The organism is Sphingomonas oligophenolica, from assembly GCF_039522915.1.
Taxonomy (GTDB): Bacteria; Pseudomonadota; Alphaproteobacteria; order Sphingomonadales; family Sphingomonadaceae; genus Sphingomonas; species Sphingomonas oligophenolica.
Window position 1 is genome coordinate 1 of the sequence record NZ_BAAAEH010000009.1, and the last position, 44898, is coordinate 44898.

Genomic DNA, 44898 nt, shown 5'->3' on the forward strand with positions numbered 1-44898 from the left:
AGTCCTTCGGGCCGACCCCGCTGATATTGTTGAGATAACCGTCTCGCGTCATGCGATCCACGCCCATACGGACCCGGAAGGTGTCGGAAAGCGGAATGTTGAGCACGCCCTGGACCCGGCGCATGTCGTAATTGCCGTAGGAGCCCTCGACATAGCCCTCGAGCTTGTAGGTCGGTCGCTGCGGCACCAGCAGCACTGCGCCGCCCGTCGTGTTGCGGCCAAACAGCGTGCCCTGCGGCCCTTTCAGGACCTGGACGTTCTGCAGATCGAAAAAACTGCCCGGCAGCACGCCATCCCCGGCCGGCAGACCATTGGAGGCGCCGCGCGGGGCGACGACATCAGCGAAATAGACGCCGACCGACGGCGCCGTGCCGATATCCTGAGCAAAGCCGCGCAGGGCAAAGGTGGTATTCTCATTGCCGAAATTGGCGTTTGCCGAAAGCGACGGCGTATAGGTCGCCAGATCCTGGGCGTTCACGACGTTGCGGCTGGTCAATTGCTGCTGGTTGAAAACCGTGATCGAGATCGGAACGTCCTGAAGCCGTTCATCGACACGCCGGGCAGAGACGATGACATCGTCGGGGGCAGTGTTTTCCGGTGCAGGCCTGTCCTGCGCAAAGGCGGAACCCCAGGCCCCGCACGCCAGGATCGTCGATGCAAGAATGGCGTATCTATGGAATGACTTGGACATTTTTCCGCTCCCTTTGTTGCCAGTTACTCAGCCCTCTCCGGGGCGTTCTTGATTTGCGATACGTTCCGAAAGCTCCACGGCGCGAACAGGTCTGCCAGCCGATCAGCTCGTGCGACGTTCGGTGTTCGGAGCGTGATTTCCCCGGAAACCCCTGAGCGGCTTCGCGCTGCGAAAAGAGCAGCCGGCAATTGGCCGGCGCTCCGCAGCTCTTCGCGGTTCGTGGAAAAGGAGAGGCCAGCATGGCCGCGAAAGCGACCTCCGCCGATCGGACGAGCGGCGCCACGTGCCAGGACATTTGTCGCCATCAAATTCTCCCCATTTCAACGGCCGCCTGAGACGATCTGTCGACAAGGCCTCTGCGAACGTGGAGTCGGGAAGCTCAACATGGTGCGAGCAACGCGCCGTATTTCCTTTCTCCGGCGTCCTATCGACTGACTTTGCTGCCTTGAGCGCACGCTAGCATGATGCCAGCCAAAGCTGTCAACATGCCCGAAAAGTAAATCAGCGCCCTATTTTCGAGCGAATATTGATGGATGAAGGCGGTTTCAGCCCGTGAAACTGCCATTTTGGCCCGGGTTTCTCGCGTATTGGTCGCCACGGCTCTGTTCTCGGGCAGGTAAGTCGATGTTCACTTGCAGTCACATTCAACGATCGCATCGCGCAGCTCATAGTTTCCCGGGCTCTTGCGTCAGCGCATCGTCGATGCCCCGGTCACCCGGATGCTGGGATCCGCAGCGACGGGCCTACGAAGATTCGCCGCGCCGCAGGCCCTGGTGTCGCGCCTTTTTCAGGTTGGATATCGCGGTCGGAAAGAGCCGCAGGCAACGATCGTCCCGGGCCTCGAGATGCGGACACGCACTTTCCTTCATGGTTCGTTTCCCGATTCTCCGCCGTGCTCACCGATATGAGTCGTTGTTCCACCTCACGCGTTCGATCTCCGCGAAAACGGCGCTCCACAATTGACCCGGCAGAGACTGCGCGAACCGCTGATTGCGCCGCGTGTGCTGTTCAGAATCCGGCAGCCCTCCGAAATAGATCGAGCTGTGCCCACCCCGTGCGAGGGGTGCGCGAAGGCGCCCGGAGAATGTGTCATGTCTTTCGAACTCAACCGCAAGCTGGCGAAGCGGCCCGATCCGCTGCCGACCGCAGTCGCGATCGATCCGGTTAGCGCCGATATCATCCGCGGCGCGCTTGAGACCATATGTTTCGAGGCCGCGACCCACCTTGGCCGCGCGGCGTCTTCGCCGATCATCAACCAATCCAACGAACGCAACGCAGCGATCATCGATTCGCATGGCCGCCTTGCGACGGGCGCGATCGGCACCCCGCATCTGACCTTCGCGTCGCAGCTCACCGTGCGTTACGGCCTGATGATGCTCGACGAATATGACTGGGGGCCCGGCGACATCTTTCTCGGGAATGATCCGGATTATGGCGGCGGCCACCTGCCTGACTACAACGTCTATGGCCCGGTCTATGACGATGCCGGAGAGCTGGTCACCATTGTCGCGCTCCAGGCGCATCAGGGTGACACCGGCGGCAAGGATCCGGGCGGCTTCACGCTGGAGGCCACCGACATCTTCACGGAGGGGCTAGCCATCCCCTGCCTCAAGCTCGTCCATCGCGGCGAGAAGCGGCGCGACGTGATCAAGCTGATCGAGCGCAACAATCGCTTCCAGACCTTCGCGGGCGATCTGGCCGCGATGATGGGTGCAGTGCGGCAGGGCGTGAAACGGGTCGAGGCGCTGATCCGCAAATATGGCACCGATACGATTCGCGCGGCGATCAATCACATGATCGACCGCAGCGAGGAGCGCTTCCGTGAGGAAGTCGCGTCCTGGCCTGACGGCGTCTATTCGGCCGATGTCCATATCGACCACGACACGATGGGGACCAAGGACGTCCGGGTCAGCGTCGCCTGCACGGTCGCCGGGGACCAGCTCAGCGTCGATCTCACCGGCACCGACGACCGGCCGAACCTGGTCGGCGTGTGGAATACCTTCGCCAACAGTCGCGGTTATATCATGACGCAGCTCGCCGCTGCGATCGACCCGGGCATCGTCAAGAACGAGGGCCTGTTCAACGCGGTTGAGATCAACCTTCCCGAAGGCTGCATCGCCCACCCGCCCCCCAACAAGCCGGCTGCCCTCGGCTCCTTCCATCCGGCCTGCGAGATCACCGAGGCAGTCTGCGTCGCGCTCTCGCGGGTGGTGCCGGAGCGGTCGGCACCGCAGGTCTACAAGATCGGCATGCCCAACTCGGTGATCGGGTTCGACGGCAACGGCCAGATGTATATGGACCAGGGCGTCGACTCCCGCTCGATGGACGTCTCGGCGGTGCAGGGCATCGATGGTTGGGGCTCCTGCCCGGTCAGCCTCGGCAATCTCCTGCTGAGCCAGGCCGAGGATGCGGAAAACCGCTACCCGGTGCTCAACATCAGCCGCGAAATGACGACTGACGCGTGCGGCGCTGGGCGCTGGCGCGGGATGCCGGGCAGCCTCAACGTCAAGCAGGTGCTTGAGCCGATGATGGCGATGGCCTGGATGGTCTCGGCCGAACATCCGATCTCAGGCATGTGCGGCGGCGAGGACGGATCGCCCTATATCAACCACTTCGAGGTCGGCTCGGCGAGCGAGCGCCGGATCGACCTTTCCACCCTGGCGCAGCTGCCTGCCGGCGCGGTCATCGCCTATCAGCATGGCGGCGGCGCCGGTTTCGAGCCAGCGATCCTGCGCGACCCCGAAGCGGTCAAGGAAGACGTGCTCGACGAACTCGTCAGCATGGACGCCGCGCGCCGGGTCTATGGCGTCGTCCTGACCGGCACGCTCGATGAATATGATCTCGAAGTCGATCCGACCGCGACGGCAGAGCTGCGCGGACACATGGCTGCGGCCGCAAATGACCAGGGCATGCCCGCCACAGCGGCTGCGGAATGAGGGACTCGATGGGGTACAGGGTTGGGATCGATATCGGCGGCACCTTCACCGACTTTGCGCTTTTGAAGGGCGAAGAGGTGGTGCTGTACAAGAATCTGAGTACAGCCGAGGACCGCTCGATCGGGGTGATGCGCGGGCTCGGGCGTCTCGCCGAGATGGAGGGCAGCACGCTTCCCGAGTTTCTCGGGCAGTGCGAGGCGATCGTCCATGGCACAACCATCGCCGACAACACGCTCATCGAGATGAACGGGGCCGTCACCGGCCTGATCACGACCGAAGGCTTTCGCGACGAGATGGAATATCGCCGTGGCTATAAGGAGGACATCTGGGACGTCCGGCTCAAGCCGCCGGTCCAGATCGTCCCGCGGCGCCGGCGCTTGACGGTGCCCGAACGGATCATGGCGAATGGCAGCGTTCACAAGCCGCTTGACGAGCAAGGCGTCCGCGACGTGTGCCAGCGGCTGCGGAAACAGGGCGTTGAATCGGTCGCAATCTCGCTGCTCTTTTCCTTCGTCAATCCGGCACATGAGCGGCGCGTGGCCGCGATTGTCCGGGAGGAACTTCCGGACGCGCACCTTTCCATCTCGCACGAGGTGCTGCCGCGTTCGCCCGAATATGATCGCACCAGCACGACGGTGGTGAACGCCTATGTCGCGCCGCGCGTGACGACCTATCTCGGCCAGCTCGTCTCGCGTCTGCAAGAGGCCGGTTACCAGCGCGAGCTGATGGTCATGCAGGCCAGCGGCGGGGTGATCACCGTCCGCTATATCGAAAGCGCGCCGATCCGCGTGCTCGCCTCGGGGCCGGCGGGGGGCGTGATCGGCTCTGCCCATGTCGGGGCTGCAAAAGGCTGCCCCGATCTGCTGTGCGTCGACATGGGCGGCACATCCTATGACATGTCGCTCGTCCAGGGCGGCGAGGCCCAGGCCGAAGCGGGGTGGAACATGCACCACCGCTATCTTGTCGGGGTGCCGATGGTGAAGGTCGAGACCCTCGGCGCAGGCGGCGGTTCGATCTGCCACGTCACCGGTCATTCACTACAGGTCGGGCCTGCCTCAGCCGGATCGAACCCCGGGCCGATCTGTTATGCCCGCGGCGGCAGCCAGCCGACGGTGACCGATGCCTTGCTGATGCTCGGCATCCTCTCGACCGATGCCGAGTTCGCCGGGGGCGATTTCTCGCTGACCGACACAGGCGTTACCGAGGCTTTCGCGATGCTGGGCGAGCAGATCGGCAAGAGCGCCGAGGATGCCGCCTTCGATTGCTGGCGGATCGTCAACGCAAACATGACCAACGGCGTACGCCGCACCACCGCGGGCAAGGGCATCGACCCGAGCGAGCTGGTGATGCTCGCCTATGGCGGCAACGGCCCCGCTTTCGCGGCGATCCAGGCCGAGGAGCTCGGCATCGCGCGCGTCCTGATCCCCAAGGCCTCGCCGACCTTCTCGGCTCTGGGCACTTTGGTTGCCGATCCGAGCATCGACGAGGAGCGCGCCTATATCGCGCCCGCCGCCAGGCTCGACCTCGCCCGGCTGAAGACATTGTGGACTGATCTGGCCAGGCGGGCGGAAGCGACTTTCGCCGACGCCGGTTTCGAGCCGGGCCGGATCGAGGCGCGGTATCAGCTGAACATGCGGTATCCGGGCCAGAACTTCACGCTGACCTTCGATGTGCATCACGCTACCGGCCCGGATGATCTGTCCTTCGTCGACGAGGCGCTGGGCGAAAAGGCGATTGCCGCCTTCAATGCGCGGCATATGGAGGAATATGGGCATATCCGGGAACATGAATTGCCGGAGGTGACCGGCGTTCGCCTCGCGACCCGCGTCCCGACGCCCAAGCCCATGGCACACGGTGGTGTCGGCGAGCCGCGCCGTGCGGCCACAGCTACTGGATCGCGCCGCGCCAACCTCGGCCAGGGTTTCGGCCAGACAGATATCTATCGCGGCGTCGATCTGGAGCCGGGCCATGTCGTCCCCGGCCCCGCGATCATCGAGGAGAGCTTCACGACGATCGTCGTCTATCCAGGCTGGACCTGCCTGGTCGACGCCGCCGGTGATTATGAACTGGTGCGCGAGGACTTGGACAGCCATCAGCCCGTGTAGCGCGCACGCCGTGAGATTGAATCGGGCGATCTGTTGGCAATGTCATGCGTACACTGAGGGTTGCTGACATTGCCAACGGGCAAGAACAGCGACATTATTAGATAATTTAGTATTATAATCAATAATTTACTGGCAACTCGACTCTCGATCACGCCGCTCGACCGTGACATTGCCGAAGACCATGCGCTGCATCGGCCCCGCCAGCAGGTCATGCGGGAAACCAAGCTCGATGCGGCTTGCTTCATCCAGCGCGGCCCTTTGTTCATCGCTGAAATCGATCTCGAGCGCCGCGAGATTGTCTTCCAGCTGCGCCGGCGTGCGCACGCCGAGCACGGGGGACACCACGGCCGGCATGGCGAGCACCCAGGCAAGCGCGACCTGCGCGGGCGTGCGGCCGATTTCCTCGGCCACCGCCTTGACCTGGCCGGCGATCGCAAGGTTGCGCGCTGACAGCCGTCCGCTCGCCGCGTTGATCGCCTTGCGGGATCCTGCACCTTCGCACGCGCCAGCGAGATCCTTCTCCGAATATTTGCCGGACAGCACCCCGCCGCCGAGCGGCGACCAGGGCGACACGCCCATGCCCATCTCCCGCGCCATGGGGATAAGGTCGCGCTCGGGCGTGCGCTCGATCAGGCTGTAGGAGAGCTGCAGCGCAACGATGGGCGACCAGCCGCGGATTTCGGCAATCTCCTGCATGCGCGCCGCCTGCCACGCCGGCAGGTCGGAGAGCCCCGCATAGAGCAGCTTCCCGGTGCGGATGAGGTCGTCAAAGGCGCGAAGGATCTCCTCCACGGGCGTGCGAAAGTCCCACATGTGCAGGTAGAGCAGGTCGATATAGTCGGTCCCGAGCCGCCTCAGGCTGTCCTCCACGGCGCGGACCATGGATTTGCGATGATTGCCGCTGGCATTGGGATCACCCGGCCGCGTCGTCAGCGAATATTTGGTCGAGACGACCAGCCGCTCGCGGCGGTCGCCCATCAGTCTCCCGAGCACTTCCTCCGACGCACCGGCCGCGTAGAAATTGGCGGTATCGACGAAATTGCCGCCCCGCTCGATGAAGATATCGAGGATCCGCGCCGCATCCTCATCCGTCGAGCCCCAGGCGGCTTTCACCCCGAAGGTCATGGTGCCGAGCGCGAGCGGCGAGACACGCAGCCCCGAGCGGCCGAGCAGGCGATAGGCGTCGAGCTGGCGAGCCATGGCGGGTCCCATTTTCGAAAGGGTAGATCATCGCCTAGTCAAAGCCTCCGCCACCCTCAAGCTGACGGCGAGCACCAGGCGGCCATGGCACTTGTGTCTGGCGGAACTCAGGTCTGGCGGAATTTTCTGGGCGTGGTGCCCGTCCAGCGCTTGAAGGCGCGTCCGAAGCTGGTCTGCTCGCCATAGCCGAGCCACTCAGCAACCTCGTCGAGCGTCGCATTCTCACGGCGCAGGTAGATTTCCGCAAGCGTCATGCGCTGTTGCTCCATCACTTGGGTGAAGCTCCCGCCATCATGGGCAAGGCGATCCTGGAGCGTGCGCACCGACATGCCGAGCTTGTCGGCACAGCGCTCGATCGAGCAGGTGCCGGTCGGCAGGGCGCCGCGGATATAGTTGCGCACCCGGTCGGTCAGCGTGATGCGGTTGGCCTGCTTCACCCGGTCGAGATAGCCGCCGAGCAGGCGATAGAGCAGTCGGTTCGCGCTCGGGATGGGCATTTCCAGCGCGTGCTTCGGGAACCCGATCGCGTTGTTCGGCGCACGGTTGCGAATGCGGCAGCCGACTATGTCCTCGATCTCCGCCACATCGCTCGGCCGCGCATCGACGGCGATCTCGACATGGCTCAGCGCGAAGTCCGGTCCGCCGACGGATCGCAACAGCTTCACGATGAGCATCAGCGCCTGCTGGTTCGCCTGATCATTGACGCCGAGATTGCTGTTCACGCCCCAGCGCAGCTCCGCCGTCTCGGCGCTTTCGACCAGCTCCAGCGCCGCCTCGGGCGAATGGACGATGGGTACATAGTCGATCAGGCACGAGATCGCCGTCCGCAGATCGGGGGCCGAACGGCACAGTGCGGTGATGCACCCGAAAACCTCGGGCGCCTGGCCGGCCGCGAAGTGCAGGCCGAAGAGCGGGTCTTCGAAGATGGTGCTGCAATATTCGAAGACGTCGACCAGCGACTGGCAATTCACATGCGTGTCCGGATCCGTCAGCGCACGCGTTTCGATGCCGTGGCGTTCGAGGATGCGGCGCGGATCGGCGCCCTTGCGGCGGGCATAGCTGGAGAAACCCGTCAGGTTCGCGGCCCGCGTCTGGCCGGCGCAGGGGGTTGTATCCAACGGACCGGCAAGCCCGAAGAAAATTTCTTGCTGTGCCACGCGCACCCTCTCAGGGACCCGTTGAGCCGGGTTTCGACCAGGATAGCACTCGCCCTTGCATGCGTCCAATATCGGAATCGCTGCACCTTGTATCGATACAGAGCAAGGCCCCTATGGCAGCACGATCCGATCAAACCAGACCGGAGAGCGACGATGAAAACCGCGGCCGAACACAAGCAGGATGCGCGGCAGTTCGTCCGCTATGAAAAGGACAAGGCGACCAAGATCGCCACCATCACCTTCGATCGCCCGGAAAAGGCCAATACGACCACGATCGGCATGCGGCTGCTGTTCGGCGAACTCGTTCACAAGGCGAATATCGATGACGATGTGAAGGTGCTCGTCATCCGCGGCGAAGGAGAGGATTTCGGCTCGGGCGGCGACATCAACGAGCATGGCGACATCTATCTCAAGCCCGGCCCGGACGAGAATTTCCTGCCCGATCTCGACATCGATGATCCCGATGTCACCTATCCGCCGGCGGGCTCGTTCCGCTTTCTCCACGGGCTGACCGACCATTATGCCAAGGGCCGCGCCGGCAACCGGCCACTGCAGGAATTCAAGAAGATCAGCATCATCGAGGCCAAGGGCTATTGCTATGGCTGGCATTTCTACCAGGCCGCCGACGCGGACATGGTCATCGCCTCCGATGACACGCTCTTCGGCCACCCGGCCTTCCGCTACGCCGGCTGGGGCCCGCGCCTGTGGCAATGGGCTGAAATGATGGGGGTTCGCAAATTCTCCGAGATGCTGTTCACCGGCCGGCCCTTCTCGGCGAAGGAAATGGCTGACTGCGGCTTCGTGAACAGCGTCGTGCCGCGCGACCAGCTCGAGGCGGAAACCGCCAAATACGCCAAGGCCTGCTCAATCACCCGCCCGACTGACGTGGTCGTCGTCCAGAAGACCTTCCTCGAACTCTACAAGCAGTATCGCGGCGAATATATGGGCAGCATGCTCACCGGTTTCGTCGAAGGGGTGCTGCCGATGATGAAGGATGATCGCGCCGAGGATATCAGCCTGGGCAAGGGCGGCTTCGACGGCGGGATCGCCAACACCGTCAAGAATAATGACCTGAACTATCCGCCCGAATGGCGGCTGAGCCGCAAGGGTCGGCTGCAGGATTGAACCCCCCGACCCTGCGCGAAATGCCGATTCCGCCGCGCCTCCTGCATGGCATGACTGCACCGGAAGCCTAGCATTGCCTCCAGAGGATATCCGCGAGGAGCAAAAGCGGAGTCAGGAGAGCTTCAATGGCCGAAACGCTTTTCGCGCTGGACCGGGACAATTACCGCGAGTGCCAGAGCCTGTTCCGCGGCAAACGCGAGCAGGAATATTACCGCGGCGATTATTGGGTGGAGGATGCGAGCGAGGTGGATGTCCGCGCCGAACGGCGCGCCGCCGGGCCGCATTCGATCATCCGGATCCGCTCGGCGACACGCCAGTTCTTCCGGCGCACGCGCCAGCATATCCGCGAGGATGGCACGGACTTGTGCGTATTGTGGTTCGTCAAGCGCGGCCGGCTCGTCTTTTCCAATCAATGCGGCAATCAGGTCGCGCAACCTGGCGATTTCCTGATCACGAGGTCGATGTCGCCCTTCTTCATCGAATGCGACCCGGACGAGAATGGCCTCCATGAGGTCCTGAACGTGACGGTGCCCACGCATTTGCTGCGCACCCATATCGTCCATGACGTGGCGACCAGCCTTTTCGTGGCCATGCGGCGCGAACTGGTGATCGCCGAGAATATCCTGTCCGAGGTGCTGGCCGACGAGGGCGTGACGGCGGAAGATCTTGCCCGCACGCTGGTGGAAGCGGCGCTCAGCGCTGTCGGCCATGCTGTCCGACAGAATGGCGCGGCGGTGCCGGCGCGTCAGACGGTCGCGGAAAGGCGGCTCGAAGAGGTGCTGCGCTTCATCGAAATCCATCTCTCCGATCCGACAATGTCGACCGCGACGGTCTCGCGCGGATGCGGCATTTCGCCGCGCTATCTGTCGTTCCTGCTGCGCACCAGCGGCACGTCCTTTTCCGAGCTGATCTGGCAACAGCGGCTCGATAGAGCGAAGGAATGGCTCGCCAATTCAGGGCCCGACGATATCTCGATCAGCGAGATCGCTTACGGGGTCGGCTTCAAGAGCCCCGCGCATTTCAGTCGTATGTTCAAGCGCGTCTTCGCGGTGAACCCGCGCGAATTCCGCTTGTCTGCCACCGGTGGAAACGACCCCGCCCAAGGCGGCGCTGAGCCGCATTTCGAGTGCGTACTCGAGGTGCCGACGACGCTGCAATAGGCGCTCGCGGTCAAGACAGTCGGCGCGCCGGTGCATCGTGATCCGCTGCCACCACGGTAGGATCGGATCGAAAGCACTCGGGCGCACCAGCAGGGACATCCATTGACCAAGACGATCGTCAGCCTGAACGACAAATACACCCAGGAAGAAGGCCAGGTCATGCTGACCTCGCTCCAGGGCGTCGTCCGCCTGCTGCTTGATCAGGCGCGACGCGACAGGGCGGCCGGCCTTGCCACCGGCGGCTATGTCAGCGGCTATCGCGGATCGCCGATCACCACGCTCGATGCGCAATTATGGGCGGCGGAAAAGCTGCTCCGCGAACAGGACATAAGGTTCGAGCCAGGGCTGAACGAGGAACTCGCCGCCACCAGCCTGCGCGGGACTCAACAGCTCGACTGGTATGGCAAGCCCCGCGTCGATGGGGTGTTTTCGCTGTGGTACGCCAAGGGCATCGGCGTCGATCGCGCCTGCGAGGCGCTCAAGCTCGCCAATATGGAGGGCACGTCGCAGCATGGGGGCGTGCTCGTGGTGGCAGGCGACGATCATGCGGCCAAGAGCTCGGCCAGCGCGCATCAATCGGAGCATACGCTGCTCGCCGGTTTCTTGCCCGTGCTTTACCCCGCCACCACCGACGAGATCCTGCTGTACGGCCAGCTCGGCTGGGCGATGTCGCGCCATGCCGGCCTATATGCGGGGCTGAAGACGATCACCGACACGCTGGATCTGACCTCGAGCGTGATGCTGCCGGGGATCGACTTTCCGATCCATCACCCCGCGCCTGAGCCGGGCGTGAACCTCCATATCCGCGCCGGCATGTCAGCGCTCATGATGGAGGCATTGACCGTCGAGCATCGCCTGCCCGCCGCACAGGCCTTTGTCCGCGCCAATGCGATCGACCGCGTAACGCAGGATTCCCCGCGCCGCGAGCTGACCATCGTCACTGCCGGCAAGGCATGGCTCGATACCTGCCAGGCGTTGATCGACCTCGGCCTCGATTCAGCGCGCCGGCAGGCGCTCGGCATCCGCGTGGTGAAGCTCGGCCTGGTCTGGCCGATCGAACCCGAGTTCGCGCGCGAAGCCTGTGGACGCAGCCGCGAAATCCTGGTCGTCGAGGAGAAGCGGCCGCTGATCGAAGAGCAGCTTGCCAGCCTGCTTTATCGGCTTCCGGCGGATCGGCGCCCTGCCCTTGCCGGCAAGCGCGCGCCGGGGGGCGAGCCCTTGCTGCCCTCGATCGGCGTGCTCGACGCCGGCCTGGTACGCCGGGCGCTGGTTTCCCGGCTCGAGGCGCTTGGCCTTGCCGATGCCGCGTTGCTCGCACGGGCCGCGCATCTGCAAGCGCTCGATCGCGCGCGCGACGGCCTGCTCCCGACCGCTACCCGCCCCGCCTATTTCTGCTCGGGCTGCCCGCACAATATCAGCACGGTCGTGCCCGAGGGCAGCGCGGCGATGGGTGCGACCGGCTGCCACGGCCTCGCCGCCTTCATGCCCGAACGCCGCACCACGGCGACGGTCGGCATGGGCTCGGAAGGCATGCCCTGGGTGGCGGCGCAGAGCTTTGTCGACACGCAGCACATGTTCCAGAATCTGGGCGACGGCACCTACACCCATTCGGGGCTTCTCTCGATCCGCGCCTCGGTGGCGGCGAAGAGCAATGTCACCTTCAAGATCCTCTACAATGATGCCGTCGCGATGACGGGCGGGCAGCCTGCGGAAGGCGCCCTCACCCCCGAGCAGATCATAAAGGTGCTCGACGTGGAGGGCGTGCGCCCGGTCGTGCTGGTGAGCGAGGATCCATCGCGCTTCCACGCAGCGGACCTTCCCCCCGGCACGCGGATCGAACACCGCGACGCGCTGGATGATGTTCAGCGCGACCTGCGCGCGCTGAAAGGCACCTCGGCAATCCTCTACGAACAGACCTGCGCCAACGAGAAACGCCGGCGCCGCAAGCGCGGCGACTATCCCGACCCCGACCGGCGCCTGTTCATCAACGCGGCGGTCTGCGAAGGCTGTGGCGATTGCTCGACTCAGTCGAACTGCCTGAGCCTCGAACCGGTCGAGACCGAGTTCGGCCGCAAGCGCGCGGTCAACCAGTCGAGCTGCAACAAGGATCTGAGCTGCATCAAAGGCTTCTGCCCGTCCTTCGTCACGGTCATCGGCGGCAAGCCGGCGAAGCGCGCCTTCGATATGGGGATTCTGGCGGAGCGGCTGAGGGCGCTCCCCGAACCCTCGATCGCGGCCAGCGCCACTGGCCATGCGACGCTCGTCACCGGGATCGGCGGCACCGGCGTGCTGACGATCGGCGCGGTGCTGGCGATGGCCGCCCATCTCGAAGGCAGGGCCGCCAAGGTGCTCGACATGACGGGCATGGCGCAAAAGGGCGGCGCGGTAACCAGCCATATCCGCATCGCCGACCATATCGCTGCGATTCCGAGCGCCAGGCTCGGCGTCGGCCAGACCGATCTCGTCATCGCCTGCGATCTCATCGTCGCCACCGCGCCCGACATTTTGGGGACGGTGCACGACCATACCCGCCTTGTCGCCAATGAGGATGTCGCGCCGACCGGCGAGTTCCAGACCAACCAGGCGATCGACCTCTCCGCGTTCCGCTTCCTGTCGGCGCTCGGCAATCGAATCCCCGCCGGACGGACCGATTGCGTCCATGCCGGCGCCCTCGCGACGCGGCTGCTCGGCGACGCGATCTTCACCAATGTGATGATGATCGGCTTCGCCGCGCAAAAGGGATTGCTGCCGGTTTCGGTCGGTTCGATCGAGGCGGCGCTGCGGCTGAACGGCGTCGCGGTTCAGGCCAATCTGGATGCGCTCAACCTCGGCAGGCTGACGGCGCGCGACCCTGATTTCGTCAGCGAGCTTGCCGGCCCGAAGCTCGAGGGCGACGCGCCGCCCGAAACCCTCGACGCGATGATCGAGAGCCGGGTGCGACTCCTGACCGCCTATCAGGACGCGACCTATGCCGGCGACTACCGCGCCTTTATCGAGGCGCTCCGCGAGACGATCGAGAAGCGTGGCATCGGCGACACCGCGCCGTTCCTCAATGCCGTGGCACAGCAGCTTGCGCGGTTGATGGCCTATAAGGACGAATATGAAGTCGCCCGGCTGTTCACTGCCCCCGCCTTTCGCGCGGCGATCGGCGCTGCGTTCGACGGCGCTCCATCCCTCCGCTTCAATCTGGCGCCGCCGCTCTTCGCCTGGCGCAAGGATCGCAAGACCGGTCACCCGAAGAAGATCGCCTTCGGGCCGTGGCTCCTCCCCTTCTTCCGGATGATGGCAAAGGCGAAGCGCCTGCGCGGCGGCGTATTCGACATTTTCGGCTACACCGCCGAGCGGCGGATGGAACGCGCCCTGATCGGCGAGTATCGGCGCCTGGCAACCAGGCTCGCCGGGAAGATCGACGAGCGTAACATCGCCCTGGCGACCGAGATCGCCGGTTCAGCAGCGCTGGTCCGGGGCTATGGGCCGATCAAGCAGCAGGGCGTCGCCGCCTGGCGCGCCCGGCTTGCTGAACTGATGCCGCGCTTCGACGGGCCGGATGCGTCAGCCAAAGGGGAGTCCGCCCGCGCATTTGTCTCTGGCGGCCAAGCCATATGACCCGGCGGCCAAGCCCCGCGCGCGCCGCTTCCCCCACCCGCCCGCGCCCCCTAGAATCGCCGAAACGGCGGATAGCGCGCCCGAGGAAGAGGATGTCGTCGTGAACGCAGAAGCCAGGATCGAGCGACCGCTCGCCGAGCGCCCCGTCCTGATCGGTACCGAGGCCTATATCTCGGCTGACTATGCCCGGGCCGAGGCGGACAGGCTCTGGAGCAAGGTCTGGCAGGTCGCCTGCCGCGAAGAGGAGATCGAGCAGGTCGGCGATTTCGTCACCTATGACATTCTCGATGAATCGATCATCGTGATCCGCGCCGCTGAGGGCCGGATCAGGGCCTATCACAACCAGTGCCGCCATCGCGGGCGGCAACTGACCGAGGGGTGCGGCAACAAGAAGCGCCTGGTCTGCCCCTTCCATGCCTGGAGCTGGAACCTCGAGGGCGAGAATATCGGCACGGTGCGCGGCGAGGCTTGGGGCGATGCGCTGAAATCCGAGGATATCCCGCTCAAACAGGTCAGGGTCGATAGCTGGGGCGGCTGGGTGTTCATCAACATGGATCCCGATTGCGAGCCGCTGCGCGACTATCTCGAACCGGCCGCGACCATGCTCGATCCGTTCGAGCTGCAGAATATGCGCTATCGCTGGCGCCAATGGCTGCATTTCCCGAGCAACTGGAAGGTCGCGATCGAGGCGTTCAACGAGGGCTATCACGTCGCCGGCACGCATCCGCAGCTCACCAAATTCTCGGCCAAGCCGACCTGGAGCGACGCGAAAGGCCGGCACGGCGTGTTCGGGGCGGCGGCGCGGGAAGGATCGGGCGGGGCAACGGCCGGCGCATCGGGCGCGGCCGATATGCGGATCGGCCTCAGGCATTCGCTCAACCAGCTATGGGAAGAGGTGAACGCCACCACGACCGAGACCATGGTGAAGGTCGCCAATCTGCTCGAGGAGGAGCTTCCCGAGGGCACGCCCGCGCAGGAGGTGCAGATGCACCTGATGAAGCGGACGATCGAGGAAGACGCGAAGCGCGGCGTGACGTGGCCACGGATCGATCCCGCACATTTCGCTGCGGCCGGCAATGTCTGGCATATCTTCCCGAACACCGTGATCATCCACGGGCCGACCTTCGCGCTCTGCTATCGCGCGCGGCCGGATGGCGATGATCCCGATCGCTGCATCTTCGAAGTCTACACCCTGGAGAAATATCCCGAGGGCGGTGAGCCAAGGCCGGAAAATCTCTACCGGCCCGAAATGACCGAGGCGAATTGGCGCAAGGTGCTGTGCCAGGATTTCTCGAACATGGGCGCCGTGCAAAAGGGCCTTAAGTCGAAGCATTTCGACGGCATGCGGCCAAGCCCCGAAGAAGAGCGCGCGATCGTCAATTTCCACCGCGTGCTCGCCGAATATATGGGCACGGGCGCACCGCAACCGCTCGACTAGAAAGCAGGAAACACAGTGTCAGACACCAAACAGGATGAAATCACGCTGGACACCAGCGACGTCGACAAGTGGGTCGGCAAGCGCGTCGTCTTCGCCGAAATGTGGGATCCGGCCAGCGCCACCGAGATCCGCCGCTGGGTCCAGTCGCTCGATTATCCGAACCCGCTCCATTGGGACGAGGAGTTCGCGCGCGCGTCGAAATTCGGCGGGATCGTCGCGCCGCAGAGCTTCACCGTCGCGATGGACTATGGCCATGGCTGCCACCCGTCGTGCGTCGGCAAGGTCCCCGGCACGCACCTGATCTTCGCCGGCGAGGAATGGTGGTTCTACGGCACCCCGATCCGCCCGGGCGACAAGCTGACCCAGGAGCGGACCTTCGCGGGCTACAAGGTGACCGACACGTCGTTCGCCGGGCCGACCATGTTCGCCGATGGCGACACGGTCCACATCAATCAGGACGGGATCATCGTCGCCAAGGAACGCGCGACCTCAATCCGCTATCTGGTCGAGGAAGCGAAGAAGCGCGCCGTCTATGCCGCCGAGAAGCGCGCGCCGAAGACCTGGACTGACGAGGAGCTCGAAGAGGTCGCCCGCCTCCGCCACGATTGGATCCTCTCCAATCGCGAAGGCGTCTCGCCCATATATGACGCGGTCGAGGTCGGCGACAAATTGCCCCGGCGCGTGATCGGCCCGCATTCAGTGGTCAGCTTCGCGCTCGAGTGCCGCGGCCACCGGCAGAATGTATGGGGCACCTGGCGCTGGAATCCGCCCGAAGGCTATCGCGACCCGGCCACGGAAGATGCCGGCTTCGGCGAGAAGATGACCTATGACCATGACGCGTCGAAGATCGATCCGCGCATGCATGACGGCCTGTTCCACGGCCCGTCGAGCGGCCATATCAACCCGAACAAGGCCAAGGATGTCGGCATGGGCGGCGCCTATGGCTATGGCGCGTCGATGAATGCCTGGCATCTCGACACCATCGCCTATTGGGCCGGGCATGACGGCTATATCTGGCACTCGAAGACCCAGTTCCGCAGCCCGGCCTTCGAAGGCGACGTGACCTATGTCGATGGCGAAGTGGTCGAGAAGATCGACGATTCCGAATGGGGCCCGGTGGTGCGGATCAAGACCGTCATGACCACCCAGGACGGCGACAAGATCCTGACCGGTGTGGCCGAGGTCTCGCTGCCGCGCGGGCGATGATGGTCCCTGCCCCATCCCTCACCGCCCCATCGCTGGTCCATGGCCTGCCGCTGGCGGAGGAGCCCGGCATCGGCGCGCTGACGATCCCCGCTTATCTGGAGGAGATCGTGGCGCGCTACGGCGACCGCGAAGCCGTGGTGCTGGACGCGGACGGCGAGCGGCTGAGCTGGAGCTACCGCGAACTCCGCGCGCAGGCGATGGCGGTCGCGCGCGCGCTGGTCGCGGGCGGGATAGGCAAGCACGGCCGGGTCGGCATATTGATGACCAACCGGCCTGAATTCCTCGCCGCCTTGTTCGGCACGGCGATGGCGGGCGGAGTCGCCGTCGCGCTCTCCACCTTCTCGACCCCGCAGGAACTCGATTATCTGATCGCCACCTCCGAAATTTCGGTGCTGCTCTATGAGGAGCGCATCCTGAAAAAGGATTTCCGCCGGATGCTCGCCGAGCTCGATCCGGCCGGCGACCGCTACCCGTTCCTCACCCGCCGCATCGGACTCGACGACTGGCTGGCCTTCCTCGCGCAAGGCGAAGCCATCCCGCCAACGCTGGTCGAGGCCCGATCCGCCCGGGTTCACCCGGCCGATCCCGCCGGCATCTTCTTCTCCTCGGGCACGACCAGCCTGCCCAAGGGCATCGTTCACGATCAGCGCGCCTTCGCGATCCAGTGGTGGCGCTGGCCGCGCGTGTTCGGCATGCGCGATCCGGTGCGGAGCTGGACCGGCAACGGCTTTTTCTGGTCGGGCAATGTCAGCATGGTGGTGGGGACGGCGCTGTCCACCGGCGGCGCCGTGGTGCTGCAGCGCTTTTTCGACGAAGCCGAGGCGCTCCGCCTGATGGACAAGGAGCGCGTCTCCTTCGCCAATGGCCGCCCGCACCAATGGGCTCGGCTGCAGGCGGCGCCGAACTGGGCCGAGGTCGATCTGTCGAGCCTCAAATATGTCCCGCGCGGCGAGCTTCTCTACGAGCATCCGACGGTCGACACCGATTGGCGGGTCCCGATGGCCTTCGGCACGACCGAGACGATGACGATCTGCACGTCCCTGGTGGCCGACACCCCGACGGGCGATGCGGGCGATTGCGGCAAGCCGCTCCCCGGCAACACGCTGAAGATCGTCGATCCGCTGAGCGGCGCGATCCTGCCGCGCGGCGCGCGCGGCGAGATGTGCATCAAGGGCCCGACCCTGATGCGCGGCTATCTCGGCAAGGCGCCCGAAGAATGCTTCGATGCCGAGGGCTTTTATTGCACCGGCGATGGCGGGCGCGTCGATGCCGAGGGGCGCTTCTTCTGGGAAGGCCGGCTGACTGACATGATCAAGACCGGCGGCGCGAATGTCGCCCCTGAAGAGGTCGACTCGATCATCGCCAACTATCCCGGCGTCAAACGTAGCCAGACCGTCGGCGTGCCCGACGATCTGCTCGGCGAGATGGTCGTCACCTGCATCGTGCCGATGGCCGGCGCCGCGATCGATGATGTCGCGCTGACCGCGCACCTCAAGACTCAGCTCGCCAGCTTCAAGGTGCCGCGCCGGATCCTGGTCTTCACTGACGACGAATTCGCGCTGACCGGCAATGAAAAGATCAAAGCGGCGGATGTCAGGACACTGGCGATTGCCCGGATGGCGGCAGGCGCCGTTTCCGCCTAGCCAAGCGCACCGATCGTATCATGCTCGCTGAACGCGGCCGCGTACCGGCCGACCATCGCGCGCGAGATCGCCGGCGCCTGATAGCCGTCAGCGCCAAGCGTCGATAGCCATACTGCCAGGCCATAGGCATGGCCCTGGCGATAGCGCAGCCAGGCGTCGTCGAAACCTGGGGTGGCGTCCGCCGGCAGCTCCAGGGCATCGAGATAGAAGCGGAGCAATTCGCGTTCATGGTCGCGGCGATCGGTTTCCGTCAGCGCGCCCACGAGGAAATAGCCGATATCCTGCGACCAGTGGCCACGCCGCACGACCTGCCAATCGAGAAAGCCGGTCGTACCGTCCTGCGCCACGTAACTGTTGCCGATGTGTGCGTCGCCGTGCAGCAGCGTCTGCGCGCCATCGCCCAACGCATCGACGAAGCGAGTCCAGCACGCGACGATACTATCACCCCCCACGCCCCGCAGCGACGTCGACAGGATGGCTCCGGCGCGCTCGATACCGGTCGGGATACGGCGGGCGAGGCCGACCTTCCAGCCCATCGTGGCTCGCCACGGCTTCACCCAGCGCAAACCGCGGTGCGAAGCGCCGCTCATTCCCCAGTAATGCCGATGAAGCCGCGCCAGCCCGCGAAGCCCGTCGGCTACCTGCTCGACGCGCATCGGCCGCGTCGCATCGCGCGGATCGCAACCGCGCGATGCGAGATCTTCCATCACCAGCAGGAAATCGAGCCGCGGATAATCGGGCACCGCGCAATAGACGAGCGGATGCTCGAGCGGGAGCGCAGCGCCGGAAGCGAACAGGCGCACCTCGTTGAACAGATTGCCGTTCCGCAGATGCACCCAGCGATGCCCGGCATTGTGCGCCTTTACGAACACAGTCGCCGGCCCCTCGCCCCGGCTGTACGTCAGCGCGAAGCGGACGCGTCGATTGGTGCCGTCATCGCGGGTGGCGATGCGCACCTCGCTCACGATCGATTGCGGGTGGCGCGAGGCGATTGCCCGCGTCATCCATTCGGACGTCACATCCTCCCATCGTGCAGGCACGACCGGCCGGAGGGAGAGCCAGGCGGGAATCACAGGGCGACTTCTATCGTGGCTCCGACAATTCGCACCGCGAAGGTTTCGATCGGCCTGGTGGCGGGCGGGTTCTTCGCCTTGCCCGTCGCGAGATCGAACCGCGCGCCATGAACCGGGCAGGCGATCCAGCCCGCCTTCATCTTACCGCATTCGAGCTTTTCATTGGCATGCGAACAGCGGTTGATCACCGCGAAGATCCGGTCCTGGCTGTTGCACAGCAGGATCGGCTTGCCGTTCAGTTCCACCGCCTTGACCGCGCCGGCAGGAAGGTCTTCCAGCGTCGCCGCGGCGACGAAATGTGTCTCGTTCATGTCGCTCATCGCCTTACCTTAGGCGGCAGGCCGATGCGGGATGCAACGCAGCGCGGGCTCCCGCGCGTCCCGGTGCAAGTCGCCATGCCCATGGGGTCATTCCGATTGTGATGGCCGCTGCCGATAGTCAGGCCGGGAAAAGAGAAACGCTTGGGGAGAGCGGCCGCGATGGCGAGCCAGGACTATTATCAATTCGCCTATGTCACGACTGACTGGCGCCGCGCGATGCAGGAGCTTTCCGTGCAGCACGATATCGGCGGCTGGATGGAAATGCCTGACGCCGAATTCGATACCGGCGCGGATCGAACGGCGGCATGCCACTTCGCGCTCGCCTACAAGAACGACCTCCAGTTCGAGATCATTCAGCCGCTGTCGGGCGATGACGCCGTCTATCGCACCGGGCTGCCGGCCAGCGGTTATGCCAAGCGCTTCCACCATCTCGGCCGCCATTTTTCCGAGCGTTCCAGCTTCGATCTGCACGTCACCGAAGCGAAGGCGAAATGGGCGATGCCGATCGCCAGCGACACAATGGGTGGCACTTATGCCTATTTCGACGCGCGCGAGGATACCGGCCATTTCATCGAATATTTCGTGTTTCCGCCGGATTCGCACCTCGCCGCCGTGCCGCGTTTCTGAAGGGCGGAGATGAGCGAAACCGAAATCTTCGATGTCGTGGTGATCGGCTCCGGCGCTGCCGGGGCAATGGCCGCGCTCCGCGCGCGGGACCAGGGGCTGTCGGTCCTGATTGTCGAAAAGGCGCATAAATTCGGCGGCACCTCGGCGACGTCGGGCGGGGTAATGTGGATCCCCAACCACAATCTCAACAATGAAGGCGACAGCCGCGAGCAGGCGCTCGACTATCTCGATTCGCTCTGCAAGGACGTCAAGCAGCGCGACCGGCTCGAAGCCTATGTCGACGAGGCGCCGCGGATGCTGCGCTATCTGAGCAGCACCGGCGTGCAGGTTATCGCCGCCAACTGGCCCGATTATTTTCCCGACAAGCCGGGCGCGCGTGCCGACCGTTCGATCATCTGCCCGACCTTTGACGGGCGGCAACTCGGCGATGATCGCTATCCGCTGATGCGCGAGCAATATAACCGCTTCAAGCTGTTCGGCCGCTACGCGATGGATTTGACCGAGACCTTCGCGCTGATGGCGCGGTCGAAGGGCTGGCGGAAAACGGTGGTCAATATCCTTCGCCGCTACTGGCTCGATCGCGGCACCCGCAAACTCAGCCATCGCGATCGGCGCTTCACCCAGGGCGCGGCGCTGATGGGACAGATCTACAAGCAGCTGTTCGATCGCGGCGTCGAGCTTCGGATGGACACCAAACTCGAGACTCTCCGCACCGACAGCACGGGGAGCGTGACTGGTGTCGAGGTCAGTAATTACGGCCGCGCATATGAGATCGGCGCCCGGCACGGCGTGGTGCTGGCGGCGGGCGGGTTCGAGTGGAACCAGGCGTTGCGCGATCGTTTCTATCCGGTGCCGGGACTCACCCGCCACTCCTCGACTCCTGAGGACGCCAATCGCGGCGAGGCCTTGATCGCCGCCGAGAAGCTCGGCGCCTCGACTGAGTTCACCGAGCAGGGCTGGTGGATCCCGACCATGACTCTGCCCATGCCCGGCGCGTCCAACTTCCACGAGATTCACCAGGCGGCCTTTGATGTCGGCCGGCCGCACAGCGTCTGCGTCAATCGCAACGGCGTTCGCTTCGTCGACGAGGCGACCGGCTATGACAGCTTCGGCCAGGCAATGGTCGACGATCAGCTGAAAACCGGGGCGAACATGCCGTGCTGGCTGGTGTTCGACGCGACCTTCCGGGACAAGTTCAGCGCCGGCGGGCTGATGCCGTCGATCGTCACACCTGACCGGAAGATCCCCTCGGACTGGTGGGATCATTATCTTTTCCGCGCGGACACGCTCGACGCGCTCGCCGCGAAGATCAAGGTGCCGGTCGATGCGCTGAAACGGACCGTGGCGAAGATGAACGACTATGCGAGGACCGGCGTCGATCCGGAATTCGGGCGCGGCGGCAATATCTATGACCAGTTCTTCGGCGACGCGACCGTCAAACCCAATCCCTGCCTCGGCCCGATCGCGAAGGCGCCTTTCTATGCTGTGCCGATCAACAATGGCGATCTCGGAACCAAGGGCGGCCTGCGTGCCGATGCGCGGGCGCGCGTGCTCGATCAGGCCGGCAAACCGATCCCGAACCTCTACGCGGCGGGCAATTGCTCGGGCAATCCGTTCGGCTCGGTCTATCCCGGTGCGGGCGGCACGATCGGACCGGCGCTGACCTTCGGCTATGTCGCCGCGAATGACATCGCGGTGCGCTCCGGCAATGCGCGCGCGGCCGCAGAATGAGGAACTGACGATCGTGAGCGAGACCAGGGTAGCAATCGTCACCGGCGCGGCGGGCGGCATCGGCGAAGGCATCGTCCGCAAGTTCGGCGAAGAGGGCGTGGCGGTGATCGGCACCGGCCGCAACGCGGAGAAGCTGAAGGAGCTTCAGGCCCGGCTCGGCGACAGCGTGGATTTCTCCTACGTGGTCGCCGACGTCACGGCGGACGATGCGCCCGGGGCAATCGTCGATTTCACCCTCGGGAAGCATGGCCGGCTGAACTATCTCGTCAACAATGCCGGCTCAGGCCATTGGGCGCCAGTCCATGCGACCCCCGATGCGATGCTCGACGACGTGCTCGCCATCTCGATGCGCGCGCCTTTTCGCCTGTGCCGCGAGGTCATTCCGCATATGGGCCGGGGCTCGGCGATCTGCACGATCGGCTCGACCTTCGGCATCATGGGCGGGCTCGATGGCGGCGCGTATTGCATGGTCAAATCGGGGCTCACCGGCCTGACCCAGACCATCGCCGCGCAATATGGCGAGCAGGGCATCCGCGCCAATGTCGTCGCGCCGACCGTGGTCAAGACGCCGATGACCGAGGCTGCGTGGGACTATCCCGCCTTCCAGCTCGTCAACCAGGGCCTGACGCCCTTTTATCGCGATTGCACGGTGGATGATGTCGCCAACGCGGTCGTGTTCCTGTGCTCCGACAAGGGCGAATTCATCAACGGCCAGGTGATCGCCGTCGATGGCGGCTGGTCGACGACGAAGATGGTCAATTCACGGTTCAGGCTGGCCCAATAATTTTCGAATCTCGATTCAACTCGAGTGCAGATCGTTGCAGAACCGGGCCGAACTGGATCCTGGGGGATCCGGCTCTGCTTTTTCTCATGACTGGACAGGCGACGACAGGCGTGCGCCTTTGACGTGCCCGCAACAGAGGCTGAATTCGCTGTTCTCGACGGATTTTTCCCTGTTCTCGAAACAGGTTTCCCTGTTCTCGAAATTAGGTTTCCCTGTTCTCGATACGGGTTTTCCCTGTTTTAGGTAACAGGGAAACCGAACATAAGCCTTTGCAATATTGCAGAAAATAGCGACCAGAAACCGGGCTGAGCGCGCAAAAAAGAATATTTTCCCTGATATTGCGGTCGGAACAGGGAAAAGCGCCCGCCGACCGCGCGCTAGTCGATTGCCTTGAGCGCAACCAGCCGGTCGATCTCCTCCGGCGAAAGCCCCAGCAAAGCGCGATAGACATAATCATTATGCTCGCCGAGCAGCGGCGCACCGCGCTCGATCGCTGCCTCGTCCGGCGTCATCCGCCACGGCGCGCCGACGACCGGGCGCGTATCGCCATTGCCGTTTTCGACCATCCGATAGACCTGGCGTTCCCAGAACAGATCGTCGGCCGCGAGGGCGAGCGTGCTGGCGCTGGGATAGGCGGCAACCCCGGCAGCGCGGAGCGCTGCGCCCAGCGCGTCAGTCTCGTGCGCCGCGGTCAGCTTGTCCAATTGCCTGTCGAGAGCATTCCGGTTCGCAACTCGCAGATCCCGGCTGGCAAAGCGCTGATCGTCGGCAAGCTGATCCACGCCCAGCACGCCCGTCAGCGCACGCCATTCGTCGTCACTGCCGCAGGCGATGCTGAGCCAGCCCCCCTCCCGGCAGGGATAGGCGCCGTGCGGGGCGAGTTCCGGATGAAAATTGCCGTCCGCCCGGGGAATATCCCCGGTCAGGTTGAACGTGAACAGGCTATCGCCGACCAGGCTGGAAAGAGCCTCGACCGCTGACACGTCGACAAACTGCCCCTCACCGGTGCTTTCGCGGTGATGCAAAGCGGCGATCGCGGCGAAGGCCGCTGCGGCGCCAACGGTCGAATCGCCGTAGCGGATGTTCATGCCCTTCGGCACCTCGCCCTCATGGCCGACGAGATAGGTGAGCCCGCCGATCGCCGCGAAACAGGGGGCATAGCCGGTCTGATAGCCGAGCGGCCCGTCATTCCCGTACATCTTGATCGAGACATGGATGATGTCGGGCCGGATCGTCTTCAAATCGGCATAGCCGAGATTCGACCGCTCCATCGCCCCGGGGCGGATATTGTCGATGACGATGTCGGCGCAGGCGATCATCTCGCGCAGCCTGGCCATGCCGGCATCGGTCTTCATATCGACGCGGACGCTGAGGATCTCGGTGTTGTGGCTGAGGAAATAGGGCGCGTGCTCGATATCGACGCCGCCATAGGCGCGCATCTCGTCAAGGGCGCCCATGCTCTCCACCTTGATCACCTCGGCGCCGAGCATGGCCAGCATCTTGCCCGCATAGGGCCCGGCCCAGACCTTGGCGATCTCGATCACCCTGATCCCGGCGAGCGGGCCGCCACGGTTCCGGAAACTCACACCAGCACCTCGTCGGCATGCTCGCCGAGCACTGGGGCGGGCCGGGTCAGCCGTGCCGGCGAGCCGCTCATCCGATACGGAACAGTGGGATAATCGGCCTTGCCGAGCAGTGGATGTTCGAGCGGCTGGAAATAGCCGCGGTGACGATATTGCGCATTGACGCACAGGTCGGCGGCGGTGTTGACCGGGACGATCGGCACGTTGAGCTTCTGCGCCTCGTCGGACACCCGCACCTTGTCCTGCTGCACGATCCAGGGCCGGAACTGATCGCGAAACGCCTTCACCCGTTCGGGCGTGCAGTGGAATTCGAGCCAATCCTCCGGGAACTGCCGAGCCCAGTCGGGATCGCCCATCAATGTGCGCAACCCGTTCCAGTGCGCCCGGGTCGTCATGATCAGATAGACATGCCCGTCAGCGCAGTCGAAGGACGTCGCCGGCCCGCCCATGTCGTAGCGGGTCCGCGACAGGCTCGGTTCGTCGTCGCCCGCAAGGATACGACCAAGCACGACATCGGCGCGCGACAATTGGGTCTCGACCTCCGACATGTCGATGAACTGGCCCGCGCCCGTCTGCCGCTTGCGCCAGAGCGAGGCTGCGACCGCCATTGCTGCGTCGAGTCCCGCCTCATAATCGGGCAGGAACCGTCCGGCGCCCTTGAGCGGCGGCTTGTCAGACGCGGTCTCGCTCGGAGTATGATATCCCCACCCGCCCGCGTTGATGACGTTGATCGGATAGGCCCTGCGCCTGTCCTCGGGAGCGCCCTGCCCGAACGGCGTGATCGCGCAGTGGACCAGCGCCGGATGCGCCTTCGCCACCGCCTCCGGGGCTAGCGCGTGGCCCGCGCGCCAGTCCTCGTCATGGTCGTCGATCCATGCATCGGCCCGCGCGAGCAGGGCGCCGAGGCGCGCGCGGCCGGCCTCGGCGTCGAGGTCGAGCATGACCGATTTCTTGTTGGTGTTGAGATACGCGAAGGGCACGCTCTCGCCATTCACATGGGGCCCCATTGCCCTTGTGGGCGAGCCACCCGGCGGCTCGACCTTGATCACTTCGGCACCGAAATCCGCGAGCAGCCGCGCCGCATATTCGCCGACGACCCGCTCCGCCGTCTCGACGATCGTCAGCCCGACAAGTGCCGTCATAACGACTGACCGTCATCGATGGTGAATACAGCACCGGTGACTGCCTTCGAGCAATCCGAGGCCAGATAGACGAGCATCGCGTCGAGCGAGTCCGCCTCCTGCATGCGCCGTCGTGGCAGTCCCGCAATCGCGCCGCGACTCGCATCGGAGCGATACCATGCGTCGTTGATCTCGGTGTGGATCCAGCCTGGCTGGATCGTGTTCACATTGATCCCCTGCCGGATCCATTCGCGCGCGAACTGCCGGCCGAGATGGGCGATACCCGCCTTGCTCGCGGCATAAGCCGCGTCGCCGGTATGCACCTGCCCGGCCGTAACCGATCCGATCAGGATGATCCGCCCATCCTCCCGATCCCGGCTGCCGCTCGCGATCAGGCGACGCGCACCTTCGCGCGCGACCAGATAGGCGCCGACCAGATTGGTGTCGATCACGCGACGAATATCGGAAGCCGGCACCGCGGTCGACCGCCCCCCGGCTGCGATCCCGGCATTGGCGACGACGGTATCGACAATGCCGAACCGCGCTTCGGCCCGATCATAGGCTGCGATCACCGAAGCCTCCTCAGTCACGTCCAACGACACTGCAAGCGCCTCGGCGCCCGCGTCGGCGAGTTCGCGCTCAAGCGCCTCCACGCGTTCGATCCGCCGCGCGCCCAGCACAACTCTCCCCCCTGCCCTCGCCAGCACCCGCGCGAACCCGGCGCCCAGGCCCGAAGAAGCCCCGGCGATCAATGCCGTCCTGCCGGCAAGGTTGATCATCCCAGCGCCGTTCAGCGTCGCGTATCGGCGGCGTTCGGGCGGAAAGGCTCCATCGCCATATATTTGTCGACCGCGCGCTCGAAATGGCGGATCCGGATCTCCTGGTAATTTCCAAGCGTGATGCCGCTCTTGGCGCTGGCTTCCAGGCCTTCCTGCTGCGCGTGGAGATTGTCGGTATCCTGGTCGAGGATATGGCCGAACCCCGGATCCATGCCCTCGGCGTCGCTGAAGGATTGTTCGTCCGACAGGATCTGGACCTCGGCCGGCTCGGGCCGCGGGCCGTCCCTCGGCACAGGCCGCATGAACATCACTTCGAAGATGCACCGGCGATAGTCCTTCGGGTCGGGACGGAAGCGATACACCATCGGCAGCGAGATACCCGGAAAGAGATAGGTGTTGGGAAAGATCGTGTAGGAGAAGCAGTCGAGGATCTCGCTGTCTGACACCGCGCTGAGATCGCTGTTGGTCGTCTGCTCGAACACGCCTCGGAACATGTCGGCCATCGCCTGGCGGGCGGTATTGTCCCCCACCGTCGGGCGATCGCTGCTCAGCATCGTCCCATCGCCGACGGTAAACTGATCGAGGATATCCTGCTCGCTATACTGGCCCGCGAGATGCGGACTGCATACGCCGAGCGGCGAAATGAAGCGATTCACATGCTCGCCATAGATGTCGTACTGGGTATTGGCGTCGGCGTTGGAGGGCGCCACCTGCGGGTGCGTGATGATCACGTGATAGGCTTCCTGGAAAGCTTCGACCGTCAGCTTCCAGTTGGCCGGAAAGCTCTTCTGGACATGCAGATGGGTGTAGCGGTCCTCCAGCTTCCATGCCTTGATATGCGCCAGCGCCTCCTCGCCGAGATAATCCGCAAGGCTCGGGGCGGCCGGGTCCATGTTGATCCACACAAAGCCGCCCAGCAATTCGACCCGGGCTTCCGGCAGAGTCAGCTTGTCGGGATCGACATGCGGGAAATCCCAAGGGCAGGTAATGCTCTTGCTGGTCCCATCGAGATTCCAGGTCCAGCCATGGAACGGGCATTGAAAATCGCTTGTCGACCCTTCGGTGCCCGAGGGACGCAGCTTGGTGCCGCGGTGCAGGCAGGCGTTGAAATAGGCGCGGATCTCATTCTCTTCGACCCGCGTGACGATGAAGCTGTAGGGCCCGATGTCGTAGACATAATAGTCGCCGATATTGGGGATATGCTCCTCGCGGCAGGCAAATTGCCAGGTGCGCGTCCAGAGCCTGCGAAATTCCTCCCGGGCATAATCGGGGTCGGTGTAGCGCCGTGAATCCACATCTTCGTCGCCGAGAAAGGCATAGCTTTCGGACCGCACCCATCCGGGTGCCGCGACCTTGTCGCGGGCGATGATGTCCTGCGCGCTGTCGGCTGGGCAGCGCGCCTCGCCAGGCTCGATCGTACCGGTTTCGACGTTCATGGATTCGACTCCGCTTGGGAAAAGGGGATTGTCAGGCCGGGATCGCTTCGCGGCTGGGCTCGGAGTGCTGCGTCGCCGCCTCCGGCACGATGTTCTTGTGCAGCTGTCCGTCCTTCATGATCAGGAGGAGCTTGCCGGTGTCGAGGAAGATGGCCGGATCGGCCATCGGGTCGCCGTCGACGAGGACGAGATCGGCAAGCATGCCCTTTTCAAGCGTCCCGAGATCGCCCTGGTCTCGCATCGCAAGGCCACCGTTCTTGGTCGCGCACACAAGGGCTTCGGCAGGCGAATAGCCATAATAGTCGATGAAAAAGGCGATATCGCGCGCCTGGGTGCCCTGGGGACTCCAGCCGAATCCGTAATCGCCCCCGATCAGATGGCGCACCCCGCGCTTCCGCAGCGCCACATGGGTCTTCACCGATTCCTCGAGCAGCTGCGGGATGCCCATATAGCCGCCGATTTCGGGGGTCAGGCCATGCCCCGAGGCCTCACCTTTGATGATCTGATGGAACAGCCCGACGGTCGGCGCGACGAACAGTCGGTCCCTCGCTTCCTCGAACAGGTCGAGAAGCTCCTCGTCCGAATATTCGCAGTGGAACAGGCCGTCGACACCGGCCCTCACACACCGCTTCGATCCTTCGATCGACCGCGAATGCGCGTTGACCTTGCGGCCATAGGCATGCGCGGTATCGACCGCCATCCGGATTTCCTCGAAGCTCATCGGCGTCGTGTGGCCCGGCGTGTTCGGGTAGAAAGGATCGCCCGAGACATCGAGCTTGATGTTGTCGCATCCTTCCCGGCAGGAGAAGCGCACTGCCTTGCGCATCTCTTCCGGCCCGTCGACGATGATCGAGGGGCCTTTCCGCGGGTTATGCTCCTTGCTCTCGTCCCCCATCCCGCCGGTGACGCTGATTTCCATCGATCCCGCCCGGATGCGGGGCCCAGGCAGGCGCCCGGCCTCGACTTCCTTGCGGACTGCCACCGCAAGCCGGGTCTTGGCCTCCGACGCGCCATAGGCGCTGGTGAATCCGGCATCGATCAGCGCCTTCGCACCCCGTGCCGCGGCGAAGACCTGCTCCTCGGGCGAAGGCGTGATCAGGTCCTCGGTCGCAGTGACGTTCTCGAAAGAGAGATGCGCATGGCCCTCGGTCATGCCCGGCATGAGGAAGCGGCCGCCCGCATCGATGATCCTGTCCGCGTTACCGTCACCCGGGCGGGACACCGACGCGATGCGATTGCCTTCGATCAGCAAGTCCCCGGCAAAGGGTTCGGCCCCGGTCCCGTCGAAGATACGGGCGTTCCTGATCAATATGGTGGCCATCGCAACGCGCATCCTTCCGGTCGCACCGGCCCTCTCGCCGGGCCGATTGTCCAAGATTGGCCAAATTCTACGATGCCGCTCTCCGGGCAGAAATGACTGACACCGCAGGGCAGGTAATCCCTGACGGCGCTGGCGGCGGGTGCCGCCCCGGTCAATTTGCCCGGCCAGCCCGGTTCTTTCCGCCCGGGCGCAGCTGGGGCATGAGGCTGACCATCAGAAGCGATTGCGAGTGGGACATGCCGGGAATCACCGTCACCTTCATCGATGTGAACGGACAGACGCGAGTCATCGAGGATGCGGAGCCCGGCATGTCGATGATGCAGGTCGCCAAGGCGCACGATGTCGAGGGTATCCTGGCCGATTGCGGCGGCGCGTGCTCCTGCGCGACCTGCCACGTCTATGTGGGCGACGGCTGGATGGAAAAGGTCGGGCCGCCCGATGATGTCGAGGAAGCTTTGCTCGATATGGTCGACGACGTCCGCCAGCCCAACAGCCGCCTGTCCTGCCAGATCTCGGTCAGCAGCGACCTCGACGGCATTGAACTGACCGTCGCGCCCGACCCGGGATATTGAAACCCGCCTTTGCCGCTGCGGACAAGGCTTGGATCGATCGCGGTCATGGCTGCGTCCAGCTGCATTTCCCACTATGCTGGCGACGACACGAGAGGAATGAACGATGGCATCGGCAGCGGATGACGTGACAAGCGAAAGCGGCTGCCCCGCGACCGCCGAGGAAAAGCGCCTGATCGCTGACGCGACCTTGCTCGATCCGGTGGTGCACGCGGCGCCGCGGCGTTTCTACACGGCGATGCGCAAGCTCGACCCGGTCCATTATGACGCGCAGCTCGATATGTACCTCGTCTCCCGATACGAGGACATCCAGACGATCCAGAAGGACCCGATCACCTTCTCGGTCAACAAGGGCTATCACACGCAGCAGGCCAAGGGCTTCGCCGAGGAGTTCCGGCAGATCCTTGAGCGCGATGGGGGTGGCTATTTCCCCGACGCGATCATGTCCGATCCGCCCTATCACACCCGTGTCCGCAAGCTGATGGAGAACGCCTTTACCGGCCACCGGGTGAAGGAGCTCGAACCCCGGATCGAGAAGGTCGTGGCGGAGCTGATCGATGCGATCGCCGACAAGGGCGCGATGGACGCAGTCAATGATTTCGCTGTCCCGCTGACGATCCGCATCATCTGCGAACAGCTCGGCCTCGACTGGGAGATGAAGAGCAGGATCCAGCGCTGGTCGACCGCCGTCACCGCCCAGATCGGGCGCATGCAGGACCGCGCCGAGATGCTCGAGCACGCGCGGCAGATCTGCGATCTCCAGCAATATCTCATCGCCAAGATGAAGGAGCGGCAGGCAGAGCCACGCGAGGACATGATCTCCGACATCGTCCACGCGAAGGAGGGCGATGGCGAAGGTTCGGTACTGACGTTCGAGGAAGCGGTGTCGCTGATCCGCGCGCTGCTCGTCGCCGGAAACGAGACGACGGCGACCGCGCTCGGCAATCTCGTCTACATCTTGTGCACCGAGCCCGAGACCGCGCAACTGCTCAAGGATTCAGTCGAGGACGACCGGCTGCTCAACCGCTTCGTCGAGGAATTGCTGCGGATCGAGCCGCCGGTGCGCGCTTTGTCGCGCATGACCACCCGGAAGGTCGAACTCGGCGGCAAGCTTCTCCCCGCGGGCGCGCACCTGTTGCTCCTCTACGCCTCCGCGAACGACCAGCCGGACGTGTTTCCCTGCCCGCGCGATTTCGACATCGACCGCAAGAATATCGGCCGGCACCTGTCGTTCGGCGGCGGCGTCCATCGCTGTGTCGGCCTCGCGCTGGCGCGGATGGAGATCAAGGTCGCCGCCCGCGAACTCGTCCGGCGGCTCGACAATTTCCAGCTTGCGATCGATCCGGACGACATCCGTTACCTGCCGACCGTCGCCACCCGGACGATGGAACGATTGCCGGTCACGTTCGACAAGAGGGATTGACCGGTGGCCGGTGAACTCGAAGGCAAGGTCGCGATCGTCACCGGTGGCGCTGGCGGCATCGGCAGGGCGACGGTGCAGCTTTTCGCCAGGGAAGGCGCCAGGGTCCTGATCGCCGATCTCAATGATGCGGCCGGCGAGGGGCTTGCCGACAGCATCGGCAATGCCGCGCTGTATCAGCGCACCGACGTCTCGCAACGCGAGCAGGTTGAGGCGCTGATCGATCGCGCGGTGGCGGATTTTGGCCGGCTGGATGTGATGTTCAACAATGCCGGGATCGCCTGTGCCGCCCACCCGCATTTCCTCGACGATCCGCTCGACGATTTCGATCAGGTGATTGGCGTGAATCTGTTCGGCCCGATGGTCGGAACCCAGGCTGCCGCTCGACGGATGCGGGCGCAGGGCGATGGCGGCGCGATCGTCAATAATGCCTCGATTGCCGGGCTGCTCGCCGGTCAGGCGATGATCACCTATCGCGCGTCAAAGGCAGCACTCATCCATTTCAGCAAGTCAGCGGCGATCGACCTCGCGCAATACGGGATCCGCGTGAATTGCCTGGTCCCCGGCCATATCCGGACGCAGCTCAGTTCCTTCGAGGAAGCCGGGGCTGGTGCGGACACCGCGCGACGGCTCGAGCAAGCGATCGATGCGATCTACCTCTCCAACCAGCCGCTTAAGCGCCGCGGCCTGCCGGAGGATGTCGCGGAAGCCGCCCTGTTCCTGGCCAGCGATCGGGCGCGGCAGATTACGGGGATCGTGATGCCCGTCGAAGGCGGCGTCACCGCCGGCGATCCGGTGAACCATCTCCAGGATATTCTAGACGTCAGGTCGGCAATATTCGGTCCTTAAGCCTGTGCGCAATGGCCGTATCTCCGAAGCCGCCCGCGACCGGCGGCGACAAAGTTCGGATTGCGGCAATTTATTCTTGTACTTCAGTGATCTAAATAATCCCCGAGCGTGACGCAGCGGGTTCGCTCTTGCCCCATTCGACCCGCCGCGCTAGATGCGCGGACCGCACAGGGGTGTAGCTCAGTTGGTTAGAGCGTCGGTCTCCAAAGCAAACAATCGATCACCAATCCGAACGGCGAAAACGGCAGAAATCTGCCGATTTTCAGACCCTACCTCCCCTTCGATTTTCGTTCAAGGGCACAATTCGGGCACAAATGGCCGGGGCGTGTGGTCGCCCGGGCGTCCAAGAGCTGCGTACCGCTCGACCGCTCGCTTTCGGGTGATTTCGGGATATTCGTACTCGTCACCCGCTCGACTTCGGCGATGCGGCGCCAATTTCCGCGCTTCGGCTCATTGGCCTTCGGCGCGAAAGCGGCTCTGCGCGCCAAGCCGGATTGGTGCGTTCGCGGCGCCGTAGCCGGGATAGGCGCCGCGCCGTTCGACGATCTCGAAGAAGAAACGTTTTTCGAAGGCGCGGGTGTAGATCTGCCAATATTCGTTGCCCGCCTCGTCGCGGTCGAACAGGATGTTGTGCGCGCGCATCTCGGCGACCGCATCCTCCGCGATGCCGAAGCGCGCGACCAGGTCGTCATAGTAATTGGCCGGGATCGGCAGCAGTGCGACGCCGCCCTCCTCCAGCGCGCGCGCGGTGGCGAAGATGTCGCCGGTGGTGAAGGCGATGTGCTGGAACCCCGCGCCGAACACATTGCCGATGAAGCGCGACGACAGCGTGCCGCGCCCGCCCGACGCGTTCATCGTCACGCGGAACGCGCCGTCCGCGCTTTCGATCGCCCGGCTCTGCACCAGCCCGGCCGGGTCGGGAATATCGAGCTCGGCCTGCTTCGCCACGTCGAACAGCGCGGTCCAGTAGAGCTGCCATGACAGGAACTCGTCGACGTCGACCGAGGCGGCGACATGGTCGATGCGGCCGAGCCCGGCATCGTCGCCCTCGCCGCTCAGCGCGCGGAATTCGCTCGCCCAGATGCGATCGACGGCGGCGCCTTCCATCAGATAGACCAGGCTGCCGCCGACGCCGCGCAGCGCCGGCATCACGGCGGAATCGCGCGCGCCGTCGTCGAAGCGCTGGATGTCGAGCGCCCGGGCGCGGCGCAGCGTCGCATCGGGGCTCGGCACGGTCAGGCCCAGCGCGCAGATCGCCGCGCCATGGACGATGTCGTAGGAATGCGCGAAGCCGCGCTGCTCGCGGTTGACCACCAGGTTGATCGACCCTTGCGACCAGCGATCGACCTGCTTGCTGCGGTGCCGCCCGACCTTGGCGAAGCCCATGCCGGCAAGCATCGGCTCCAGCCGCGCCGCCTCCTCGTCCGAGGCGGCGAATTCGATGAACTCGATCCCGCCGATCGCGGCGGGCGCGGGCAGCGCGGGGCGCTGGCCGATCAGCCGCTCGGCCTGGTCGCGCACCGCGACCAGCGAGCGCAACCCGTCCTGCGCCACCAACGCGGTCGATCCGGCGCGGAAGCGGTCGTTGAAGATTTCCAGCGACAGCGGCCCCTCATAGCCGAGCTTGAGCAGCTCGGCGACGAACCCGGCCACCGGCAGATCGCCCTGCCCCGGCATGCAACGGAAGTGGCGGCTCCAGAACAGCAGGTCCATCGACAGCCGCGGCGCGTCGGCAAGCTGGACGAAGACGATCTTGGCCGGGTCGATCTCGGCCAGGCTGGCATTGGGAATGTCGCGCGACAGCGAATGGAAGCTGTCGAGCAGAATGCCGATCGCCGGGTGATCGACCGCCTTGACGATGTCCCAGGCCTGGCGGTGGTCATAGACGTGCCGGCCCCAGGCCAGCGCCTCGTAACCGATCAGCACGCCGCGCGCCGCGGCGCGCTCGCCGAGCGCGCCGAAGTCGTCGACGATGCGATCCCGCTCGCCCCGCGCGTGCGGCGAGCAGTTCGAGCACAGCAGGATGCGGTTCGTGCCGAGCTCGGCCATCACGTCGAATTTGCGCTCGATCCGGTCGAAGGCACGCTGGCGCAGGTCGCCGGGCATGCCCTCGAAATCGCGGAACGGCTGGTAGAGCGCGCAGGTCAGGCCGAGATCGGCGATCTGCCGCGCAATCTCGCGCGGCGAGGCCGCGCAGGACAGCAAATCGGGCTCGAAAATCTCGACCGCGTCGTAACCCGCGGCGGCGATCGCGGTCAGCTTCTGCTCGAGCGTGCCGCTGACAGAGACGGTGGCGATCGACGTGCGCATCGGCTTTCCTTCAGGCGAGTCGGAAGACATGGACCAAGACCGCGGGCGGGCCGCCCGTCACACCCTGCAGGCTGCCGACGAAGACCGACTGGTTGAGCCACGCATGCGGCCCGGCCGGCGCCTCGAACTCGGGCATGGTGCGCGCATAGCGCGCCGTCGCTCCCTTGACCCGGCTGTTGGTCAGCCCGCGATTGCGGACATGGATCTGCGTGCCATCTTCGGCCTCGATCATGTAGTCGGCCTCGATCAGCGTGTAATCGTCGGCGCGCTGCAGCTGCCAGTCGGCCCCGCCGGGCACGACGCGGCCACGGATGCGCGGTCCCTCGAAGGTGCCGCCGATGATCGGAATGCGGCGACGGATGCCGTAGGGCGTACGGCCGACGTCGCGGGTCGGCTCCAGCAGGACGTGCGCCGAAAAGGCGAATTCGACCCCCGGCGTCACGCCATCCGGCAAGGGCGCGGCGAGCGCTTCGCTGCTCAGCACCAGCGGCACCGCGGCCGCCGCCGCCATCGCGCCGAAGAACATCCGCCTTGTGGCCAGTCCTTCCATCATCGTCTCCTGTCGCGCTTGACCTGCACGAACCATTTCGTACACATATTGCGTATTCGGACGGGAGTCGACAAGAGCCTCATTGCGGCGCCGAAGGAGGATGCATGAAACGGATCACGACGGTGCTGACGGCATCGCTCCTCGCGGCGTCCCTGATGCCGGCGCGCGTCACCGCGAACGATAGCCCGGACGATATACCGCGCGTCGCGGCGATGCAGCCGATCCCCTCGGATCCGGTCGCCACCACCTCCGGCGCGATCGCCGGCACGCGGATCGATGGCGAGGTACGCGCCTATCTCGGCATCCCCTATGCCGCGCCACCGGTCGGCGCGCTGCGCTGGGCAGCGCCGCGCCCGGTCGCGTGGCAGGGCGTGCGCAATGCCGACCGCACCGGACCGGAATGCATCCAGGTGCTGCGCCCGCACGACATCAATCATTATTTCGGCGAGGAGGCGACGTCCGAGGACTGCCTCACCCTCAACATCTGGACGCCGTCGGCAAAGCCCGCCGCCGGGCTGCCTGTGGTGGTGTTCATTTATGGCGGCGGCTTCACCATCGGTTCGTCGGGTATGCCCAATTATGGCGGCGCGGCGGTGGCGCGGCGCGGCGCGGTGTTCGTCAATTTCAACTACCGCGTCGGCGCGTTCGGCTTCATGGCGCATCCCGAGCTGACCCGCGAGCAGGGCGGCCATTCCGGCAATTACGGGCTGATGGACCAGATCACCGCACTACGCTGGGTCAGGGCGAACATCGCGGCATTCGGCGGCGACCCGGACAAGGTGACGATCATCGGCCAGTCGGCCGGCGCACTGTCGGTCGCGTCGCTGATCTTCTCGCCCGAGGCGAAGGGCCTGTTCCGCAGCGCGACGATGACCAGCTGGTGCAACTATCACGACGCCATGCCGACCCTGGCCGAGGCCGAGGCGACCGGCCTCGCCGTGCAGCACCGCCTCAAGGAGGACTCGCTCGCCGCGCTGCGCAACATCCCCGCCGACCGTATCCTCGCGATCCAGAGCGAGAGCCAGCTCGGCGCCAACGTCGCCGGCATCCGCATCGGCGGCCCGATCGTCGACGGACTCGTCCTAGCCGGCCAGAAGCCGGCGCTGCTCGCCGCCGGCCAGGTCAATCGCGTACCGGTCATCGCCAGTTCCAACACCGACGATATCGACATTCCGATAAGCCCGTTCGGCCATGTCGCGACGCTCGACCAGTATCGCGACGCCGCCCGCACCGCCTTCGGCGCCGACGCCGCCGCGTTCCTCCGCCTGTTCCCCGCGAAAGACGATGCCGGGGCGCAGGCGATGGCGCGCAATGTCGCCCATCTCGCCGGCTTCGAGTTGGCATCGCGGCAATGCGCTCGCGACCAGGCGAGTATCGGGCAGCCAGCCTATATCGACCAGTTCGCGCGCAGGCACCCTTACGCGCCGGGCATGCGTTTCGCCGATCAGGACCCAGCGACCGTCGGCGCCTACCACACCGGTGACGTGCCCTATTGGCTGGGCACGCTCGACGTCTACAACAGCCGGCGCCGCACGCGCGACTGGACACCATACGACCGTCAGCTCTCGGCAACGATGATGGACCACCTCATCGCCTTCGCCCGCGACGGCGACCCGGGCGCCGACTGGCCCGCCTGGTCGCCAAGCCGGGAAAGCGAGACATGGTTCGGTGACGGCATCGCGGTGCGCCCGCTCGACGTGCGCCGGCTCGACTGGCTGGCCGCGCATCCGATGGTGCGCCAGCCGCTGCCGCCAAGGCCGGGGTCGCCGCGCGACTGAGCGCCGGTTGATCGCATCGTCGGATCGCATTAGGCCTGTGCCGCAGCCCCGGGATACCTGATTTTTGACCAACGCCACCACATCGCAGGAACCTCGCGCCACCCGCGCCGCGGATTCGGAAGCGACCAAGGCCAACATCCTCGATGTCGCGCGCCAGGAGTTCGCCGACAAGGGGCTGAGCGGCGCGCGGATCGACGAGATCGCCGAGCGCACCAACACCAGCAAGCGCATGATCTATTACCATTTCGGCAGCAAGGAAGGGCTGTACCGCGCGGTCCTCGAACAGGCCTATACCCGCATCCGCGAGACCGAGACGGCGGTGCCGATCGAGACGATGGGCGCCGAGGAAGCGCTCAAAGCCAACGTCCTGCTGACCTTCGACTATCATAACCAGCATCCCGAATTCGTCCGGCTGGTGATGAACGAGAACATCCATCACGGCGAATTCATCAAGGATGTCGCGGGGATCAAACGGCGCAACGAAAGCGTGATCCGCGTGCTCGGCGAGATCATCGCCAAGGGCGTCGACGAGGGCGTGTTCCGCGACGGGCTCGACCCGATCGACCTGCACATGACGATCAGCGCGCTGTGCTTCTACAATGTCTCGAATCGCTATACCTTTTCCGAGATCTTCCGCCGCGACATGACCTCGCCCGAGGCCGTCGCCCGGCGACGCGAGCAGGTGGTCGAGGTCGTGCTGGCGGCGTGCCGGCGGTAACGCCCTGACCATAAGGGCTGCTTGAACTTTCCTATTCCCGCTTCGGCAGCGGCCGATAGGCCAGGCGATCGGCCTGGTAGGACCCCAGCCACAAGGCACCGCCCGCGACAATCGCCGTGGACACGCCGTTGAACCCCGCCTCGGGCTCGCCATAGGCCAGGGTCGACACCGTTCCTTTCACCGGATCGATCGCTCCGGCCACATAGCCGCGGTGGCACAGCATCTTGTCGGCCTCGCCATTGACCACCCGGCGCAATCCGCCGCACGCCGGCTCGTCGAGCCGCATCCCGGCCGCGACCAGGCGGTCATCGGTCCAGTGGACATTGTCCGGCATGAAATCAGGCATCACGATCGTGCGTACGGACTTCGTCCGGTGACGGTCGAACACCACCACAGCATGCCAGCCGAACGCGACGACGTAAAAATGGCGCTCGTCGGGATCGACCTCCAGCCCGTTATTGCCGGGCAGTTCAGTGCCCCTGATCTCGCTGAAGCGGTCAGCCCCGACACGCCATTGCCATACCACGCCGGTCGGCTTGCCGAGCATGAAATCGCCGATGGTCGTGCCGGGGCGCGTCAGCACGGTGACCAGCAGGGTGCCGTCGGCGAAGGTCGCGACGGCATTGCCGACCTGCCCTGTCGGCATCATCCGGCAGCCGCGCCACACCAACCGCGGCGTTTCGCCGCCGAGAATGATGTCGAAGATCTCGATCGACTCGCGCCCGCCATGATTGACGACATGGAGCGACCAGCGCCCTTCGCCGGTGCGGCGCAGCGCGAGGCCGCGTGCGTTGAACAGCTTCGGGTCGACCGGGCCGGGGCAGGAAGGATAGGTCGCGCGGTCGGGGTCGATCTGGTCGGGGGTGCCGGTGAACCATGAGGTCGCGCGGTGCTTTTCGGTATCGACCAGCTTGAGACCGGCGCCGGGCGCGAAACCACTGGTGATGATCAGGTGGGTGCCGGGAAGCGCGACGATATCCTCGGGCCGTTCCACGCCGCAGATATAGTTGAGCCGCACGCCCGGCTCACAGGCGGTCGGCGTTGCCATCGCCAGCAAGGCCGCCAGCCAGATCAGAGTTCGATCCGCTTCACGTCGCCGAGCACGAAGATATAGGCAAGCGCCCCCATCAGCGCGAGGCTGCCGACATAGGCAAGCGCGTAGAAGAACGAGCCAGTCACCGACACGATCGCGCCGATCACCAGCGGCGTGACGATGCCGGCGAGATTGGCGGCGAGGTTGAACACCCCACCGGTCAGGCCGAGCATTCCCTTGGGCGCGATGTCGGACACCAGGGTCCAGCCGAGCGCTGCCATCCCCTGCGCGAAGAACGCCAGCGACAGGATCGCGATCACGGCCGTGTTCGACTCGACGAAATTGGCCGCGATGATGGTCGAGGCGAGCAGCAGGCCGGTGATGATCGGCGCCTTGCGCGCAACATTGGCCGACTTGCCCCGCCGCAGCATCGTGTCGGACCACCAGCCGCCGAACAGCACGCCGACCGAGGCGGCGATAAACGGCAGCACCGCGTAGAAACCGATCTTGAGGAACGCCATGTGGCGCTCGGTCGCGAGATAGGTCGGGAACCAGGTGAGGAAGAACACCAGGGTGGAATTGCCGGCGAACTGGCCGAGGCAGATGCCCCACATCTGGCGGAAGCTGAGCAGCCGGCTCGCCTTGCTCCAGTCGATCCGCGCTGTCTTGCCGCCGCCGACCAGCCCACCGCCGGCAGCGATCAGATCGAGCTCGGCCGCATTGACGCCCTTGTGCTCGGGCGGGTCGCGATATTTTGCGACCCAGACCAGCGCGAAGGCGAAGCCGATCACGCCGCAGACGATGAACAGCGAGCGCCAGCCATGATGCACCAGCAGCCAGAACATCGCCGGGCTGAGAAACGCGAGCCCGATATATTCGCCCACCGTATACACGCCCGTCGCGAAGGCCCGCTCGGATTGCGGAAACCAGGTCGCGACGACCCGGCTGTTGGCCGGGAAGCAGGGCGCCTCCGAAACGCCGAGTGCGAGGCGAAGTCCGAGCAGCGAGGTGAGGCCGCCGGCCAGCGAATGGAGCAGGGTGAAGAGCGACCAGAAGCCAACCGACAGCGCATAGGTGACGCGTGTGCCGAAGCGATCGAGGAACAGCCCGCCCGGCACCTGCGACGCGGCATAGCTCCACGAAAAGGCCGAGAACACAACGCCCATCACCGCGGCGTCGATCGCCAGCTCCTTCGTCAGCGCAGGCGCCGCGATGCCGAGCACGGTGCGGTCGAGATAATTGACCAGGGTGCCGGTCGCGATCAGCCCGAGCATGCCGAAACGCGCGCGGCTTGGCCGCCCGGTCGCCGTCATGATGTTGGTGTCCGGCATTTCTCATCCTCTCGCATGAGGCGCTCTTGTCCGGCACCCTCGTCGCGTATCTGTCGGGCGTGAATTCAGAAGTTCGCCGCCATGCGTTCGCGATCGGCACGATGGCCGGTAAACAGGTCGAAGGCACGCGCCGCCTGGAACACAGCCATATCCCCGCCATGCGCGGTCCGGCAGCCGATCGCACGCGCGGCGCGCAGCAATTCAGTCTCCAGCGGGAAATAGACCACGTCGGCAACCCAGAGATCGGGCCGCAACAGGGCGGTGTCGATCGGCGCGCCGGGATACCCCTCCATCCCGATCGGCGTGGCGTTGATCAGGCCGCTCGCGGAGGCGAGCTCGGCCGCGAGATCGCGACCGACGCGGGCGATCGTTCCGGGCAGGCGGGAGACCAGATCGTCAGCACGGTCACCCTGCGGGTCGATGATAACCAGTTCGCGGCACCCGAGATTGACCATCGCCATGGCGGTCGCAGCGCCCGCCCCGCCGGCGCCGATCTGCACCACTCGGTCAATGGCCGCGCCGGCGAGCTGACGCTCGAAACCTTCGGCGAAACCGGATGAATCGGTATTGTAGCCGACGCGACCCTCGGCCCCGAACACCACGGTGTTGACCGCGCCGATCGCACGCGCTTCGTCGCTGAGTCGGTCGAGCAGCGCCATGACCTGTTGTTTGAACGGATGCGTGATGTTGACCCCAGCAAAGCCGGCGCGTTGCACCGCATCGAGCGTCGCCGTGAGATCCGCGGTCGCGTGATCCTCGCCGGCGAGGTCGAACAGTTCATAGTGCAGCGCGATGCCCTGGGCGGCCGCTTCGCGCATATGCATCTCGGGTGAGCGCGAGCTTTGTATGTCCACGCCGATAAGTCCGGTGAGGACCGTACCCGGCACGGCGCGACGCGCCTTGTCCCCCGAAGTAACAACCCCCTCAACCACGTCGGATCCTCTCCAATCCCTGGGCCCATCCTGCCACGCAAAGCGCGAAAGCAGGAGCCTCATCAACCACCATTGACTCGGTACGAACCATTTCGTACACAAAATGTCAACGACGAGATTGGCACCGACCGATCTTGCCCGGCGGCCACGACAAGCCGCCGCAGCAAAAAGGGAGAGGCATGACGAGGCGTTTCGCATTCGCGGCAATGGCACTTTTCCCGGCGGTGGCCATGGCCGCGCCAACCGGGCAAAGCATGGGCGCGAAAATCGCCGATGCGACGGAAATCGGTGACGGCGTTCAGGCGGTCGGGGCTGATTCATTTGCCGGCGTGAAGGTGGACTTTCCTGATGGCGTGACCGGCTATCCCGACATCCCCTATCAGACGCTGCCGGGCTATCGTCCGCTCAAGCTCGACCTGTTCCTGCCGCCGAAGAGCTTCGCCGCGGCCGGCCCGCGTCCCCTCATCGTCTATGTCCATGGCGGCGGCTGGATGGCCGGCGGCCCGCGCCGCAGCGCTGCCTATATCGATTGGCCCAAGGTCCTCGCCTCGCTCGCGGCGCGCGGCTATGTCGTCGCCAGCGTCTCCTATCGTTTCTCGCGCGAGGCACCCTTTCCCGCCGCGATCCAGGACGTGAAGGCCGGCATCCGCTGGCTGCGCGCCCGCGCCACGACCTATAATATCGACCCGAAGCGTGCCGCGATCTGGGGCCAGTCGGCCGGCGGACATCTCGCAGCGCTGGCCGGGGTCAGTTGCAACGTCGCCGCGCTCGAGCCCGGCGCGCGGATCGTCCCCGGTACCGCCAATGTCGAGACCGTTCCGTCGACCGCGGCCGGCAGCGATACTGCTTCGGATTGCGTGCAGGCAGTGGTCGGCTGGTTCGGCATCTACGATTTCGCCGCCCTGGCCAGGCGCGCCAGCCCGCCCCCCGGCGCGCCGCCCGGGCCGAGCGCCGACAATCTGTTCCTCGGCTGCCCGGCCGGGGACTGCACGGACCAGCAGCGCGCCTTCGCGTCGCCGGTCACCTATATTGATCATACCGATCCGCCGTTTCTGCTGATGCACGGTAGCGACGATCACACCGTGCCCGAGGCGCAGACCGAGGCGTTCGACGCAGCGCTGCGTGCGGCCGGAGTACCGGTGCGCAAGATCGTCATTCCGGGCGTCGACCATAGCTGGATCGGCGCCACGCCGGAGGCGACGCGCGACGCGAGCAAGCTCGCGCTGCGCGAGGCTGTCGACTTCATCGATGCGCAGATCGGCGATCATAGCCGCAAGAACTGAACGGCAAAATGCCGTCACCTGATCAACGACAATATGAGGGGAGAAAGATCATGACCATTCACAGCCGTGCTCGCCAGAGCCTGGTGCAGTCAGTCTCGACATGGGCCATCGCCGCCGGCGCATTGGCAGCGGCCATGGCCGTCCCCGGCGCCGCAGCCGCCAGCACGGTCCCCGCCCCGGACACCCCAGCAGCGGCGGCGCAGCAGGCGCCGGCAGCCGACGACGCCAGCGATCAGAGCAAGGACATCGTCGTCACCGGCTCGCTGATCCAGCGCCCCAACAATACAGCGGTCAGCCCGATCGTCACTGTCGGTGACCAGGCGATCAAGGACAGCGGCACCGCGACCCTGCAGGATGCGCTCAACCAGTTCCCAAGCTTCACCACCGGCGGCAATGCCGCGACCGGGGGCCAGGGCACGGGCGGCCGCGCGTCGATCAACCTTCACGGGCTCGGCACCAACCGCAACCTCGTGCTGCTCGACGGCCGCCGCCTGCCGGTGTCGGACATCAACGGTAACGTCGATATCAACATCCTGCCCGAGGCGATCATCTCGGGCATCGACGTGATCACCGGCGGCGCCTCGGCGGTCTATGGTTCGGACGCCATGTCGGGCGTGGTCAACTTCAAGACCGTCCGCTCGATCGAGGGCGTGAAGATCGACCTGATGAACTCGATCAGCGAGCGCGGCGACGCCTTCAAGTTCAACGGCTCTCTCGCCTTCGGCACGCACTTTGCTGATGATCGCGGCCATGTCGTCGCCGCGTTCAGCTATGCCAAGCAGGATCCGGTCAACGGCAGTTCGCGCGACTTCTTCCACGACAAGACGCCCTCCTCGTTCATCGGTTACGGGACGTTCGTGCCGAGCGCGACCAACGCGCCGAACGCAGCGGTCGTGCAGTCAGTGTTCGCGACCTATGGCGTGACGGCGACGGTCAATCCGCTGCTCAATCTCGGCTTCAACAATGGCGGCACGCTGTTCACCCAGACCGGCGCGCTGAACTATCGCGGCCCGACCGATGCCAATGGCTATTTGATCGTGGGCGGCAATGTCCGCATGCCGGTCGGCCAGCAGGTCGATTTCTATAACGGCATGAAGCGCAAGACTGCCTTCCTCAAGGCTGATTACGACCTGACGCCTGGCCTCAGCGCCTATGGCCAGTTCATGTATGTCGATCTCAACGTCCATACGGCGAGCGGCAACAGCCTGACGCAGTTCGGCACCCTCACCACTGTCCCGATCACCAACCCGTTCATCCCGGCCGACCTGCGCACGATCCTCGCCTCGCGCCCGACGCCGGGCGCGGCGTTCACCTGGAACGGCCGTTATGTCGGCGTGCCGTACAAGGCATGGGACGAGAGCTATCAGATCCAGCAATATCTGGCCGGCCTCAAGGGCGACATCGCGCCGGGCTGGACGTTCGACGCCTTCGCCTCCTACGATGAATCCGTCCACAACCAGACGCTGCACAACGCGATCCTCAAGAGCAAGGTGCAGACGCTGCTCAACGCGCCCGATGGTGGCGCCTCGATCTGCGCCGGTGGCTTCAACCCGTTCGGCGACACCAATGCGCGCGGCCTCTCACAGGCCTGCGTCAGCTATATCACAAAGGACGCTTTCTCGCCCGAGAAGCTGACCCAGACCCAGGTTCAGGGCCAGATCAACGGCAAGCTGTTCGATCTCGGCGCCAGCCCGGCGCAGATCGCCTTCGTCGCCGACTATCGCCGCAACACCTATTCCTTCGTCCCCGACAGCGACCTCGCGGCGCAGGGCATCGAAGCGGTGATCGCCTCGTCGCCGGCCCACGGCAATATCTCGGTGAAGGAGGCCGCGGCGCAGGTCGATATTCCGCTGTTCGCCGACAAGCCGTTCTTCCACGAACTGGGCGTCGGTGCCGCGGTGCGCGTGTCGGATTATTCCTCGTCCGGCACGGTGACCAGTTATGAAGGCGATGCCCGCTGGCGGCCTATTGAATCACTACTGTTCCGCGGCAGCTATCAGCGCGCCGTGCGGGCACCCAATATCGGCGAATTGTTCACGCCATCATCGGGCACGCAGCTCGTGATAGGCACGCCGCCGGGGTCGCTCGGCGACCCATGCGACGTCCGCTCGACGGCCCGCACCGGCGCCAATGGATCGCAAGTCGCCACATTGTGCGTCGCGCAAGGTATACCGGCAGCAGCGATCAGCAGTTACACCTTCCCGACCACCGCAACCGGCCAGACGATCTCGGGCAATCGCAATCTGACGCCGGAACGCGCCGACACCTTCAATGTCGGCATCGTGTTCAACGCCCCGCGAAACGGCGGGGTGCTGGGGGATTTCTCGTTCTCGGTCGATTATTACAAGATCAACATCAAGAACGTGATCTCGACCGTGCCGGGCCTTACCGTGCTGTCGAAGTGCTTCAACCTCGATGGTTCCAACCCGACCTATTCGAGCAGCAATCTCTATTGCGGGCTGATCCAGCGCGATGCGAGCGGTCAGCTGACGACAGTTGCCACGCCCTATCTCAACCTCGGCGCGCTGAAGACCGATGGCGTCGAATTCCAGTTCCACTGGGGCGTGCGGGCGGGGTTCCTCGGCCAGTCGGGCAAGCTCTATATCGACTCCGCGATTGGCTATCTGCACAATTATAGCGTGCAGTTACTGCCAGGCTCGGCATTCCTGAACTATACGGGCGTCAGCAACGGCGGCGCGGGCACCGGTGCCGTTCCGCCGCGCGCCACGCCGCGCTGGAAGGCGCTGACCACCTTCGGCTATCGCTCGGACACCGTCGGTATGGGCCTGCGCTGGCGCTACCAGAATGCGATGCGGGACGTCAGCTCGGTGCTGACCCCCGCCACCGCCTCGGTCGGCGTGCCCGCTTATGCGCTGTGGGACCTGTTCGGCTCGGTCAAGGTCAACAAGAAATTCGAATTCCGCGCCGGCGTGAACAACCTGTTCGACAAGGGCTTGCCGTTCGTCGCCAGCTCGCAGAACGGCACCGACACGGCGTTGTACGATCCGATCGGCCGGTCTTTCTACTTCGGCGTGAAGGTGGGCTTCTAGGCCTCCCCCTTTCGACGCTCGCACAGGCGGGGG

Annotated in this window: 33 protein-coding genes; 18 read left to right on the top strand and 15 right to left on the bottom strand. The window is 65.0% G+C overall.

The annotated features are described in order from the left end of the window. Window positions 1–691, bottom strand: a 691-nt coding sequence (locus ABD050_RS06260) for a TonB-dependent receptor plug domain-containing protein (RefSeq protein ID WP_343888388.1), incomplete at its 3' end; no start/stop codon positions are given. A gap of 1091 nt (window positions 692–1782) precedes the next feature. Between ABD050_RS06260 and ABD050_RS06265 the strand changes: the two genes are divergently transcribed. After that, complete coding sequence (locus tag ABD050_RS06265) at window positions 1783–3627, top strand: hydantoinase B/oxoprolinase family protein (protein WP_343888389.1); 1845 nt, start codon at window positions 1783–1785, stop codon at window positions 3625–3627. An 8-nt stretch (window positions 3628–3635) separates the two neighbouring features. Beyond that, a complete protein-coding gene (locus ABD050_RS06270) occupies window positions 3636–5732 on the top strand; it encodes a hydantoinase/oxoprolinase family protein (protein ID WP_343888390.1) in 2097 nt (698 codons plus the stop codon). A 126-nt stretch (window positions 5733–5858) separates the two neighbouring features. Here the strand turns inward: ABD050_RS06270 and ABD050_RS06275 are convergent, their stop codons facing one another. Both ABD050_RS06275 and ABD050_RS06280 read right to left on the bottom strand, forming a co-directional pair. Continuing rightward, window positions 5859–6932, bottom strand: a complete 1074-nt coding sequence (locus ABD050_RS06275; protein WP_343888391.1) for an aldo/keto reductase — start codon at window positions 6930–6932, stop codon at window positions 5859–5861. A gap of 107 nt (window positions 6933–7039) precedes the next feature. After that, entirely contained in the window at window positions 7040–8050 is a 1011-nt protein-coding gene (locus ABD050_RS06280; protein WP_343888392.1) for an AraC family transcriptional regulator, read from the bottom strand. 192 nt (window positions 8051–8242) lie between these two features. On the opposite strand from ABD050_RS06280, the gene ABD050_RS06285 reads away from it, so the two are divergent. The 6 genes from ABD050_RS06285 to ABD050_RS06310 all read left to right on the top strand — a co-directional run bounded on the left by ABD050_RS06285 (window position 8243) and on the right by ABD050_RS06310 (window position 18267). Beyond that, the gene (locus ABD050_RS06285) at window positions 8243–9214 is read left to right on the top strand and encodes an enoyl-CoA hydratase/isomerase family protein (protein ID WP_343888393.1); all 972 of its coding nucleotides are present in this window, start codon (window positions 8243–8245) and stop codon (window positions 9212–9214) included. Between the two features lie 125 nt (window positions 9215–9339). After that, window positions 9340–10374 (top strand): helix-turn-helix domain-containing protein, encoded by a 1035-nt coding sequence (locus ABD050_RS06290; RefSeq protein WP_343888394.1) that lies wholly within the window; start codon window positions 9340–9342, stop codon window positions 10372–10374. Window positions 10375–10476: 102 nt separating this feature from the next. Next, window positions 10477–13980, top strand: a complete 3504-nt coding sequence (locus tag ABD050_RS06295; RefSeq protein WP_343888395.1) for an indolepyruvate ferredoxin oxidoreductase family protein — start codon at window positions 10477–10479, stop codon at window positions 13978–13980. A gap of 100 nt (window positions 13981–14080) precedes the next feature. Continuing rightward, window positions 14081–15418, top strand: coding sequence for an aromatic ring-hydroxylating oxygenase subunit alpha (locus ABD050_RS06300; protein WP_343888396.1), 1338 nt, complete (start codon window positions 14081–14083; stop codon window positions 15416–15418). A gap of 15 nt (window positions 15419–15433) precedes the next feature. Beyond that, on the top strand, window positions 15434–16624 hold the full coding sequence (locus tag ABD050_RS06305; RefSeq protein ID WP_343888397.1) for an FAS1-like dehydratase domain-containing protein: 1191 nt from the start codon (window positions 15434–15436) through the stop codon (window positions 16622–16624). Continuing rightward, window positions 16621–18267, top strand: coding sequence for a class I adenylate-forming enzyme family protein (locus ABD050_RS06310; protein ID WP_343888398.1), 1647 nt, complete (start codon window positions 16621–16623; stop codon window positions 18265–18267). Before ABD050_RS06305 ends, ABD050_RS06310 begins: the two co-directional genes overlap by 4 nt. On the opposite strand, the gene ABD050_RS06315 is transcribed toward ABD050_RS06310, so the two are convergent. Both ABD050_RS06315 and ABD050_RS06320 read right to left on the bottom strand, forming a co-directional pair. After that, window positions 18264–19307: a phosphotransferase gene (locus ABD050_RS06315; RefSeq protein ID WP_343888400.1), complete on the bottom strand. Its 1044-nt coding sequence runs from the start codon at window positions 19305–19307 to the stop codon at window positions 18264–18266. The two genes, ABD050_RS06310 and ABD050_RS06315, sit on opposite strands and share 4 nt — an antisense overlap. A 29-nt stretch (window positions 19308–19336) precedes the next feature. After that, entirely contained in the window at window positions 19337–19651 is a 315-nt protein-coding gene (locus ABD050_RS06320; protein ID WP_343888401.1) for a Rieske (2Fe-2S) protein, read from the bottom strand. A gap of 168 nt (window positions 19652–19819) precedes the next feature. Between ABD050_RS06320 and ABD050_RS06325 the strand changes: the two genes are divergently transcribed. From ABD050_RS06325 to ABD050_RS06335, 3 genes are read left to right on the top strand one after another with little or no spacing between them, the layout of a single operon-like run. Continuing rightward, window positions 19820–20287: a hypothetical protein gene (locus ABD050_RS06325; protein WP_343888402.1), complete on the top strand. Its 468-nt coding sequence runs from the start codon at window positions 19820–19822 to the stop codon at window positions 20285–20287. Between the two features lie 9 nt (window positions 20288–20296). Further along, on the top strand, window positions 20297–22018 hold the full coding sequence (locus ABD050_RS06330; protein ID WP_343888403.1) for an FAD-dependent oxidoreductase: 1722 nt from the start codon (window positions 20297–20299) through the stop codon (window positions 22016–22018). After that, window positions 21996–22802 (top strand): SDR family NAD(P)-dependent oxidoreductase, encoded by an 807-nt coding sequence (locus tag ABD050_RS06335; RefSeq protein ID WP_343888404.1) that lies wholly within the window; start codon window positions 21996–21998, stop codon window positions 22800–22802. The genes ABD050_RS06330 and ABD050_RS06335 overlap by 23 nt, the downstream gene beginning before the upstream one ends. A 377-nt stretch (window positions 22803–23179) precedes the next feature. Here ABD050_RS06335 and ABD050_RS06340 read toward each other — a convergent pair whose 3' ends face one another. The 5 genes from ABD050_RS06340 to ABD050_RS06360 are packed head-to-tail and all read right to left on the bottom strand — an operon-like array spanning window position 23180 to window position 29042. After that, window positions 23180–24388, bottom strand: a complete 1209-nt coding sequence (locus ABD050_RS06340; protein ID WP_343888405.1) for a CaiB/BaiF CoA transferase family protein — start codon at window positions 24386–24388, stop codon at window positions 23180–23182. Further along, window positions 24385–25527 (bottom strand): CaiB/BaiF CoA transferase family protein, encoded by a 1143-nt coding sequence (locus tag ABD050_RS06345; protein WP_343888406.1) that lies wholly within the window; start codon window positions 25525–25527, stop codon window positions 24385–24387. The genes ABD050_RS06340 and ABD050_RS06345 overlap by 4 nt, the downstream gene beginning before the upstream one ends. Continuing rightward, the gene (locus tag ABD050_RS06350; RefSeq protein ID WP_343888407.1) at window positions 25524–26285 is read right to left on the bottom strand and encodes an SDR family NAD(P)-dependent oxidoreductase; all 762 of its coding nucleotides are present in this window, start codon (window positions 26283–26285) and stop codon (window positions 25524–25526) included. Before ABD050_RS06350 ends, ABD050_RS06345 begins: the two co-directional genes overlap by 4 nt. An 11-nt stretch (window positions 26286–26296) precedes the next feature. Next, complete coding sequence (locus tag ABD050_RS06355) at window positions 26297–27721, bottom strand: aromatic ring-hydroxylating oxygenase subunit alpha (protein ID WP_343888408.1); 1425 nt, start codon at window positions 27719–27721, stop codon at window positions 26297–26299. Between the two features lie 31 nt (window positions 27722–27752). Then, window positions 27753–29042, bottom strand: coding sequence for a metal-dependent hydrolase family protein (locus tag ABD050_RS06360; protein ID WP_343888409.1), 1290 nt, complete (start codon window positions 29040–29042; stop codon window positions 27753–27755). 92 nt (window positions 29043–29134) lie between these two features. On the opposite strand from ABD050_RS06360, the gene ABD050_RS06365 reads away from it, so the two are divergent. From ABD050_RS06365 to ABD050_RS06375, 3 genes are all read left to right on the top strand, one after another. After that, entirely contained in the window at window positions 29135–29614 is a 480-nt protein-coding gene (locus ABD050_RS06365; RefSeq protein ID WP_343888410.1) for a 2Fe-2S iron-sulfur cluster-binding protein, read from the top strand. Between the two features lie 103 nt (window positions 29615–29717). Further along, a complete protein-coding gene (locus tag ABD050_RS06370) occupies window positions 29718–31034 on the top strand; it encodes a cytochrome P450 (RefSeq protein ID WP_343888411.1) in 1317 nt (438 codons plus the stop codon). Between the two features lie 3 nt (window positions 31035–31037). Further along, complete coding sequence (locus ABD050_RS06375; RefSeq protein ID WP_343888412.1) at window positions 31038–31880, top strand: SDR family NAD(P)-dependent oxidoreductase; 843 nt, start codon at window positions 31038–31040, stop codon at window positions 31878–31880. A gap of 450 nt (window positions 31881–32330) precedes the next feature. Here ABD050_RS06375 and ABD050_RS06380 read toward each other — a convergent pair whose 3' ends face one another. Continuing rightward, the gene (locus tag ABD050_RS06380) at window positions 32331–34190 is read right to left on the bottom strand and encodes a bifunctional sugar phosphate isomerase/epimerase/4-hydroxyphenylpyruvate dioxygenase family protein (protein WP_343888413.1); all 1860 of its coding nucleotides are present in this window, start codon (window positions 34188–34190) and stop codon (window positions 32331–32333) included. Between the two features lie 10 nt (window positions 34191–34200). Further along, the gene (locus ABD050_RS06385; protein ID WP_343888414.1) at window positions 34201–34740 is read right to left on the bottom strand and encodes a DUF3237 domain-containing protein; all 540 of its coding nucleotides are present in this window, start codon (window positions 34738–34740) and stop codon (window positions 34201–34203) included. A 104-nt stretch (window positions 34741–34844) separates the two neighbouring features. Here ABD050_RS06385 and ABD050_RS06390 point away from each other — a divergent pair, with 104 nt between their 5' ends. Next, window positions 34845–36518 (top strand): carboxylesterase/lipase family protein, encoded by a 1674-nt coding sequence (locus ABD050_RS06390; protein WP_343888415.1) that lies wholly within the window; start codon window positions 34845–34847, stop codon window positions 36516–36518. Window positions 36519–36582: 64 nt separating this feature from the next. Continuing rightward, complete coding sequence (locus ABD050_RS06395; RefSeq protein ID WP_343888416.1) at window positions 36583–37236, top strand: TetR family transcriptional regulator; 654 nt, start codon at window positions 36583–36585, stop codon at window positions 37234–37236. Window positions 37237–37267: 31 nt separating this feature from the next. Here ABD050_RS06395 and ABD050_RS06400 read toward each other — a convergent pair whose 3' ends face one another. The 3 genes from ABD050_RS06400 to ABD050_RS06410 form a co-directional block, all read right to left on the bottom strand. Continuing rightward, entirely contained in the window at window positions 37268–38284 is a 1017-nt protein-coding gene (locus ABD050_RS06400) for a hypothetical protein (protein ID WP_343888417.1), read from the bottom strand. A 23-nt stretch (window positions 38285–38307) separates the two neighbouring features. After that, the gene (locus ABD050_RS06405) at window positions 38308–39600 is read right to left on the bottom strand and encodes an MFS transporter (RefSeq protein ID WP_343888418.1); all 1293 of its coding nucleotides are present in this window, start codon (window positions 39598–39600) and stop codon (window positions 38308–38310) included. Between the two features lie 65 nt (window positions 39601–39665). Next, complete coding sequence (locus tag ABD050_RS06410; RefSeq protein ID WP_343888419.1) at window positions 39666–40532, bottom strand: shikimate dehydrogenase; 867 nt, start codon at window positions 40530–40532, stop codon at window positions 39666–39668. Window positions 40533–40711: 179 nt separating this feature from the next. Between ABD050_RS06410 and ABD050_RS06415 the strand changes: the two genes are divergently transcribed. Beyond that, complete coding sequence (locus ABD050_RS06415) at window positions 40712–41815, top strand: alpha/beta fold hydrolase (RefSeq protein ID WP_343888420.1); 1104 nt, start codon at window positions 40712–40714, stop codon at window positions 41813–41815. A 50-nt stretch (window positions 41816–41865) separates the two neighbouring features. After that, window positions 41866–44865 carry a TonB-dependent receptor domain-containing protein gene (locus tag ABD050_RS06420; protein ID WP_343888421.1) on the top strand — a complete coding sequence of 1000 codons (3000 nt, stop codon included), beginning with the start codon at window positions 41866–41868 and terminating at the stop codon, window positions 44863–44865. Window positions 44866–44898 lie beyond the last annotated feature (33 nt).

Coding starts and splice junctions, on each gene's coding strand:
- ABD050_RS06385 (WP_343888414.1), bottom strand. CDS start 34,740: ATGGAAGGACTGGCCACAAGGCGGATGTTCTTCGGCGCGATGGCGGCG.
- ABD050_RS06275 (WP_343888391.1), bottom strand. CDS start 6,932: ATGGCTCGCCAGCTCGACGCCTATCGCCTGCTCGGCCGCTCGGGGCTG.
- ABD050_RS06370 (WP_343888411.1), top strand. CDS start 29,718: ATGGCATCGGCAGCGGATGACGTGACAAGCGAAAGCGGCTGCCCCGCG.
- ABD050_RS06320 (WP_343888401.1), bottom strand. CDS start 19,651: ATGAACGAGACACATTTCGTCGCCGCGGCGACGCTGGAAGACCTTCCT.
- ABD050_RS06405 (WP_343888418.1), bottom strand. CDS start 39,600: ATGCCGGACACCAACATCATGACGGCGACCGGGCGGCCAAGCCGCGCG.
- ABD050_RS06330 (WP_343888403.1), top strand. CDS start 20,297: ATGAGCGAAACCGAAATCTTCGATGTCGTGGTGATCGGCTCCGGCGCT.
- ABD050_RS06265 (WP_343888389.1), top strand. CDS start 1,783: ATGTCTTTCGAACTCAACCGCAAGCTGGCGAAGCGGCCCGATCCGCTG.
- ABD050_RS06355 (WP_343888408.1), bottom strand. CDS start 27,721: ATGAACGTCGAAACCGGTACGATCGAGCCTGGCGAGGCGCGCTGCCCA.
- ABD050_RS06360 (WP_343888409.1), bottom strand. CDS start 29,042: ATGGCCACCATATTGATCAGGAACGCCCGTATCTTCGACGGGACCGGG.
- ABD050_RS06365 (WP_343888410.1), top strand. CDS start 29,135: ATGACTGACACCGCAGGGCAGGTAATCCCTGACGGCGCTGGCGGCGGG.
- ABD050_RS06290 (WP_343888394.1), top strand. CDS start 9,340: ATGGCCGAAACGCTTTTCGCGCTGGACCGGGACAATTACCGCGAGTGC.
- ABD050_RS06390 (WP_343888415.1), top strand. CDS start 34,845: ATGAAACGGATCACGACGGTGCTGACGGCATCGCTCCTCGCGGCGTCC.
- ABD050_RS06345 (WP_343888406.1), bottom strand. CDS start 25,527: ATGACGGCACTTGTCGGGCTGACGATCGTCGAGACGGCGGAGCGGGTC.
- ABD050_RS06400 (WP_343888417.1), bottom strand. CDS start 38,284: ATGGCAACGCCGACCGCCTGTGAGCCGGGCGTGCGGCTCAACTATATC.
- ABD050_RS06310 (WP_343888398.1), top strand. CDS start 16,621: ATGATGGTCCCTGCCCCATCCCTCACCGCCCCATCGCTGGTCCATGGC.
- ABD050_RS06270 (WP_343888390.1), top strand. CDS start 3,636: ATGGGGTACAGGGTTGGGATCGATATCGGCGGCACCTTCACCGACTTT.
- ABD050_RS06325 (WP_343888402.1), top strand. CDS start 19,820: ATGGCGAGCCAGGACTATTATCAATTCGCCTATGTCACGACTGACTGG.
- ABD050_RS06285 (WP_343888393.1), top strand. CDS start 8,243: ATGAAAACCGCGGCCGAACACAAGCAGGATGCGCGGCAGTTCGTCCGC.
- ABD050_RS06335 (WP_343888404.1), top strand. CDS start 21,996: ATGCGCGCGCGGCCGCAGAATGAGGAACTGACGATCGTGAGCGAGACC.
- ABD050_RS06420 (WP_343888421.1), top strand. CDS start 41,866: ATGACCATTCACAGCCGTGCTCGCCAGAGCCTGGTGCAGTCAGTCTCG.
- ABD050_RS06415 (WP_343888420.1), top strand. CDS start 40,712: ATGACGAGGCGTTTCGCATTCGCGGCAATGGCACTTTTCCCGGCGGTG.
- ABD050_RS06380 (WP_343888413.1), bottom strand. CDS start 34,190: ATGCGCACGTCGATCGCCACCGTCTCTGTCAGCGGCACGCTCGAGCAG.
- ABD050_RS06350 (WP_343888407.1), bottom strand. CDS start 26,285: ATGATCAACCTTGCCGGCAGGACGGCATTGATCGCCGGGGCTTCTTCG.